This window comes from Paenibacillus sp. J45TS6, from assembly GCF_018403285.1.
In the GTDB taxonomy this organism is placed as follows: domain Bacteria; phylum Bacillota; class Bacilli; order Paenibacillales; family Paenibacillaceae; genus Paenibacillus.
Window position 1 is genome coordinate 1 of the sequence record NZ_BOSJ01000026.1, and the last position, 49,115, is coordinate 49,115.

The following is a 49,115-nucleotide window of genomic DNA, read 5'->3' on the forward strand; positions in this document are numbered from 1 at the left end:
ATTAAAAAAGCGCCGATTTCACGATAACATCGTGAGCCGGCGCTTTTTCTGTGGAGATTTTTCAAACAGAAGATGGACAGATTCAGAATCGAATTATTCAAGTGATTTTTGTTAAACTAACCTGCCCGTTAGCTTAATGAAAACGGAGCAGGTTCAAAACGGCAGTTGCCTTAGTGTAAATTTTTTTCTCTTAGTTATCATTTTTTTGAATATGTTTAGCAACGTACTTAGCATCGCGACCAACCCCGCGGAGTGTAGCTGAAGCAAAAGAACGCTGCCCAGATAATCCTAAAAAATATAGACCGGATACAACAGTACTTACTCCGCTGGCTTGTAGTGGATCTCCCTTAATATCAAGCCCTCCTAGATCCTTGATAAAAGGCAGATTAGAACGGAATCCCGTAGCAAAGATCACGCTATCCACCTTTTCTTTTGAACCATCCGGCCAAATTACCCCATCTTCATAAAATGATGTAAACATGTTCTTTTGTTTTGGATCACCTTCCTTCAACTTTTGTTTGTATCCATCCAAATCCATGACGGAAGAGGCAGTTGCTAGTGACTTCCCTATCCGCCACTTTGAATCGATACCGGTAATGATAAACCAGAAGTGAATATCTTTTCCTAGAAAACGCTGCGGTATAAGCGAGACTGGCTCACGTACAGCTAAAGTTGTATTAGCTGTTTCTGCTAATTCCATCGCGATTTGTACGGCTGAGTTTCCCCTGCCAACGACGATAACTGATTGATCTCTAAAAGTGTCCGGTGTCTTATAAAATGCTGAATGTAAGACATTACCGGTGAATTCGTCTCTAGCATTTATGGATGGTATATATGGGTTGTTAAAAGAACCTGTAGCGCAGATTACATTACGTGCATTGTATATTTCTCCAGTAGTTGTACGAACACAAAAGACATCTGATTCTTTAGAGACATGTTCAACCCGTTGATGAAAGACTATCGGTAATTGAAAATGTGATGCGTAGTTTTTTAAGTAATGAATGACTTCATCGCGATCAGGATATCGATAACCTGGAGACGATATAGATAATCCAGGTAAAGATGAATATTTAGCCGGCGAAAATAGCTTTAAACTATCATAGTAATTAGGCCACGATCCTGCGGCTTCTCCACTCGCCTCCAAAATTAAAAAAGATAAACCTCTTTTTTTTAGATGGTACCCTGATGCTAATCCCGATTGTCCACCACCAATAACTAGGACATCTAAAACACTAGTCATATACTTTTCCTCCTTTTCACTTCTATGTATAGTTAGCAATATCAAACTAGAAGTGTATCTTTCTGCTCCCTTTTCGCTTTTGGTAATAACCAACCTCTTATTTACTTGTAAATTGCAAGTAATTGATCGTAATAATTTTAAATCAATTCACATTCTATGCTGGGCAAGATATTAGATCAGTTATAACTCAGATATTTGTATTTTACAAGTTTTAATTTTGTGATTAATCTATATAAATAGGTAGCTGGTTACAGGTGGCTATCCCGGACTACCTTTGTCTCGCGGCTGTCGGTTCTTTGATAAGCCCCACCGGATCGCTATATTGAACAGTAAGAGCATCGCACCAGAATAACAACACATATCTAGTTTATAATTTCAATTCTCATGAGCAAAGATTACTCTTTTCTTCTTATAATATTAATGAAGCCGAGAACTTATTGTTCTCGGCTGGATTCCACAAATTACTCACCTGTTTTTGCGAAAGTTTCGATGCGCTGTCCAATTTCATCGCGTACACGCTGAAATACAGACCATTTTTCTTCGTCCGTTCCTTGAGCTTTTGCAGGATCATCAAATCCCCAGTGTTCACGGCGAACACTTGGAGGAGTAATTGGGCACTTATCCGCTGCATCACCGCAAAGAGTGACAACAAGATCAGCAGAGTTCAAAATGGTTGGGTCAATGATATCAGAAGTTTGATTGGAGATATCAATACCCACTTCATTCATCGCTTTCACCGCATTCGGATTTAAGCCGTGCGCTTCAATTCCTGCACTATATACATTCCATTCGTCACCAAGATGTTTTTTAGCCCAACCTTCAGCCATTTGACTGCGGCAAGAATTCCCTGTGCATAAGAAATAGATTGTTTTTTTACTCATGTATTTTTTCTCCTTTTAGTAAGACTAACTATTTTTTATAAAATGAGAAGCCATAGATACAACCCTAGAAGCGTAATAAACAAGGTAGGAATTGTAATTATAACCCCTGTCTTAAAGTAAGTTCCCCATGGTATTCTGATGCCTTTCGTTGAAAGTACATGTAGCCACAAAAGGGTGGCTAATGAACCGATTGGGGTAATTTTTGGCCCTAAGTCAGACCCAATCACATTTGCGTAAATTAAACCTTCTTGAATGACTCCTGTAGCGTGAGTCGCGTCAATGGCAAGCGCATTAATCATTACAGTTGGCATGTTATTCATTATGGATGAAAGAATAGCTGCAATAAATCCCATACCCATTGTTGCGATAAATAGTCCCTGCTCTGCCAAAGATCCTATCGCATCAGCTAAGAGATCTGTCATACCTGCATTTCGAAGTCCATACACAACAACGTACATTCCGATCGAAAAGAATACGATGTTCCAAGGTGCACCTTTCACCACTTCTTTGGTTTGTACGACTGAACTCTTTCTTGCCAGTAGCAAGAAGGTAAGTGCAATGATCCCTGCAACAATAGATACCGGAATACCTACAAACTCACTTACAAAGTAACCAATAACAAGGATGGCTAGGACGTACCATGACACTCTAAACATCGCAGGGTCTTTAATTGCTTCAGACGGAGTCTTAAGATCAGAATCATCAAACCTTTTAGGAATACTTTTTCTGAAAAATAAATACAGTACTAAAATACTTGCTACTAGAGAGAAAAGATTAGGAATGATCATTCGACTAGCATACTCGTTGAAGCTAATGCCAAAGAAATCAGCAGATACGATATTTACCAAGTTGCTTACAACGAGCGGAAGTGATGTTGTATCTGCTATAAAACCGCTGGCAATAATAAACGGAAATACTCTTTTTTCATCAAAATTTAGTGCACGTACCATGGCAAGCACGATGGGTGTCAAAATGAGTGCAGCACCGTCATTTGCAAAGAAGGCAGCAACTACAGCACCAAGTACACTAATGTACACAAACATTCGGATCCCATTTCCTTTTGCTGCTCGGGCCATATGTAGTGCAGCCCATTCAAAGAATCCGATACGATCTAAAATCAGTGAAATTAAGATAATGGCCACAAACGCTAATGTCGCATTCCATACGATTTGAGTAACGTCCCAAACATCTTGGAAACTTACAACTCCGACTAACAAAGCAAGAACGGCACCACCACAAGCAGACCAACCAATATTCAAGTTTTTCGGCTGCCAGATGACGAATACCAGTGTAACTAAAAAAATGATACAAGCTAAGATTGTCAAAACCACTATAAAACCTCCAAATTGACTATCTTTTAATAAACAAGTAGGATCTGTCCTTATCCATAGGCTTTATCATGAGTCATAAACCGCCTCCTTTATTCAAAAATTATTATATAAGCATATGCTTATATAAACAACCCACTTTTTTATTTTTCAATACAACAAGAAGATTTTGAATCCCGTTTATTAAGATTCTTTAGAATTTGATGAGCATCCGGTAAACTTTCCAGAACTGCCTGAATATACGGTTTGTCCTCCACATGAAGCGAATAGTAGATCCACTGACTTCGTCTCGATTCTTTCACAAGATCCAGGGACTTTAGTTTCCTAATATGCTGGCTTATCGCCGGCTGGGACATCTCAAAAATATCAACGAATTCACAAACACACCATTCCCGATCTTTTAATAGCAGCAACATCGTAAGCCTCGTTTTATCTCCTAAAAGTTTTAATCGATCTGCAACGAGAGATAAATCAGATGCAGCTAATACTTCACTCATAATCTTCACCCCTTTGTACTGACAATTATTATCTTTTGCCTCCATCATACATAACATCAATCCATTTATCAAATAATCTTGATGTATTGAAACCAAAACGACTCTGTGTTAGGATTTCATTAATCAAAATTATTTGATTTATAAAGGAGTTTATCCCTCATGACAACAGATGTCGCAATGTTGGCTGACTATGAGTCCAAATTTAAAGCTTTAGCTGATCAGAAGAGACTGCTCATTATGAGTGAGCTTTGCAAATATGAAGAGGTCTGTGTTTGCGATCTGGTAGAAAAAATGGATATACCTCAGTCCAAACTCTCCTATCACCTTAAGATCCTTCATGATGCCGGTTTTATACTGAAAGAAACAAGAGGTACATGGAGTTACTACCGGATAAATGAAAGTGAAGTCAATAAAATCTTATCTCCGGAATTGTGCTGTATCTTCACAAAACCTGATAGTACAACCAATCAAACTAAGTGTTAATCTAATTTGCCCTATAAGGAGGATTCTTATGTATAAATCAGTTATTATTGGGACAGGACCAGCAGGATACACAGCGGCCATTTATTTGGCTCGTGCGAATATGAATCCGCTTGTTATTGAAGGACTTCAGCCTGGCGGCCAGCTAACCACTACGACCGAAATTGAAAACTTCCCAGGTTTTCCTGATGGAATTATGGGACCGGAACTCATGGATAACATGCGAAAACAAGCAGAACGTTTTGGCGCTCAATTCAAATCCGGATTCGTTAGTGAAGTGGACTTTAGCAAACGACCATTCAAAATCAAAATTGACGGTCAAGGTGAGATTGAGGCAGAATCCGTTATTATCTCCACTGGAGCATCAGCTAGGTATCTTGATATTCCTAATGAACAAGAATACGTCGGTCGAGGTGTGAGTACCTGCGCTACTTGCGACGGATTCTTTTTCCGCAATAAGAAAATCATCGTAGTAGGCGGTGGAGACTCTGCTATGGAAGAAGCTAACTTCTTAACTCGTTTTGCTTCAGAAGTCGTGCTGGTTCATCGCCGGGATGAATTAAGAGCATCTAAAATTATGCAAGACCGTGCAAAATCAAATTCAAAAATTACGTTTGCTTTAAATCGAACACCGATTGAAGTACTTCCCAAAGACATGGGAATTCAAGGATTAAAGGTCCTTAATAATGAAACCGGACAAGAAGAAGTAATAGAAGCTGACGGTTTATTTGTAGCTATAGGTCATACTCCAAACACCTCATTTTTAGGTGAGCAAATCAATACCGACCCTCTTGGATACATTGTTGTTAATCCAGGAACGACGGAAACCAATATTCCCGGTGTGTTTGCTTGTGGTGACGTACAAGACTCCAAGTACCGGCAAGCTATTACGGCAGCAGGTTCCGGATGTATGGCTGCCATGGACTGTGAAAGGTTTTTAGAAGGTTCCTCAGTTCATGACTGGAGCGAAATACTGGATCAATAAAATATAGTAAGAACAAGCTCATCAAACTAACTTTGATGAGCTTTTGTTTTATATTTGTAGTATTAATCTAAGATGGAGGTTCAAAGAATGAAAATACAAGTCCGCCCAGCAAATGAAAAAGACGCACTAGAAATTATGGAGATCTATAATTACTCCATCATCGTAGAGCAAAATGCAACCTTTGAAACAATCCCTAAAACGTTAGAAGATCGAATTCAGTGGATTCAATCTCAAGGAGACAGATTTCCTATCCTCGTAGCAGAACTAAATCATCAGGTTATAGGCTGGGCATCCGTATCTAGTTATCGTTCAAGGGAATGTTATCAAGGTATTGGCGAGTTTTCAGTATATGTACATAAAGATTTTAGAAAACAAAATGTAGGTTACACCCTCCTGCTCGAGCTATTAAACGTCTCCAAGGATGCTGGTTACTGGAAACTACTTTCTCGTATTTTCACTTTTAATCAAGGAAGTCGAAAACTGTGCGAGCGCTGTGGATTCAGAGAAGTCGGTATTTATGAAAAACACGCTAAATTAGAGGACCAGTGGATTGACTGTGTTATTGTAGAGAAAATTATCCATGAAAATTTAAATTAAGAAAAAATACAAAAAACAAGGCTCAATATTAGCAGAGCCTTGTTTTTTGTATTAATTAGAGGACGAAGGTGTAGTCTTGCAGCAGCTATCCGAAGAACGATCTGTATCATTTTCATCTTTCACTTCTTCGATTTTTATATTACAACAAGATTGTTTTTCCTCTTTTACCTCTTCAATTTTCACACTGCAGCAATCGTCGTTTTTCTTTGATTTCTTAAACAAGTTAAACATGATTAGATTCACCTCCTTTAAATAATGTAGAATAAGAATCCTGATAATGTAGCCATCGTAATAACAGAAACCACAAAAGCAACGACCAATCGTTTATGGAAAATGGAATTCAATAATGCGACTTCTGGAATACTCGCTCCAACTGAACCTATCATCAAAGCCATCACAGGAGGAAAAGCCATTCCTTTTGCGATTAAGATTTTAGATAACGGGATCATCGTTTCAATACGAACATATAATGGAATTCCAATGACAGCTGCAATCGGAACAAGCCACCACTTATCTCCTCCTAAATATGTGCTAATAAATTCTGTCGGTACCGCTTCATGAATAAATGCTCCAATTGCAGCCCCAATAAGAAGGTACGGATAAACGGTCTTCATTAGATTTAGCGTTTCTATGGCAGCAGCCTTAAAGCTAAATTTCATCTCGCCTTCGTTATATCCAGTCATGTTCACTTTTTTTACCGCTGATTCAAAACCTAATTTTTCTAGCAACAGCCCAACAATTGCTGAGAAGATGGCCGTAATAATGGTGTATGTTATAGCGACTTTCATACCAAGCATCGCAGCCATCAGTGTAATAATAGTTGGATCTAATAAAGGAGATGAAAATAAGAACACCATGACAATCCCAAAACGCACCTTTTTATTTAATAGGTTCACGACTACCGGTATGGTAGAACAAGAACAAAATGGTGTAACAAAAGCAAAGACAAGGGCTGCCATTACACCTAAAAAGGTGTTTTTTCCTGAAAGATATTTGTTGATTTTGTCGTAAGGTATAATACCTTGAAGCAAGTTAACTACAAATGATATCCCTACGAAAAGAGCTAATAGTTCAAAGGCGATAATAAAAAATTCGCTAATTATTTCTTTAATCATGTCTACACTCCTATATAGTTGCAAATTGCAAGTATTTATTTGAATTGTATTACCCTAAAGGGGTAGTACAACACTTCGTGGTTTTCTCCATATTTTTGTTCAGTAATTGAATAGAATGTACAACCATCTCTTGTTCTTCTTGACTCATATTCGCGAAAACATCATCCAAATACTGATTCATTTGCCCATCTATGTTTTCAGCAACTTCTTTTCCTTCTTCTGTAAGTGATAAAATAAATATTCTTCGATCCTTTGGATCAGGTGTTTTAGAAACTAAATTTATTTTAATTAACGTTTGTACTTGTCTGCTAAAAGTTGTTATATCTGTTCCTAACGTTTCCGCCACTTGTTGCATGGAGGGCTCATGTTGACGTTCAATCTCATATAAAATATGACTTTGAACAAGAGAAATATCGTGGCCGCCAGCCTGACAACAGTTTTTATTTAAAAAGCCAAAACGCCGACTAAAGACTTGGAAAAGCTCTCTTAAATTTTGATCCATTATAAATCACCTCTTCTTATTAAGCTGTCTGTAATACTTGTAAGTTGCAAATGTTATTTATAATATAAATTAATTATTTGCAAATTGCAAGTAATTGTACGCAACCATTTTTTTAGAGGAGTAGTTCGCCGTCATAGCGTTTAAACCATATGTGTTCCTGGAGAACAAGGCAGCCCGTAAGGATGATTAAGATTTGAGGTGGCGTTCTCAAATCTTTTCCACCTAATCTTGTCGTTCGACATTTATTAAACTAACCTGCCCATTATATTAATGAAAAAAGCAGCCAATCGTTCGAGCGGCTGCTTCCTATTAGAGTCCCTTTTTCTGTTTTTATATTTTGAGGATTAATGATTTCCGATATCTCACAATCCTAACCTGAAAAGCCACATTTTTAACGTCAAAAATCACATAAACATAAAAATGTGGTCTTAAATTAAAATATCGTAAAACAAGTTGTAATATCCCTAACTACATGCAAGCGCCGATACAATCATGAGTATAGTTTTTCTACTCCATATTCCCGCTATAAAAAAACCTTGAAATGTTATCCAAGGTTCTCTGTTAAAAGTCCAACGGATTGAGATACCTTCTTAAATCGAGGCTTGGTTAAAACCAAGCCTCGGCTGCAACCAGAGGACCTAAAAAAGGCGCCTCCCAATAACCAGGAACACCCTTGATTTATTCATTTGTGTTATTCCTAAATTCATATACGGGCCGATACAATTCTATCGAACGAAATCCATTCCCAGTCATCGTCATAATGGAATTTTATTTCCTTTCGGTACGTGTTGATTACAGAAACGAGTCCTGTCAACTCTTTAAATTCGTGTGGATCATACAACGTCAGAGTTACTTTAACATGGCCACGTAATGACTCTGAAAGAGCAACCCCAATCATTTGCCATTCCTGCTCGTCGATGATCGGTTTTAATTTCAGATCAGTTTTGGACATATATTCATTGTACGCTTCTCGGTGCTCCGCAAGTATCATACGTGAAGACTCATACAAACCGTTATTGCTCAGTTTTTTTGACACACCTCTGCCCCCTAATACTTGGTCCAGTAATCTAGATTGTCTGAAGGTTTGAACGCTTCACTTCTAAGCTGTTGTTCCCAACCTTGAAGTAATTTAATCGATTCCACTTGCCGCTTATCGTCCCAAATAATAAAGAGCTTATCTTCTAGACTAATTAACGTGTCGGTAATGTCTTTTTCAGACTTTCCAGTCGTTTTAATCATCAATTCTTGCATAGACGGAAACCGCCCTCGTCCAACAGAATAGTTGTGTAATATCCGGTGTATCTTGCGTTCGGAATCATCCAGCATAGTATCCGTCCTTTCAGCATCTTCGTATATCTAATTATACGGGAACATAAGTTCTTATTTCAATACATAAAAAAAAGCCAGCTTCTTTTTGCTAGCTTTTTGAAAGACCCAAAATAACGATGATTTTTATGTAGCTCACTCAGACCGATTTAGAAGCATTTTTGTGGCCAGTTACCCATAAATGAAAATAAAAATCGTTTTAAACGGACGTGAGAGACCAGTTTTTGTTTGTACATTGATGAAAAACAACCTTATGTTGAAATACTTAGAACATACTTCCACTATTGTTGATCGGCTGAATATCTACAAAGTGGCTTCGTACTCCTTCACCTTTTTATAAAAGGTCGGCTTCTTCATATCGACCATATCCATAAATGCTACGGCTGTAATCTTTCCTGCCTTCCACTGCTTGTATAATTTGCCCCACTCTTCAGGTAATTCTAACTTAGGTCTTCCCAGATGTTTACCTTTAGCTTTAGCAACTGCAATACCTTCAGCCTGACGTTGTAGAAGAGTCTCACGTTCCTGCTGTGCAATGGATGTATAAACCTCGATGATAATATTGTTTATCATATCGATAACCCATTCTTGACCTTCAGGAACGTCCTGCATAGTCGTGGGTAAATCAATAATCTTTACACGAATACCTTCATCCTTAAAGTATTGTAGATATTGTTTGATCTGTTCCTTGTTTCTTCCTAAACGATCTACAGACTTGATATAGAGTGTATCGCCTTTACGCATAGCCTTCAGCATATTTTGAAAACCTTCTCGTTCCATATCCTTACCTGATGCCTTATCACTATAAATATATTTATCATTCGTTACATATGGCTTCAATGCTTCATACTGTCTGTCCAGGTGTTGTTCTTTAGTTGACACACGAGTGTACCCAAAATTAATTCCCATTGTATCCCGACCACCAATCTATATCTCTTGTTGCTTTCATTATAACCCTAAACGTCTATAAACAACAATTATTTTATAGACGTTTATAAAGGTTTATATGTCGTAATATATAGACCGAATAACACTACTTTGCTGACCGTCTATAATGGTGTACATTTATAGACGAAATTACTTTATTAAAAAGTTTAACGAAGATATTTAGATTCTTGTAACGATCATTTTTCATTACAAAATTCCATATAACAAAATAAAAAAAGACAGAATCCGCTCTTTTAGTTAAAATGAAAGTTCATCCCTATAAAAAGGAACGTCTCTGAGAAAAGGTATCTTGGGTGCTAAAGTCCGTATTTTACAATGCTTCTTACTAGTTTACTTTTTCCTGGCTCTTTTTATGAATTATGAATAGTACCTTAAGATCTATGGGATGTATACTAGATTTAAACATAAAATAAATAATATAAAGGAGTACCTGTACATTGAAAACAAAAGAAATTGATACAAATCATACAGATATATTAGTAGAGCAAAACACTCTAAATATTTATCACTATCGTTTAGATAAAAATTTAAATGAAGGTAAATCTCTTGCCAAACAGAAAAATGAAATTTCTACTTTTCTAAAGCAACATTGTAGTAAAGCAGAGAATTTAAATTTTTTAATTGGTTCAGGTTGTTCATTGCCGGCTATTCCATTAATGGGACAAACATTTATGAGGATAAAAGATGATTTTTCTAATGAATTAGCTAACTCTTTAGGTGGTCCCTACTCGGAAAATAAAGATATTGAAGGATTTTTAAATTTCCTTAAAAATAAGATAACCGTCTTAGAAACTGAAGATAGTGATAGTACAAGTACTCATAAAAAGGCTTTTGATTTGACAAAAAAAGAATTACTGCGATCAATTGATTTGACATATTCTAAAGATACAGAGGATTCGGACTTAAATACCACACTTGAAAATTATTTGAATTTTTATGACCGTTTATTTAAGTTAAGAGAATTTAACAAACAATCATCACCAATTAATATCTTTACTACAAATTATGATTTATTTAATGAAGTATCAATGGAAGAATCAGATGTTCATTATACTAATGGTTTTCAAGGTTCTGTTTTTCGAATTTTTAACCCTTCTGCCTTCAATTTAAGATTAGTTGATGCGGAGAATAGATATAAAGACAAGTGGAATGCTATTCGGCGTTATGTGAAATTATATAAAATTCACGGTTCGATTGATTGGAAATTTGATAAGTCTCTTAATGCAATAAGACAAACTGCATTTAATATGGATGATGATCCTTCAAATGTGTTGATTTACCCTACAGTACATAAACATTTCGAAACACAACAAAGTCCTTACTCCGAATTATTTAGGGAATTTTCATTAAACTTACAAAGAAAAAATTCAACAATGATTATTATAGGATATGGATTCCCAGATGCGCATATCAATCATCTTATTTCTCAATCATTAAATAATGAAGATTTTACTCTCATTATTTTTGGAGACAGAAATGAAATGAATGCTCGAGATTTTCTAGAGCAGCATAAGAGCAAGCACAACTTGCATTTTATTGGTGGTAGCTTGGAGAAAGAGAATGATGCTCATTTTTTCACAAATGTTATTGATTATTTAGGGGATGAAACAGAAAATGCAGATGCGGAATAGTATAGGTATTGTTAACAAAGTTTATCCTCAAAAAATATCTATTGAAATACATGATACAAACAGTCTAAATTACAATCATCTTGGTGACATTTACACTTGTGATGGAATTAACACTTTTGTCACTATACACAAGACATTTCAACATAAGTTTATATATCAGATCATCAGCTTAGCCGAAATGGAGAAACCTTATAATCAATTAGATGAAGACTCAAGATTTTTTAACAAAGCTATTTTTGAAGCTGTACCTTTAGGCGAAATAAAAAAGAACATTTTTACTTTTGGTTTAACAAGATTTCCAATGATAAATGATGATGTATACTTAACGTCTCATCAAGATATGCAAGAAATCTTTAATCCTTTGGCAAATGAAACAGTTCAAAATTTCTCTATTATGTTGGGTTCTCTAGCAGGTAACGAGGGCTTTATGCCAAGTATCTCAATTGATAAGTTGTTATCAAATCATATGAGTATTTTGGGGAATACTGGATCGGGCAAGTCTACGACCATTAGGAAATTGTTTAATGACATTATAGAATCAACAAATAAGGCTGCTATTGATATAAATTCGGCTAATTTCTTGTTTTTTGATATACATGATGAATACCATGGGTTCCCAGAAGATTATTCTACTACTTATGATGTAACAGACGAACTATGTATACCTCTGGAAACGTTAACATCTGATGACTGGATTAACCTTGTTCAGCCCTCTTCAGCCGTACAGTTGCCTGTTTTATTAAGCGGAATTAGATTAGCTAATTTATTAGAAACAAATGAATCCGGAATTTGCAATTGGATCAAAGTTTATTGTGCCTTAGAGTTATATAATAACGTTTCTACAGAAGTAGTAGGTAAAAGAACTAAAATTGTATCATTACTTAGTGGAGTTGTTGATGCTGATATAAAATCTTCATTAGCTCTATACAATTCACAATTTGGAAATTTGGCCCCTGCGGCTGAGACGAATTTTAAAGAATCTTTAAAATTCTATATTAAGAATCAATCCAGTTATGAATATGAACAGTGTAAAGAACATGTTCAATCTCTCATAGAACAGTCAAACATGAGCTTCAAAGATCTAGCAAATCTAGAGCTTGGTTTAGATTTAACTTTCTTATTTGAAGAAAGTAAAGGAAATAATCAAATAAGATCCTATTGTTCGACATTAATGACCCGGATAAATAATATTATCAGCACATATTCTAGAACTTTATTTGCTGCAGACGAAGCTAAACTCGATAGATTTAATTCACTGAAAAGTTTTAATAAAGGATTTACAATATTAAAAGTAGGGAATCTGGAAGATAACGACCTTCTCTTTTTTACAGGTTACTTTCTTAGAACTATTTATAACATACAAAAAGAGCAAAAATCTGATTTATCAGCTGAAAAGAAAATCTTTCATTTTATATTCGATGAAGCGCATAAGTACATTACAGAAAACAGCTTAGAAAATACGAAATCATTAAAAATCTTTGAACAAATTGCAAAAGAAGGTAGAAAATTCGGAGTATTCATGATCTTAGCTAGTCAAAGACCAGGTGAACTTTCGAAAACTGTATTATCTCAATGTAATAATTTTATATTGCATCGTATTCGTAATAACATAGATCTAGAGCAAATGAGAAAAAGCATTCCTTATATTAACGATTCACAATTGGTTCGTCTATCTTTTCTTACCACCGGATCTGCTTTATTGGTCGGTGATGCATTTTCTATCCCAATGGAAATAATCATTGACGGTAAAAAGTTTGGAGAACAGTCAAGAACAAATCTTCCTTCCTCAATATGGAGAGCAGTTTCCAACTAAATTTCTCTACAACACATGAAAATAAGAAGAATTAATTCCTTATTTTCATTTGTTTTCCTAGATCTCAAACCCTCCTAAGTACGATCTGTTAAGTTGTTAAATATTATACAATTTAAAACCACATGTAGTTCTATTTATATAAACCACTAGTGATTATACAAATAGAACTATAGAACTCCATTCAGAAACTGCTCGAAACAGGGGAATGATACCAAGTCTACCCTTAGTAAACAACCAATCCGTATAAAAGACAACGACAATGAACCGATATCCTATATACTTAATACTTAGTTGTCTGGAAATATTTTATAAAGTATTATTAAGATGAAATTTTTAAGAATGATGGGTTGGGTTTGTATATCTTTTATTATGGTGTTTATTTCTTGGAGGAAATTAGGCGAAGTATCAAAAGTGGTAGATATAGATGAGACTAAAGCAAAATATTATATGGCTGTGTTCTTGTTTATTTGTTTTTGCACTATATAAAAAAAGATGTAATGAAAATACCTAAAATCGCTAGAGATGCTACCAAATTCAGAATTATTTCCCACCTTGTCTCAACATTCCGATTCATATTAAATAATGTTGACGCTTGATAAATGGTCAAAACGATTGTAATTATAGCCAAGGTAAGACTATCATCCCATAATCTATATACTGTATAGCCTCCGAGAATAGTAAAAATAAACCCCAACATTTTTACCCCTACTTTCCTTATATAGTAATGATTGAGAACAGGATATAGTCTATCATATCCAAAAATTGGTGCATAGTGGTAAATTTTCTATTTGGGTTGCTTGGTTTAAACCAAGCCTCAGTGAAGAGTAGTTTCCCGGATCTTAAATGAGCTTTTAGCTTCGTTTCAGCTGAGGTGCTTATACGAAGTGGTGAAAAGAGTCAAATAGAAGAGATTTAGACATTAGGGCTGATGCTAGCAGCTCTAATGCGGCAAGATCGGCCACCTAAGAGTCGCTGTGCACCGCTGCGGGGTTAGAGCGCCTAACCGGTGTAAAGCATTCCGGATAAGGCGCTCTATGTTCCTGTCCCTCGCTTTACAACCCGCACGGAGCTAAGATTAAGGGCGCTTTGATGGGAAATCAGGGATGGCATGGCTGCATCATGTCCGCTCCGCGTTGCTTTGCTCCCATCAAGCAGCTCATGCATTTCGGATCCTTCAATAAGCTAGCAAAAGAAGCTGCTATTTTTTTGTGTGTTTAAATAAGAACCTATGTTCCTTTATGATTAGTTATACGAAAATGCGAAGAGAGCGGATCATATGTTGGATTATTCTAAATGTAAGAAGAGTTTAACGCTAAAAATGTGGCTTTTCAGGTTAGGATTTAGAGATATCTCAATCATGATGATTAATTCCAAATATAAAACAGAAAAAGGGACTCTAATAGAAGCAGCCGCTTACGATTTGCTGACGGGTAGGATAACTTCAACAAAAATCGAATCAGTAAAGAATAAAATGTAAATGTAATTTAAGGTAGGGGGAATGTGAACGTGAGCATGATTGGTTTTTTCTTAACAAAGAAACAAAAATGCATTAGCTGTGGTCAAGTATCAGGTAAGGGCGGGCAATGGGAACCTATTGGATTAATGAATGGACCGGTCTGGATGTGCACCATCTGTGGAGCCGGGGTAAGATTGGGTTATTTTTCTGACACAGTGTTATCTAAAGAAACAGTACAGAATATGTTGAAATACCGGGATTCAAAACTTGGATAAGTAATTTCTTGCTACTTACTTAGGGAGCTGGCAAAATTCTAACTAAAATCATAACACTGGGAGGCACTATCTTGGATCCGACAAATAGCGTTGAAAAGTCTGTGAAAAAATCCAACAAACTATCTGACTGGGCATTAGGGATAGGTGTTGTTTCTATATTCTTGTATTTTATTGGAATAATTCCGGTAATCGGAATTATAGTATCAATTATTGCCATAATGAAGCATAACAATAAGACCCACTCTGGATTGGTAAAAGGAATCATTGGGCTTATTTTGAACATCTTATACTTAATTGTTAACGCATACAATAACGGTCATATTGGGTGATGTTATATATGAAAGAATGGATTAAGATTGCATTGATCGTGGTCATTTTTTTGGGGATTCTCAAACAACCTTATGAATATTATGAGTTTCTTCGAGTCTTTGTTTTTGTTGCTTCTGTATATCTAACAATTGAGAAATTCAGAAAACAAATGAAAAATGGATATGGATATGGATATTTAAGTATTGCTGTATTATTTAATCCTATTACTCCAATCAATTTCACCAGAGATACTTGGATACTAATTGACATGTTAGTTTTAGTTTCGTTGGCGATTAGTTTAGGGGCTGATAAGGGAGATTCATCAAACCAATGATTAGTGTAAAAAAACATAATCATTTTCAAATTTGTGGAACTATTTCACATATGGTCTATGTTATTAATATTATTCTGCTGGGTAGCTCTACCATTAATTATAATTAAATATTACGCCATCTTGAGGTACGTCGATTATCGTGTTCTTTTTAAGTGTGATGGGTACAGAGAGGATAAAAAGTGGCAACCGCCAATGAACAATTGTAACTCTCGCGTTTTTTTTCCTACATGCATGTCTTTTTGAAGCACTAGAAAATTCTGCTGGAAGCTCATCTAGAAACGTTTTTTGTCCTGGTAAGAAAAGAGAACGATTATATGGTCCCTATATGAAATAGTAAGTGCTCTAGAGGGGAAGTCAAATGAAGAATGATAAATAATTTGATGTTTACAGAAAATGCCTACTTCTATAGAAAAACAAAAAAACTTACTAAAACTAAAATTGAGAGTGTTTTCTCAAAGATATCCAGGAACAAAGATGGTAATTATTTATTGAATTTTAGGTAAGTTATATACTTATAATTTTGTTGATCATCAACCAGCAGGACAGTTATTTAATATGTCACATTTAAATTCAATTTCCACAAAAGATACTCTTACCGGTAAAGAAGAAGCTGTGGCATTTGAAAATAAGGACTATTTAAAGCTACATATGTCAACTATGAGGAAAGTTGAAATGATTGATAGAATATTGAATTTACTAGAACAAGATAACACCAAGATAGAGTCAAAGAAAACAGAGATATATGGAATAAGTTTTTTAGGAGTAATTGAAATAGTAAGAAGCTTACCACTGTTGTTAATTATTTGGTCAATTATCATTTTCATCTTAGGTGCAGCGATGGAGCCTGTTATTCAGAGATTTTTTGGTACTTCATGAAGAGTTAGTATGTTAATCGAAGATGATGCAACTGCGTATAACAAAATATTCACGCTGCGGGGCTACCACTCCTAGGTTGTCAGATGTATAAGCATGGAAAGAACTTCGACAACAAATGATTCAGCCTAAGATAAGAGCTATCTAAGGCCGAATCATTTTGTGAATACACAAGAGTTATACGAAACCTCTTGGAAAACTTTAAACCATTTACACGAGGTGATTCTATGGTGATTGAATTGAAGGACTGGATTGCAATTTATGGAGCAATACTCTCAAGTGTTCTTGCATGTTGTGGAATATCTACTTACATTTTAATGACAGAGGAAAGTTAAAAGTTGTTTGTTCAATAGCAGATATTATTGGAGACGGACGAGTAATTAAATCAAATATTCTTAGCTACAACGTAACCAATATTGGCAGAAAACCAATATATGTGAGTAACATAGGTGGAAAATATAAGAATAAGGATGGTGGAAAGTATCTAACCTATATTTCTGAACTACGTATATCATTACATTCATCATGTATTCACGAACCTCAATATCTATTTAATCATAACTCATATTAAATATATTGTAATTGATTATTCACCGAAATCCTCCTTCATTCGATCCATACGTCGTATGTCTTCAGTTGTAGAGAAACTATTATGACCAAGCAATTCGTAAATGAACCAGCATTAAATCAAAATTAAAAGGCATGAGCTTGGTAATACCAAGTTCATACCCAACAAGTTGCATAGTAATATTGTCTATCATTTAGAGGTCACTTCATCAAACGACTAGTTGCTATTTCTTTAAGTTAAAAGTCAGGATACATACAATTCGAGGGAGCGTTTCTTACCCCACTACAAATAGCAAGGGATTCACCTTTACACCATTTATAATGATCTCAAAATGTAGATGGTTCCCTGTACTGCTGCCGGTTGACCCACATCCACCAAGCACAGTTCCTGCAGATACTTGATCACCAGCACGAGCTTTAATGGAAGACAGATGCGCATAGATAGTAACATAGCCGCCCCCATGATCGACACGTACATACTGACCGTAACCTTCACTTGGATTACTTGCATTTTGCCAGCCAGCCATAATCACTTTTCCGGCTTTAGATGCAGGTATCGGTTGTCCATAGGAACAAGCAAAATCTACACCCTCATGTGGTTTTCCTACTTCGCCAGTAACAGGATGAGTACGTGGGCCAAACCCGGAAGTAACTTCACCGTTGACTGGACGACTAAACCCAGCCTTACCAGGTTGCGGAATTATAATAGCATCGTATCCTTCTGTCACGTAAAGCGTAGCGTATTTCATTACTTCTGATACATATTCCTGGCTGTGATTGTATTGATATAGTGCTTTTTCAATGTTACCAGAAGCCGCTCCGCTCTTTCCCAAGTAATTTGCTGCGGAAAAGACCGCATCTTCTAAATCCCACATATCCGCTTTGCCATCACTGTTTGCATCTACGCCATATCCCCCGTACTTAGAGATTAAGTCCAAACTGGTTTTTTCTTCAGCACTGAAGTTCCCAGCCCCTGAACCACTACAAGAGCTATGCCCCCAACCGATAAAAGTACAAGGCATGAACTGCATCGGACCCTCTGCCCCAGCGAACGAAATCATAGGGTCTAACGTAGAGAACCTAGTTTCAATTCGGTGTACTGCCGCCAAGAGGTTCCAAGGAACTCCATATTTTTCTGCGGCCGCCTGATAGATTGGAATATACTCCGCTGGGATCTCAGATTCACCCAAAGAAGATATAATTCCGCTCCCCCATCCCCCGCCCCCATAATTACCTTCAGAATCGGAGCTGCTGAACATCATGACCATTAACATAATTGCAAATAAGGATCCAATAAGAAGTATCGGTATTACGGCCAAACCACCAAATATAGTGAATTTCTTCATGAATTCCACGCCCTTGAACGTACAGCTAAATCATCAATCTTCCATTTACCATCAATCATGTTGACCTTAATGATATAAGCTAACGTACTTGTACTCGTTTGGCCGTCCTGATCGGTATGCTCTACCTCAATATCTGCATTCCACCACTGTTCCTCCAGTCCCTCTTTCTGTGGTTCCAGCTCTACATTAAGTACCTTCGTTTTAACAATCGTTAGCGTTCCCCGGCGCTGCTCCTGCTCTAATACCTTATACAAGTTATCAGTTACATAAGGTAGAGACTTCTTCAAAAAGTCATTTGGGTTTTCAATGTCGAAAGGTACATACACCTTCAGAAACTCCGGAATAACCTTTTGGATCTCCATCTGCGTTTCTTCTGTTGGAGCAGTCACCTCTTCAGCATGCTTCTTTGCTTCCGCTTCCTCATTTGGGGAATACTTGCGAACAGTTTGCTTCTCCTCGGTGACAGGCTGCTGCTTCTCTTCAGTAGCCTTTTCTTGTTCAATCCGATTTCCTTCAATGATTGACCCAATAAGTAAGGCAATCATACCTAAAGCAATCATCGTCCCAAGCCATTTCATTACTCGTTCCTTCATGACTCATCGCTCCCTCTATTACGAGGATCTAGCGGTATACTCTGTACACGGTTCTCCTGTTTTCCAGAACGTATAGGTGTGGATTCCTCATGATTTTCAGCTTGACGATCTACACCCCTGCTTCCAAGTGATTCTCCCCTCTTAGATGTTCGGGTTCGGGATCTCTCCTGCTGAGTACCTGAAGAATGTAGCGGTATACTTTGTACACGGTTTTCCTGCTGCCCTGATCTTATAGGTATGGGATGCTCTAGGTGTCCTGTTTGGCGATTTTGAAATCCACTTCCAAGTGACTCTATCCCCCTGGATGTTCGGAAATTCTCCTGCTGCTGTCTTCTTTGATTACTCCCTTGGTTTTGTTCTGAATGTAGCTGTTCTTTGTTAGGAATGACACTCAGAGGTACGGTCTGTGGTGCTTGTCCGCTGTTAGCTGTGCTATGAGGTGGCCGCGAGTCTATAGCTTGATCCTCCATCGGCATAGATGAAAACAAGGAAGCATCATAACCTGAATAGTCTTGACGATCTGAAGATCCTTGTCCGCCGATTAAGGACTCCGATTGATTCCTCAAACTACCATCACCCGTGAAATAATGATTAGGTCTAGTAGTAGCGTCCTCATAACCTGTGTTCCCTGATACACCTAAATTTCCGTATAACGGTGTAACGTTCTCAGGAAATTGTCCGCTCGTTGTGCTACGCGAGCTCGCTAAGTCTCCCGTAGCGCTAGTTTTTCCTTTCGTATCGTTTAGAGATACTGTTTGCGGTGCAGTACCTGTATCCCTATCTCTCATGGAGCTTGTGGCAGCTACTTCTGCTCTCGAATCTCCAGTAGATCCAGCCATCACCCCTGCTATCATACTGGTGCTCATCCCGCTTCCACTAGCTCCTAGTGGTGGTGGATCTCCTAAACTTTCTGATTGTAGCGGAGGAATATCCTCAAAACTGTTATCTGTAAGCGTACTGGAAGCAGCATTATTATCTGTAGCATCCAGACGTTCATTTTCTAGTGCCGCCGCGGAGCTATGATCTCTACCATTTTCCATACTATCTACGGCCGCTACAGCCGCAGCTCCCCCCGCTGGGCCACCCGCCATCATTCCTGCTACTTGAGCAGCTCCGCGAGTCGCCTTATATCTAGCCCCATTCATCCGGCGATCGAGCTGTGATGCTTCTATCGCTAGCTGACGTGCAACCTGGTTGCCAGCAAATAATATTCTAATTAAGCGATTACGAATCAAAAAGATAAGCACCAGGATAACAAACTCGATGATGGCAACGGCAATGTATCCGATGCTATCAGTGTTCCCTTCCTGATATACGATCTCGGACATGGTGAACACGATCAGCGCTATAAACGATACACCCAGTTTAAGAATAAGCGGCAAGGCCAGTTCTTCCATATACCTACGAAATACACCGCCACCCGCCGGGAATGCTGCAATGAGTAAATAAAATGGTGCGAGTGCGGCCACGGCCAAGAACCAAAACTGCAGCACGATGATAAGTAGCGCTAGAGCGAATATCGGAAGGGAAGTAATTCCGTTAACTACGGTATACAGTCCAGTAAAAACTAAGCGCTCTGGTACTTGTACGTAAGTCATCATTCCATTGCCTAATTTACTCACTTCTTGCTGTTCAACATAGTACTGCCTATCCTGTCCGGGCGGCTTACTCAATAATTCATCAACCCGGCTTACTCCTACCTCACTTTCCTTATCTGTGCCATATTGCATATATAAATAGGGACGATGTACAAACAGATCCCACATATTGTTGCCCATGCTTTGCCTTCCACTTGTTGTACCGTCTTCACTAAGACCCGAACCAGCTCCCATGATAATGGCCGAAGCTTCGGTCGTAAGAGAATTAGCCCCCTTCAGCACCGTAGCATAGTTACTAAAGAACAACAGCGTAACCACCAAAATTAGAAATGTCTTCACCAAGTTTCCGACGGCTTCAATTTGTGCGTTCTTGAATAAATACTGATAAGCAAATAGTAAGCCAATAGAAATCCCGATGATTCCAATTAACTTTCCATACAGTCCCAAACTACTAAAACTCATCGAGGAGATGCCTGTTAAACTTTGCATAACTCCCTCAATACGCTCAATTAGCGTATTTACTACATCAAAATCAAATGCATAATCAAGAACAGTTAACATGGCATTGGTCATGTATAAGTTCATTTTAAATAAGATATTGACCATAAAGTTCATCGCTTCATAAAACTGTGCCATGATTGAATCCTTAACTGCATCCCCTGATATCCAGCTGCCAACCGTTGAAAAAGCTTGGGAAAAAACGTTACCGTCTTCTTCGGTTCCTGTTTTTGAAGTAACATCAATTTGGTAATAGGCTGGAGATCCATCGCTGGTTACTTCGTGGTCAGTATTAAATAGATTTGACGAAATATTGTTGCTAAAAATTTTATCCGGATCGGCTGCGTTTGCTATTGGCAGTGTACAGCTCACAAAAAAGATAAAAACAAGCATGCCATATCGAAGCCAGCGTTTCATTCCGATCACTCCCCGCTATCACTTTTGTGGACAATGATCGCTTCATCTGGATTTGCATTTCTTAGCATTTCCTCTTCATCGATTTCTCGGATCTTCCACTCACCATCCACTTTACTCATACTTAGGAGATCGAAAAAATACTTTTGATGATTGTCTAAAAAATAACTTACCCTATAAAAAATTTGTCCCTTTTCGTTCGGCTCCTCACTGTAACGAAAGATGGAATATTTCTCCCCAAGTTCTTCAAAAGCTCCAGGTTTTGTGTGCTCTCCTTCTTTTAAATTTCTGTATCTAGGCTGCTCCGGTAATAAAATGGTCTTAAATAAATCATCATCAAACTCAACACTAGCTTGAATATAGGTTAGAGCCAAAGCATCCGCTGATTTCACATCAGCAGATGCTTCCGTATTCCCTTGCTTAGAGCATCCGATTAGGAATAAAAACAACAATATTAGGCTTAAGAAGCTCGCATAAAAGGTAATCCGTTTTGTTTGCATGCTCATACCCCCATTCGTATTTTCTCTTGGCGTTCACGCTCATACTCCCGGTCTTCTTGGGTCGCGGTTGAGCTATCGAAAGCTTCCTCAATCTCTTTGTAAACGGGATGAATCCGGACTGCTGCTGTCCGGCCATAAATATCTTGGAACAGCGCCGTACCTCGGTCCAGACTATTAAGGTATTCTAGGTTGGATGGTGTAACGGGTAGCCCAAAATATCTCAGCATTTCTTCTGCTTCTTCAATTTTTTTCAGCGCAAAGCAAAACTTCATACCCATATTAGATACATCCTCGTCATAGTCCGTCGCATTTTGTGTCCCTTTAACCAAAGTCGTATTATAGTGACGGCCCATACGAACGATGAAATCCATCTGATTTTTCCCCTCCGATGAATTTTCAATCGTCTTGGATTCATCCTGCATAATGACTTTATGAATCGATCGATCTTGTTCCAGCATGTATTGCTTCGTAAAGGAAGTAATCGAAATCAATATGGCTTCGGAAATCTTCTCAATAGGTCGTGGCGCCTTGTTACCGCGCGGTAACTTCAAGTTCTGCACCATTAACACTTGCAGTGGTTTTGTGACCTCCAGGACCCGGTAATCTTGGCCCTTTTCACCAAAGAGTAACCCAGCAATCTGAGTGCGCTTCAATGTCTCGAGTGTTTCTACAATCCCCTGAACGGCTTCACGGTTGCGTTCACTCATATCTGCTATGTCAAGTTGTCCTTTGAAGTAATGTAGCACCCCTCCAAGACACGGATCATGCTGATCTCCCTCATGTTCTACGGCTTCACTTAGTCTCGTGAATCCCGGATCTCCCAAATTGAGATCACATAGGAATGAAAGAATGTCTAAAGAAATGTCCTTCGCTTCTTGAACAGATACGCTTGTACGAAACGGATCGAGACACCCTGCGTCCCGCTTATCTGCTCCGAGTGTCCAGACCGAAATAAAATCTGGCGGAATAAACGGTAAGCCCTCTGCCCACCCTTTCCGGTCCCCCTTTGGATCGATAATCAGTGCGCGCGAACCCGTAAGTACACATAGATAGGTGTAGAGATTTGCCCAAAATGATTTCCCTTTTCCGGTCATCCCTGCAATCATCATAGCTAAGGAATCGACCACGTTATTTACGCCTTCATATGCTTTTGCTGCTAGGTCCGGCTGAATGAATACGGGACGGTTAAGCTTGAGCGTCTGCCCGATATAAAAACCGCGATTGTCACCGATATTTGTTGTAGCACCAAACATCATCCCGGCCAGTTTCGTAGGTTCCACATACTGAATATAATCACTATTAATTCGCGGACTTGTCGGAATGAATTCCATAAAATATGCAATCATTTCCCCGTATGGACTAAGCAAGTGGATACCGAAAGCTTGCATTTCTCGCTTCAGTTCATCTACCCTCACACGCAGCTGATCTTTGTCTTTCGCAGATACACGGAAAACAAAACTACATCCATATGCCGGATAGCCAGTATCCGTAAACCTGCTTTCCATCTGGATAGCGCCGCTCTCCGCTTTCTCGGTGTTGAGATCTATGCTGCTGTCTCCCTTTTGAGCTTCCTGCCGCTGATCTTCATAGGAAAGCCTTACGTTACTAAGGTTTTTAATGATCTGATCGTTCCGAAGCAGGCCCGCTTTGACAGACACAGCAACCGGGAATCGAAGACGATTTTGGATATGGAACATCCATTCCGACCCTGGATGAAGACTATGTGGAGTCATTTTATCGGCAACCAGGTACTGGACATAACTTTCCTTAATTTCCTCGTCGACCATTTTATAAAGCTTGAGCGTCTTTTGATCGTATTCTTCAATTTCTGCATTCTGCAGCTCATAAAACGATTGCGCGCGCCCGCGGCGAGCTTCATGCTCCTTGCGCTCTCCATCGACACCAAAGACGTCTATACTGGTTTCGTATCCCTTCCGCAGCTTCGTATCGTTAGGCGTAACGCTAAAGTTCTGCTCAATCAGAAAAAGAGTTTCTTCCTTACTCAGCATCCGTACTAGTGAAGACATCGATTGACTAAGCGTTTCTCGCAGTCCTTCAGCCTGATGTTTGTACTGCTCAATATCTACTTTCAATATATCGTTAGGTTCGAGTCCCATTGCACGGTACACAGGTGATTTAAAACCATTGATGAAATCCGATAGTCCAGCAACGAGTGCTAATCCAGTGTTACCCACCTTCCTAAACTCATTTTTTTTGGGATCAAGTTGTACCCCAATATAGGTATGATATTCGTTGGTTTCCCGGGAAGCACGTTGATTACTGAGCGTCTGTTTTAGTCTCTCAAAATAATCAATTCCGTTCTCCTTCAGAGGATAATCCTTTCGTTTAATGTCCTCTATCGTTTCATCTAAAATCCCGTTTACATCCGTAAGGGACGGGATCATAAGAAAGTGGAGATCACTCATATTTTCAACATAATAAGATAGCTGATTATTGTAAGGGTGTATCTTCTGAACATAATCCCTGAAGTCATACCCATAACCTTCGACCTGATAATAAGCCCATACACTTCCATCCCGCCCAAAGGCTAGGTTTCCTTCAATATGTTTGGTTGGGAATTCGGTAAAAACCTTCATCTGCTCACCTTCCTTCCTCTAATCTCGCATGGTCATGTATCCTTTAAATTGATAATTGGTGCGTTTCTTCTTTTTTCTCAGCCGATATTCTCTTGTAGAAAGTTGACCGCCAAAACCGTATGATTTTGGCCGGTCAAGCTCCATCCCCTTAAAATACGTGACACGTTTTGATTTACGCATGTGATACAGAAACATACTTCTTGCAAACTTGATAGGTGATCGGTTCTCTGTTCCCACGTCGATAAGGAGATACGTAAGCATAAACGGTGCAGCAATTAAAAGAGAACTCGGAATTATTTTTAGAGGTATATTCAGTACAGGAATGTAATACCAAACAACCATAATGGCGGCGATACCGAAAAAGTAGCCGATAGACTTTAATTTGAGAGGACGCCCGACTTTAAAACCAGCAAACTGATACAGCTTGCGTTCAAACTTCAAAAACTCATTGAGAACAAACATATCTTTCCGCTGCTGCATAAAGAATGCCCCCTTAAGTTATGCCGACCATTTTTGTAGCCCACTCCGAAATTCTCCCTAAGACCTCTGGTTTTGCCACAATTGCGTATGCAACTAGCAGCACCATAAATGTACCAATAGCTCCGATAAACTGACGTTTAAAGGCAAGGACAATGGCGAAGAAAATAGCAGCAACCAAGATCAAATTTGCTCCTTGCTCTGATGCCCAGTCTAGCAACCCATCAAAACCAATATTCATATTGATTCCTCCTATTGTTGGTCTATTTTACTTACAACGTAGCGTCCATCTTTTTGTTTAATATCGAGTCTATAATTGGTTATAAAGCGGTCCTCAGAAACGGGATCTTCTAGCACTACAGTGGCAAAGACAATATAAGTTTCCATAGTTTCGCCCTGATAAACTTGCGAATTTTTAACGTTCACAAAATTCATGCGCTTATTTAAGCCGCTTGGATGATCTTCGTCTTCAAGCAGATACGCTAACTTGTCAGCAGGATCTGCAGCATAAGAACCAAAAAAGGTATCTAGAAAATTTCGGATATTTTGCTTCACTTCAGATTCTGCTACGTCCTGAAGGCCAGCCATCTGGTTTGTTGCAACAACGGTGGTCTGCGGATTGATGTAGGTATATTTTGGCAGATCATAGATTCCGTAATTCTGAGCATAAGCAACTGGTACAACAAAGAATTTACTGACTTCTTTAGATTCATATTTCGTGGTTGTCGTTTCCTTTTTCGTCTTTTCGTCTGTTGTCACAACTTCCTTTGGTATACCAATCTTCTGATACACCTTAAGGGTAACGTAAGCCTTGTTATCGCCCTTTTCCTCGATATTGGCGATTTCCGATGATAACAAAACCGATGTGGTTTTTAGTGAAGTGGGCTCTAAACCAGCGTGTGGATCAATACCTTCAGCTAGATATGGCGCGAGACGCTTTTGACGCTTGGCCAGTGCTTCGCTTCCTGGCTTCCAAGTAAAATACTCCTTGGCAAAGTTCTCGGCGTATTGAACAGCTGTAGTCGTTGTGGCCGGGTTTAGTGTTGGAGTTTGTTCCACAGCTCCTGCGCTCACTTCCTCTTGCTTTGACGGATTCAGCGTGGAGAAGAAAAATACCAGAAACACAAAGCTAAACATGATCCAAAAAACAATCGTTCCAAACTTCCTTGTACGATATCCACGTGGGCGATAGGCTTTGCGTTCTTCTACCTTCGGTTTCTGTAAGACCCGAAAAAACCGTTTACTCTGCTCCATAGCAGACACTTTTTCTTGCCGCGGCGCATCAGCCTCAGCTTTCCGCTTGGCTAAACTTTTCGCCATAGTTACACCTCCTGTATTTAAGCACCGATTCCGGTAAGATCTAGTGCATTACGAACATAGACACGGGCTACATAAGGTGCTCCTTCCTGATCGATGGTCTTCCGGCACAAGAAAACTTCTCCGGTTCCAAGTCCGCGAATATCATCCGGATGTGCCCGGTAGCGCTGTACCATTCGTACCGTTCCCATTTCAGATTCAAACCGCTTTTTCCAAACATTCTTTTCGACCTGACTGGTGATATCTGCATCTTCATAAGTACCGCATGCAGCTGCAAGTACTTCTGCATCTGCCGGATCGTTAACCCGGCCTATCATGTACGTATTACAGTTATTGATGATCTGCCTTGTAAGGACAGGATCAACGGCATCAATATCTGACAACCCTTGTACAGACAACAGGCACTCAAAACCAGCTGATCTACTCTTATTGATAACATCCACCACTTCGTGGCTGACATAAGCTGAAAATTCGTCGTAAACGGACATGATAGATTTCTTGCCTTCTTTTTGGCGGTAATCTACCAAGGTGTTCACTTCCATAATGACGACACGGCCAAGTGTCTTGATATAGTCCTTATACTTGTTACCTGAAATGGAGAATATCGCAACTTCGTTGTTATCTGTAATCGTTTTGAGATCTATGCCGTTCTCTCTTTCTACAAATAAGTGTCCTAGATCCGATTCAATGAGTTCGCCCAGCTGATTACGTAAACTCGTGAGTGTAGTAAAATTGATTCCGGAAGATTCATTATCGTCGTCCTCTTCTTCTAATCCAAAAAAGCGATCCCGATAATAATCGATTTTTCTTCTCAAATCCTCGTTCCACTCTATCTGATACTGAACCTCGGACTCACTTGAATCCTCGGCATCATCATCTTCAAGCCCTTCAAATAGCTCGCTTGCTCTCACTGAAGCTGTTTCTTCTTCTGGTTCTGCTGGAGTAGGTTCGTCTAGTAAATCAATGACTGGAGCATTCTCAGCGTCTTCCTTTGGAGGCTGCTCGGGTAATTCCTCAGGTTCAAGCATAGCTTTAGGCTCATTCGGTTCTAATGCATCTTGGATCCCAAAAAGGGAAGCAAGAGAATCAAAATCCGGATCTGCTGGTAATGTTTCATCATCCTGCAGTTTCGTAGTTTCTTCACTATTCATTTCAGTGGATGGTTGTGGTTTTACTTCCGGTTCCTCTATTTGTGCTGGTTCTAGGGGATTTTCTGGAGGAAGTTCTTGATCTATAACAAGCTTAGCTGGTTTTATTGGTTTGCTAACCTCAACCATCACTTTTGCTCGTTCTGTCTGTTCAGTGAGGAACCGTGCAACTGTAGATTTTGCTGTAAATTGGTATACCGTCTCAAGTTCTATAGGCTGGTTAAAATCTCGAAGCATCCGAAAAACCAGCTGCAGAAATCTGGAACAGTTTGTTTTATAGAAAGGTTCGGACCATTCAAATAAGTTCATGACCTTATCCCGCAGCTGCGTTGGAGATCCATGCCGCAGAAAGTTAAATGAAAGTTCGTCTATGTCTGTAAACATGTGGACTTTGCGCCCATGTTTCTCACACATTTCTTTAAATTCCAGCATGGATTTCAGTTCGCCCTTACCATCCATGAAGATAATAGGCTTGTTTTGGCGTAATGCATTTTCCACGTTCGTTCCGATCAGAACGGTTTTACCACCGCCAGTTGTGGCAACGGCCAATATATGCTGGTTTGGCTCATGCGCTTTCAATGCCACTCGCTCCTGAAACTCGTCGTATCCAATAAAATTTTCTGCTGAGTTGGATTTCCGAAATTGTAGCTGTTTTTTATTTAAGTATTTCTCTCTGTTTAGTCGGAATTTTTGGTATTCACGTTCTTTTTTTCGCTTCCTAAGTCCATCATGCTTCGACTTGATGATTTTACTTCGGTAGTATTCGATAAATGGATGCGCTGCATTGGCTATCAGGATCCCTAAGGACAACGTCCCTAAATAGCTGTAAGCATTAATGGGAAACGGTTTGTTCTGATTCAAGTATTCTTCTGCTAGTGGGGTAACGAACGGGATCTCAAGCCAGGACATAAATCCCAGTAAAGCCATCCATTCATTCGTACCATGGATGATAAGTAAACCAAGTACAGCCACTGGCAGGAGTGTGTACAAGATCCATTTCCTTTTGATCCCAAACACGACTCCCACATAAATTAGCGCCGCTGCTATAAGAGCAAATAAAGTAAAACACGCAGCCACTAGCCCGATCACAGCAATTGCTATCTGTCCTACCGTCCTGGCTTCCTCATCGTTTCCTCTGCCTTGTAGTAGTTGATCGTCGTCAGCACTTCGCTGCACATGTTCAGCCCCTTACCTCTTCCGGTAGGGATTTCACGCCGATTTGCTTAAATACATTCACGCCAGCTTCGGTTTCTGCAGAACGGGCTTTATTTGCCCACTCTTTTGCCACTAGAACCTTCGCACGTTCGATAGCGTTACCCACCGTACCGTTAGGAACAAAATACCAAACATCCGTATATTTCCCCTCACGGATCTCTCGTGCATACAAATCAATCTTTTTTTGCAGCCTGGATACCGTTTTTGTATTCAGTTCGGCTTCAACGGCTATCGTGTGATTCGCTAACAGAATGACAAAGTCGGGCAAAGTTTCGCGGATCTCATTCCACTTTTTAAGCATTTCCGCTTTACCTCGATCTTCTAGCAACTCAAAGCGATATTCCCGTTCGGTTTTATAGTCGAATTTTTGATTTTTCAGTTGCGCTTTCAAATGCAAAATTAAATCATTAATGATCAAATCATGCTGCGCTGTATACAACGTTGTATCATTTGCAACTGTAACAGGGTAGTCTAAGAAATCCCTAGCATCACGTTTGGGAAAATAAACGTTTAACGTAAGTGCAAGCTTTTTCTTCCACACCATTCCTGCTTTCTCCAGCTTCCTCAGTCTGCGGTACACATTATGGATACCATCCTCTTGAATGTGGGTTTGGATTTGCTTTGATGTGACAATTCCATGCTTCAAAATGAAGCGTAGAATCTCTAAATCCTTCTCCTTAAAGTCCGTATATTTACTTAACAAAAAAGCGCCCCCCGTTCGTTGTCTAAATCACTCTCCTTCTAACTATACCAAATTTTGCTTAGCAACCCTAAACGTTTCTAGGCAGTAACTAATAGCGTAACTAAAGTCATAAGTTAACCATCATTTTCCAGCCTTGTTAGTCGAAGTTTGTAAGTGAACATTATTAGGTATCTGTCTCCCAAATCAACAATACATGGCGACCTACTTTAATGGGAACACTCAGCAACTAGCTCTCACTTAAAACCATGACTCATACAGCCATTTCATCTACCTATGAGCTGTAGATCCAATAGTGTAACTAAAAACGTAACTAAGGCTATAACTAATCACCAATTATCGCTGTTCATCAAAGACCTAAAAAGTCACGTTTACGAACAGAAAATATATATCCAGGACCTGTGACGACCTGTCACAATCTGCAGTAAATTCGCTACTACCTCGCTGTTATTTCTATACGTAGCACTCACCACAAACAATATAGTACCCCGCAAAAATGTTCTCCACGATCCGCTCTAAAGTAACTCTAACCTCACATTCACATCAATACTCCGCACTAACTTAACTCCCACCTCCACACTAACTCACAACCTCACCTATAACTCCTTCTCTTTCATCTTTTCTCTTTTATCTCTTCATCTTCTATCTCTTCCTTATCACTCATCCCCCCCTCCCTTACTACCTCCTCTACCTCTTTAACTCTTAAATCTTTAAATTCTTAAATCACATTCACTCACCATACTAACTTAGAATCCATCCACCACCCGTGATTCCTGACCCCAACTACGGACGTTGTGTAGGTGGGGTCAGGAATTGCTTTCGGGTGGTGGATGGATTCCGCTCCCCAGTAGCAGTAAGGCATATCGTCAATTATCACTAGTAACTAAGATAGTATAGAGTCGACAGCTTAATTAATGCTATAGTTAATAGCTTTTGTATCGGCTTAGTTACACCTTTAGTATATCAAAGCAGGGCAATAAACTTCCAGTAAAATGTAAAAAATGACCATAAATTGGATACAAGCTCCCAGAAAAACAGACATAAAATAGCACCCGTATGCAACAGAAGAACTAGAGGGAACAAAAACTAGACCATAAGAGGCAGACAACAAGCACGGAAAAAACAAGGCACATCCGATCAAGGAGGATCAGACCCAGGCAGCCAAAAGTGCACATACATGAAACGGCAAACCAACAGGCCGGACCCACCCACCACCGTATCTAGAATAAGTGTATTGGAGTCTGGTACATTTAAACTTTCTGTTTTCAAACTGTTTGTTATAGTAGCAGGGGCTATGTTGTTTTTAGTACGTTCAGCAGCTTCCTCCAAGGCTCCCGAAACAAGACGAATGATCGTCTTCGCTGCCCGTCCTTTACCGGTAACTTCTACGGTGATACGTTCCGATTCCATTAAACTGCGAATTACATGCTGAAAAGACGACAAAGACATGCCCCAATAAGCGGCTAATTTTCGTTGTGAATCTATTATTTCATTTCCAGGCAACACCTTTAGAGATTGGATTATGTCATTTTCCCATTCGTCAAAATGGCTGTTTTTTCGTTCTTCTCTTGGTTTTGCTGGCTCCCAAATAGACCCATATTTAAATGGGATTCCAGATAGCTCGGTGACGAAGGATGCTTTCGGGCCTTTTTTCGCCCCTTCACGGTATGCACTTTTTATTTTTTTATCTATTTGCCAAGATGGCAAAGGACTATCCAAGAGTTCATTCCAAGCATGTAATTTTGAAGCAGCTTCTTCGTCTGAATACCCTTCCACCTTAAAAGCCAGTGCCAAAGTATAAGCTGCCCTATCTCTGGCACCTACCTGTACTCCTTGAAGCAATGCCTGGAAGGCTGGATGCTTTAGTATCCCTCTGCCACTTAAATCAGCGTGTCCAGAAGCCCTAGAATAGCTTGTACGGCTATCTACGTGGTTAATCCAGTACCAGTCATTTAAAGCGTCAAATGAAACAGTAGAATCCGTTTGAAAGATAATGTTATTGTCTGTGGGAATCCGGAAAAATCGTTCAGCACCGATTGCTTGAAGATCAGCACCAATTGCTTCGGCCATAGTACGCTGAAGCAACTGATAATGGCGTACAGCATTAGAGTAAGCCTTACGAGGTTGATCTAAAATAAAGTGCACATGAAATCCACCTGAAGGTGTCCGGACAATAAGGGAAGGTTGCGGCAAACCAGCTGCACCAATGCGATCTAAAAGATCAGGCAAGATTAGCCCTTCATTTTGGCCGTTTTTGGTATCAACGTCCAAAACAACAGCATTTAGCCAGCGAAGGGTTTCCTGAGCGCGCCGATCGTTGCGGTAAAATGTATTTGGGGTGTAGTACGTGTTACTCTCAGATTGCGATGCCAATGTATCATATGACCGGCATGCATTATATGTATGGCAATCTTGGCTGGTATAAATCCAACCAAAATCATATCCCCTGCCAGCACCTGCTTGTTTGTGCTTGCTGGGAACCTCTTGAATTTGCGATCTGAAAAAACGACGTAATATATGGCCTTGCGGCACCTTAGATTGCACTGTAGACATAAGAAAACTCCTATTTCCGCACCACCTGCCTATAAAAAAGGCAATAGGAAAATAAGAGTTTATACTTTACTTTTTTTTCGCAATTAGGGTATAATAGACCTAACAAAAAGGTTAAGTTATTATTGAACCTCAAATAGAGCTTTAAAAAAGTAAAGCACAATCTCCTGTGATTTTATAAAAGAAGTCGGTCGCCAAACGGAAATCTTTTATAAAAAAGTGGTGGTGCTTTATTTTTTTTTGTTTTATATGTAAAACCGATAGTTAATTTATAAGTTAGTAGATGTAGATACGTTCTGTTTCTATCATGATTTTGCCACTATTCTATCATTTTTGCAAGCATTTTTGATTCATATAAATGAGCAAAAGGCGCATTTTCAACGAAATGCGCCTTTTTTTTCATTTATAATATACCGGTATATTACCGGGTATAAACTATTTAAGATTTAAAAAGTGCCGGTATATTACCGGTACTTTTTTCGATGTGTTCTATTGACATACCGCTATATTACCGGTAACATAGCAGGTAGAGCGGTAACTGTACCGTAAAAATACCGGTAATAAAGAGAGGGAGAAAAAAATGACTATTTTCTCGTTAGATCTAGGAAATAAGCAAGTGAAACTAATCTCTGAAAAGACTTTAGAACAGCAACGTGTCGCATCTAGTAAAAAAAAGAAGGGTGAATCTAAAACTCTAGTAGAACGTTTGGGAGCTAAAATACTACCCTCTCACTATCTGGACTATGACGATCTAGGAGATCAGCGCACAGCGCTCCATACTAAAGACAAGCTACATATAAAAAAATACGTATCTAGCAAAGATGCTGAATTCGCCTATGCCTGGGGAACGGATCTGCATTTAGTTCATGCAGAAGAAAAGTTTATTAGTACGATTGGCTTTGAGGATCGCTATTCCCGCCGCGAATTTAAGGTGCTAGCGGACATGTCGATAGCTGAGCTAGCTATTGACTATGAAGAAGCAAGAACAGGCATACTAGAAGTGACCGTAACGACTGGAGTACCAACAGACGATTTTACCGAAGATGCAGTAAAGGCTCTTACGGAAACTTTGTTGGGTGATCATAATATCAAAGTTGACGACATCAGTTTAAATGTTCGTGTCAAAGAAGTTATTGTCAATCCACAGCCAGTCGGAACGGCTTATAATGAAGTGCTAGACATTGATGGGTTTATCGTTGAAGAAAAGGCGAGCCTTTTAGAAGAGCAAGTCGTCGTCGTAGATATCGGCGGTGGTACAATGCTGATTGATACATTAAAAAACATGAATCTAAGCAATCCACGGACTCAAAAACCAAGCGGAGCATACGAACTCTATGATCGAATTGTTAACCTGGTTACTGACTCAGGAATCAAGGGTCTGACCTCTTATGAAGTCGAGATGATCCTTCGCAATTCAGATCCATTAGAAGGATATTTCTTTAAACCAAATAAAAATGAATCCTTTAATATTACACCCTATGTTAATAAAGCCATTACCAAATACACGAGGGATGTACTTAATATAATTAGCACGACTCTAAAAGCTACACTACGGAACGATACAATGCTTTTAACTGGTGGAACGTCAAATCTAATTAACCAAGAGGAAGTTAAAAGCCAATACCCATACGCACAGTTTGTTAAAGATGCAGAAATTGCCAATGCCCTAGGATTTTACAAATACGCAAAATCGATGGTAACGGCTTAAGATCGGAGTGATAAACATTGAGTGATAGAGTACGGGTCGAAGTCACTTTTAATGAAAAAAAGCATGCAGATATCCTAGAAGCCATGAAGCAATATGGTAGCCAAGCTGGTTTCCTCAAATTTGCTGCTATTTACTTCTTAAATGCCACAAAAAATGAAGATGTTACTGCTGCTCCAGCCCCTAAACAAAGCACTCAGCAGCCTGCTATAGAAGCTACAACTGCCAAACCAGCAACAGAAAAACGCCGAAAACTCCCTCCAGGTATTGGAGGACAAGCGTTTACTTCTCGTATGAAAGATTAGCCGAAAAAGGGTGTTCTCCTTGAGAACACCCTTTTAAGTTACTTAAATTCAAATGATGAAATTATTTTAAGTTACTTAAATTAAAACACAATATTTTATTTTAAGTTACCTATTTTATTTCCAAGGAGAAACATTGTTAGAACGCAGGACAGATGCTAATATGATGTTGTTGAGACACCCTTAACTAAAACAAAATTATAAATTTAAAATTTACATACATAGGATTTTAGGATCAATTTTCAAATGATCATAATATTTAAAAGTCATAAAAAATTTAATGTTGGAAGGAGTCACTATAGTGGGGATTAATGAGGCGATAACCACAAGAGTCCGTCTTCTATGCAAAGAAAAAGGTTGGACAATAAACGAATTGATTAGACGATCCAATGTAAAACAATCGACAGTAGCAGAGATTATGTCTGGAAGATCTAAGTATCCAACGATTATTACACTTGTAAAATTAGCAAATGGATTTGGAATCACTCTTTCGGAATTTTTTGATGATGATCTCTTTCTAAATCTAAATGATTATAATTAAAAACAAAAAATCGCTAGGTGAAAAAGTACACCATAGCGATCATTATTAAAAATAAGTAGGTGTTTTCAATTAAATCGCATCAACTAATCAAGAAAGTATAATGTCTTCATATCATCTTATCTATTAAAATATCGTTCCCATATTATCCGATAAAGTAATAATGCTACAACTATTGTGATAACCCGATACAAGAATGTTCCTACAATAAGATTTAATGGCACCATTAAAAAACGCACTCCCTTTTTTTCTACTATTTCCCTGTAAAAAAATATATTAACATAAACCTTCATATATACGAAAGAATCAATTGAATAAAAATATTAAAGTAACTTAAATTCCTGATATTGAAATCTTTTAAGTTACTTAAATTCAAATGCTACAATCCCTTTTAGGTTACTTAAATTTAAATGTTGAAATTGTTCGTAATCTCGCTGCTTTGGAACAATTACTTTGGAGAAAATGTCATTGGTTTTTGATTACTTTCCTCCATTTGCTCAATGATGCTATTTAACATGTTATCCGTAATTTTTATCGGATAGTAACCCACTCTATCGCGTAAAATGTTTTCAATAATCCATGCTTTTCGTGTCCAATACTGGTAATTCTTCGCACCTTCATTTTGTCCGGACTTAAATTTTCCAGGCTGCAATTCGGCTCCTTTATTAACCACTCGGAGCAGATTGTATGTGCGCTTGCGTTCATTGCGAACCAGCTTTAGTAGTAAGGTCAAATAATAACTGTCCTTTTCCATAAGTTCCTGTGTCGGTCGCTCTGCAGCTGACAGAAACACTACTTTCTCAGCTCGTAGCGGCCTTCTCATCCCGTTTTCTTGCACCTCATCCCGGTAGACTTCCATATCACAAAATAAGCAATACAGCCCCTTACCGACGGGTTCAACAGCTGAACCACAATACCCACATGTTTGCATGATCTGGCTCCTTCCTGGCCATTTTTCTTCATCATTTATTTATAGAATCCGTTATTCTGTATGAAATGTTAAGCTCAAAAATCGAGGGATCCGGGAAAAAGTTCTTCACCCAGAGTCGATTAGTCAAACAATTGGCTTCTCTTTTTGTTTTCCACTTCTACTATACTGGTTAATGAGTTCATCTAAGGGGTCCCGAGCGCTTAGTGGGAATTTGTATCGATAAGGGGTACAAATTCCCACTAAACCAATGTTTCAAGGCCTATTTATTTTTTATATTCAATTCTCTTAAGTGTTTAGGAATAGATAACAAGTCAAATTTATACTCTCCAAGAAAAGTGATATGCTCCCAATTAATAGGAGATACATGCTTCATATACTTAGTTACTTCGGGATCTATTTTGACGAGATAATTATAAGCTGCTTGTAAGTAGACGGCGTTCCATATACTTATTGCATTTATTAACACATTAAGCGCACTAGCACTTTGAAGTTGTCGGCGAATATCGCGCTCCATAAATTTTCCGCGTCGCCCAAAAAATAGTTCTCTAGCTAAAGCATTAATCGCTTCTGTCTTATTTAGTCCATGAGTGATCCTTCGCCGTAGCTCACTATCTGTAATATAATCTATCATAAAAATGCTCTTTTCAATGCGACCTAGTTCTCTCAGTGCAAGAGCTACTCTATTCTTACGTGCGTATGAGCCTAGCTTTCCTAATAGTAAAGAACTAGATACTTTTCCTGTTTGAATCGAATAGGCGATTCGTTTAATTTCATCATAGTTTTCTTCAATAATTTTTACATTGATTTTTCCGCTTATATCTTCTGATAAGTTAGGGTAGTAGGAAGGTGATTTGATAGAAAATAATTGTGATTTTTTTATATTTCTGATGCGAGGTTCAAAATCAAAGCCTAGTAATGCGGTCATTCCAAACACCTGATCAGAATACCCATTTGTATCAGTAAAATGTTCCTCAATATCTAGATCTGTTTCATGATAAAGTAGGCCATCAAGGGTATGAGTAGCTTCCCTTGTATTAGTTGAAGCAACCTCGATATGATGAGTCGTATGCCTATCATTTATTGATCGAATCATTGTAGCTCCTTTTTCCATACTTTTGTAATGTGGATTAACATCGGATTTTAGAGCTGAGACGCCCACTGGGACGCGCATTCCGTCTGAAGCAGTGGTTTTTCCTTCACCCCAAAAGTCTGCAACAGGAAGCTTTAACTGATAATTAACCAAAACAGATTGAGCACGAGTCAGAGCTTCTTTATAAAAGCGCCATTGTTTGGCATTGGCTAACTGAGAATAAGAAATTCCAGGAGTTGATTGGGCCATTTTTTCAAGACCAATATTCATCCCTAAACCCAGCAAAGCAGCAAAAATAATTTTTCTTTCTTGTTCACTCGGCGGTTTCCCTGTAGAATCATGACTAAATTCTTGTGAAAAGTTGGTCCAACTGTCCACCTCAATTAAAAGATCACTAAGCCTTATCTTAGGAATTATTGAATAAAGTTTTTTTCTATATATTTCTGCTTCGCTAGGTGTAACTTTTTCCAACTTTTTAAGGTTTGCTCTTGAAATTCTCTTATCAACTGTCGAATAAAATTGAAGCTGTAAATCTAAAATTATTTCCCGATCCTTTAAATAGTCCTCAAACGTGTCTGGAATAGTTTCTGAATCAATACAAGCAGATAAATCAACTAAGTAATCATCAATATTTCGATGGATCATACTTCCTTCAACTGAAATATCTCCTGATCGAATATTGTTCTTTAGCTCGGTGAAAGCTACTAACTCATAGTAAGACCGATCTATTTTCCCCTCTTCTGGCCGAACAAGGCTTTTCCATTTTTTACTCACAAAATCAGTAGAAGTATCTGCCGGTATTTTTCTTTTACCACTATTGTGTAAATCAGTTAGTTGAGTTAGGGCCATGAGGACTGGATTTGCTGCCGGAGTTGCTTTGAACGAAAGGGTCCTCAATAACATTGGCGTGTATCTTCGGAGGTAATTAGCTTTATTTCGAACCATTTCTAAATAGCCATGATTTTTATTACCTGTAATTTTTTTAGCTTCTTCTCCATCTTGTACTAAATCTTCCCAAGGCATGATTCGTTCAATTTCGTCAAAAGGATTACTATCATTATCTTTTGCAAAGTGAAGAGCATCAATTAAAGAAGCATAATGTTCCAATTTTTTAGTAGCCAATTTTCCTTTTTCTTTTAACTGTTCTTGTGAATCACGTGTCCCTTTGCGTTTAATACTTGCTAAAATGCGGTCATTAATCTCAATCAGTTGATCGATCAGATATTGATGATGATTGACTAAAAAAGCAATAAGTAAAGAGTATCTTTTTTCAAGCTCAAAACGGGAGAAGTCATATGCATCATAATTTTCCCCTAGTCTAGCTAGCTGAAGAAACCTGTTCCGATTAATATGGGAGACATTAATTGTCCCGAGTCCCATGGAAGCAATCACTTCCACTTTTTTACAAATACTCATAAAGCTTTCTGGATTTGCCTTACCTGGAATGTCTTTTAGCCAAGCGAGTTTAGTTATTTTCGTCTCTTCATAAATTTGAAACAAACTCTCTAGTTTTTCAATTTGTATATCTGTTAATGAACAGAGCAATATTGAAAATAAGTTGTTTTCTGCTTTATCTCGACAGCGGCTTATAATGTCTTCAAGTGTAGCTATAGATGGAAAAATAATTCTTTTTCGAGTTAAGAAATCAATTGTTTTTTTCATTAGATAGATAGAGTCATCATTTTCTAAAGCTAGTTCAATTAAATATTCTATTAACTGTTTTTGTGTATTAGCACTACCGAATCGATGATAGTTGAATACTTCTAAGATCTCGTTGAAGTGATTTGCACGTGTATTTCTATGATCATATGAATTTAAATCAATTGCATCAAGATGGAGCTGTCGACTCACATAAGAAGTTAGTCTGGTTGATTTAATCGGCCAATTACTTAAAGAACACCCAGGATACCGGGCCAAACAAAGTTGTATCGCAAATCCTAGTTTATTGACCTTTCCACGGTGTTGATTAATAACCTCCAGATCATAATCAGAAAAACTAAAATACGCTTTAAAATCCTCTTCTGATAAGTGGTCTACAGAAAGAAGTTGTTCACGCTGTGAAGTAGTTAAAATTCTTTTCATAGCCATATCTTAAGCATTCCTTTTATTGAGGTAACGGTAAAAGGTTGTTTTGCTTAATTTAGAGGCATCAAGAATTTGACGAATAGAATACTCTTTGCTGTCATACATTTTTAAAGCTAAATCAATTGATAGCTTACCTTTACTTGGACGGCCCCCTTTTTTTCCTCGGACTCTGGCTGCCTTAAGACCAGAGTTAGTTCGTTCAATAATAATATCCCGTTCCAGTTCTGCTAAACTAGCCATAACTCGGAAAAAGAATCTTCCCATAGACGTTGAAGTATCTACGTTATCTTGAATAGATATAAAATTGACACTAAGTTCTTCAAATAATTCAGAAAGTTCAATCAAATGTTTAGTTGATCGTGAAATTCGATCTAACTTGTAAATGACAACAGAATCTCCTTCACGTAGTAGGTTGATCATTTCTTCTAATTGCGGTCGGTCTTTTTTCGCACCAGTTACTTTTTCTTGAAATAATTTATCAATTCCATAATGAGTAAGTGCATCAATTTGTAAACTAAGATTTTGATCATCCGTACTCACTCGAGCATAGCCAAAAATCATAAAAAAACCTCCTTAATTTTATAATTTAAATGTACCATAACTCATTAAGTATAACTATATAGGAACTATGAAAAAGGAACGGATTTTGGTACTTGATTTACTTAAAAAACATTTAGAAAAAGCAGGAAAATGAAAAGGTACCATAAACGGTCGTTTATGGTACCATTCAAATTTATCCTTATTGTACAAAATAACAGCGAAATTTTTAAATCTATTCCTTATCGATACAAATTCCCCGTAGGCGCTAGGGACCTCTTTAGCTCCTTGGAAGCTGTCAGTAGTATACCTAATAATTTATCTACATTCCCTTTAGTAACGTGTAACTTTTCAAATTTACAAAAGCGACTCATAGAATTATTTCCTCCCGTTAAATAATAGATAACTATTAAAAATAGACAATACTTGCTCATAAGTAACGGTACTTAAATTGTTTACTTTGGCGTGTTTCATTGCTTGATGAAACTGATTTTTAGTAAACAGTTGACGATATTCTCGATTGACCCATTTTGAAACAAAGTACGTATATAGCTTCCAATATTTATCTGGAACATCTGTGGTATGGCGGGTAAGTTTTATTAAGACACTGTTTACTTTTGGTTTAGGATGAAAGCATTCCGCTGGCAGCTTAAGCAATTGCTGAATCGAGACTTGAGTGTGCAAGAGCAACCCTAGTGTTCGGTGAATATCCAAGGTACGCTTGTAGAATCCTTCTTCAACAATCAGATAGATGTCAGACGCATGGCTTTCAAAAACCACTTTTTTAATAATTTGTGTGCTTAAATGGTAAGGAATATTCCCAACAATTTTATACCTCTGTTTGTTAGGGAATTGAAACTGTAGAATATCTTGGTGAATTAAAGTGACACGAATGTTCAGTTTTAATTTTTCTGACGATAAGTTGAATAGATGACTGTCTAATTCAATAGACGTTACCTGTTTACTTATTTTAGCCAGTTTCGTCGTTAAATGCCCTTTACCTGTTCCAATTTCGTAAACGGTATCGGTTTCTTTTAAATTCAATTGTTTTATTATTTGGTTGAGTACTTTTTCACTCGTTAAAAAGTTTTGAGAATATTTTATATTTTTGTTCATGTAATCACTCCTGAAGTGATTACATCTATAAATAAATACAGAAGTTAAACGATTTGTTTGTAATTTTAGTTATCTGTTTAAAAAGTCATAAGATTAGTTACTGGTAGGAATTAATCTAACGTATTTATTTATCTGCGTAATCACTGTTTTTAGTCTGTTTCAAAACAATAGATGTTTTATCTACATTACGCATTTGGAATACCAACATGACGAATCCCTCCTTCTTAATTACAAATTTTTAGCATCTAATTTAACTTCAATTCCTATTATACAAAATTTTAAGATAATGCACTATCAACACACTCTTAAGTTTGCTTCTAAGTCTTATTTCCATAACTTTAGGGTTAACCATACGCAAGACCAATCACTCTCGGACAATACTCATGATTTTAATGATAAAATCCATGTTAAACCCATAGATAAGAAATACACCTGCAATAACCGTTACCTGTTTGTGCCAATTTAAAAATGCACCACTTTTTTATAATTAAAACGGTTGAAAACTGTACCACTAATAACTCACAATAGAGAGATGTCACCGTCAAGTTAAATGTACAAAATAACAGCGAAATTTTTAAATCTATTTCTTATCGATACAAATTCCTCGTAGGCGCTCGGGACCCCTCTAATAGCATCGATTGCTTTATTACAACCGGATGTTGAAAATCGTTATTGTATTCCTTAGCCAAGGCATTAAGCTGCTTTCTAGCTTGTTCAATACAGTCCCTGTTTTTTTCGATCAAATCAAACCCCTCCTAAGCGCATCTTTCTTCATCCTTACTGTTTTAGAATTGGGTTAAGAAGTTTTCGACTATAAATTGCCTTGTAATGATACAGCGTAGCGTTATCATTATGCTGTCATATCTCCCCTGAGGCGCATCAAAGCGCCCTTGATCTTGGCTCCGTGCGGGGTGTAAAGCGAAGGACAGGAACATAGAGCGCCTTATCCGGGATGCTTTGTTTCCCGGGTTAGGCGCTCTTGTTATCGGCCTAAGTAACCCTGCAGCGGTGCGTAGCCGCTCTTAGACGGGTGGTCTTGCCGCCTTAGAGCGGGTAGCATCAGCCCTAACATCTTTCTGTTTCTGTGAAGTCTCTATCTTGCTTTAAAATAAGCACCTCCAGCTGAAACAAGATCGTTCCCCCTGGTAGAGCTAGATCCCTTAAAAGCTTCCTCAAACCTCCATTTATTTAAGGCTTGGTTAAAACCAAGCCCAGGTTGAAACCAGATCCGAAAAAAGGATATACCTAGTGCTATTGCTCTAAACTTTTTAAAGACGATCATTTAAGTAACCTATATTATAATAATTAAAGTTACTCAAAAGATAAGGAGTGAAACTTGTGAACGAGACTCATGATCCGCGCCCTGTTGGCCGTCCCTCTCAAGGAATTACCAAAAAAGTTTCCTTAACGCTAACCACAGAAGAATGGACAGAAATTGAAGATTCCGGTAAGACTGTAGCTGCCTTTTTAAAAGATAAAATGAAAAAACAGCCTGATGTTACCCTAAGACCTGAATGGGAAACGCAGCGTATTCCCATCTCCTATCCTCGCCCTCTAGCTGAAGAATGTTGGGACACTTATCTAGACCGCACGGATGAACAACTATCATCTGACATCATAGATGCCGCAAAAGAGTCAATGTTTCGAGTTCTCTATCCTAACCAAGCGGAAAATGTAATTGTAGAAGTAAAAGACCAGTACATATGCCCCTTTACAGGAAAACGGTTCGGATCTATGGATAAACTCGTTAGCACTGCCATCCCCACATTAATCCAGTGGGCTACTGCAAAAATAAATCTTGAACTAATAAAAGCTGCGAAGCGAGAAAAGGAAAAGAAGTAGTGCATTTTATTTAAATGAAGAGGGGGTCCAGGGGGAGGAATCCCCCTGGCGAAACTCAATTCGTAGGGGCAAAGCCCCTACCTCTCAGTCCCCATTTGCTTCGTCAAAAGTCGTACCTAATATATAATCTGTCGCCTTTTGGGCTTGTCCTGCGGCCTTTACAATTAACGTTGGATCATTTTTAAGTTTTCGGTGCCATGACTGAATATAAGCGGCGCTGTTCTCGATGGTGCTATTATCAATGCCGCATGTAGCGCAAAGCATAGCTGCTCCAATCTCGGCTATAAGTTCTTCCTTTGAATAGTTTTCATCGCCAAAGGCGGCGTATTCCTCAATGCCTGGCCGGTTTAAACGGCTCTGATGCCCGCTACTGTGTATGAGTTCATGAAATAAGGTCGAATAATACTCCTCTGCTTTTGGATAGTCTTGTAAAGGCGGAACACTGACCCTGTCTGGAGATGGCATATAATAAGCCCGTCCTGACGCGAAGCCGATAGGCGGAGCGTCTGCATATCCGTCTACAATAGCTTCCGCTTCAGCAATAGGATCATGGTCAAAACTGACCTCCTTCCGCTTGCTTTTTATGCCCTTGCAATCCTTTATATCAAACACCCGGTAATAGCGAAGCATCGGTATTTTTTCAGCTTCTCCGGTATCCGCATCTTCTTTTTCTAACCAGCGCCAGAAAACAACGATTTGAGACTTCGCGCCTTTGACACTGCCCCCAGCTTCCGTAATCTGCTTATAAGTGGCGTACTCTCCCGGCGGCAATAACAGTGTATTAATCCCCCGGTAGGGCCGCTGCGATATCCAGTTTACCGCGCCACTAACGACCCACGGTCTGCGCCACGGCACGACACCCGCCGCGAGCAGTTCTAAAATCCGTTCCGTCACAATTTCATATACCGATTTCTTCATTGCCATGGTCAAAGTCTCCTCTCTGTGCCGGGAGAAACCCGGCTTAGCGGATTAATTTGCTTCTCGCTCTTCGCGAACTTCAATCGAAGAAATATCCATTTCAAAAGTTGCCAAACTCTCGCTTATGACCGCATCGATTAGCTCTTGAATCTTGTTCGTTATCAGGTGATATTCATTCACTCTCACCGTCCAAATGCAGTAATAGATCGGCTTTCTTTCATCTACTTTTCTAAGCATCCCTGCCCACTCACGGACTCTAGCGGGCGAAAGAGTAGCTACCATTTCCCTGTACTCGTCCATCGTTAGAAAATGTATTTTCACAGGCTGTTCGTTAAATACAAACAACGCTTTTTTATAAATGCCATGACACACCGTAAGTGCCGCTACTATTTTGAGTTTATGAGTTTTCATTTCATTACCTCCTGCTCCTGAATCTAAAGTGTAGGTATGGCAGCAACCTTAGTGGTTGCTGCCACCTGGGTTTTACTTACGGTCATTGTATTTATTCGTAGACCACTGAAGCAGGAATGTAATGGACTGAAGGAAAATTGAAAACAAAATGAGAATCAAAAGTAACATTTCCATTAGACTTGTCCTCCCTTTAACAAACTGGAATTTTGTGTTAATATGGGAGAGTAAGGGTTGTCAAAACCCCTTACTCTTGTTTCTTTACGGCTAGTTATTTAGGTTTCTTGGGCTTCGACCGACGCGAACGGTCGGAGCCCTTCCCTTTATTTCTAGCCGTAAGCCATTCAATGAATGCCTTCACAACGCCGAGAAACTGTACAATTACTTGTAAAAATGCCGCGATCACGGCAAGCAGGACAATGGTTTCATTTTGCAATTCCTCACCTCCTTTCTGTTTAAGGTTTTAGGTGTCAAAAGAGATTTTTTAGAACGTTGCCTGCCGCATGGCTGGCTTCCCCAAAGGGGAATTTTTTTCCCTTTTGACGCATGCTTGGGAACCCGTGCAATGGCAGGCGGTCAAGGGATCAGCACACCAAAGTTTTTCTTCCGCTTCTTCTTTTCCAAATAGGAAGAAAAAGTTTTGTTGCCCCTTGACCGTATGCCCGCCTACTTGGTTTCCGGGAGGTTGAGGGGCGAAGCCGGAGGCTCGGCCTTCCGGAAACTTAGTAGGCTTTGCAGCGGGTTACCATGCGGAAGGCAAAAGGGAGAAAAATCTTTCCAATAAAAAAGAACCGGCGTATGCCGGTTCTCTCCTTTTCCTGCTCTCCTTCTCCGTTTATGCTAAGTAATCCCTTGCATGATGATGAAGCAACGCGGAATCATGATGCTTTTTTTTCTGCATGAGCTGCTTGATGGGAGCATGGAGAACCTGAACCAGAGTATGTATTGGATGAATACTATTTGTTTTCAAGTCCTGAAAGTCTAGTATCCCCTTTTGCTGTTCGTCCAGATAGTACTTGGAAAATGACCTATTTAACTACCTCTGCGGGATTTTTCGTTACCCTTTCAATTCTTCAAGGTAATGCAGTTGATTCAATAACCGGTGATGTAGAACGACAGACACTAAACGGAACTACTTGGCAAAAAGGAACGGTTTCAGGATTCAGCAAGACTAAGGCTAATACAGGAAAGGTCTTCACTTGGAATGCTGCCCCAGTAGCTGTTGCTGAAGCTTATATTTATGATATTACAGTTAAAGATAGTGGTAGTACTTATAACTATTCAAACAAAGGTAAATATAATCAAGTAAGATACCATTTTTCAGGTGGACACTATGGTAAAATGGCTGCAATGGGTGGTGAGAGACACCATATTGTTTCTTCTGCAGCATTAAAAAGTGTAGGTCTAAGTTCATATGCGGGTCCCGCAATGAGAATGTTAACAAAAGATCATAAATTGACGCCAAACCATGCGAATAGTACTGAAGCACAAAACTATCGTGCTAAAGAGCTTCAATATTTGAAGAACAAACAATATCAGGAGCTGTTAAATTTCACAGTTGATAATCTTAAAAAGATAGCTGATCCTGGTGGAGGTTACGGTACTCTGGCTAATAAATATAGATATGCGTTGTCTGATGCCCTCTTCTACGCACATCAATATTTTAATATTCCAATCAAATAATCAAAAATTAAAGAACCTCTCTTTATAATGAGAGGTTCTTTAATTTAATAGGTAATTCTTATATAATACTATTGATTACCTAAAAATAGATTTTTTTCTAAGCTTGTGGATTAAATTCCCCATACAAACCGATAAATTTATATAAGATAAATTAGTGAATTATAGTGGCTTATTTTTGGTTTGTATAAATTATCTAAGAATTTATTTTAATATTGATGGGAGAGGCAGTTTTAATGGAGAATATAATGATTATCTCACCCTTTATCGGGATTGGTACTGTAAAATTAGGAATGAGCCAATCAGAAGTTCATGAGATCTTAAAGGATGGTGGCTATCTTGAAAATCTGATTAGCAGATGCGAGTATGATGAAAATGATAAATTGAAATTTATAGAAATAAGTAATCCGTTTGATGAGTTTGATCTTCAATTACTCTACGATGGAATTGATGTATTTAAGACGAAAGCCAACAGCTTAGTAGAGAAGATCGACGAAAAAACACCTTATTTTAGAAATGAAGAGGCTGAAATGGGAGTGTGTTATACTTTTAAAGACCTTCAGCTGTCATTTTGGAGACCAAGTGCGCTCACTGAAGATGAGATGAATTCAGTAGAATTTTTAGAAGAATTAAGTCCGGAAAACCAAGAGTATGAAAAAAGAAATCTATATTTTAGTGCAGTTGCTATAGCTTCAAAAGGATATTATTAAGAGTGCTCTTCTTGTAAATGCTAGGTGCCGAACTTAGACCATGTGAGTCGTAAAGAACCACCGTTATTAAGCTAGTTGAAAGAACAGGGTGATTTTGTAACCTAAAAGTAATTACAGCTGCCACTACTTTATAAACAAAAGGGCTCTTCACATTGGGGATGTGGAGTCCTTTTTCTATTTAAAGGATATGAACTATTCTGCCCAATATTAAAGAAAAAGCAACCGCTCTGTAGATATGGGGGTTTCTTTTAATATTATGTGTCCTAATAGTAGCATTTATTCAGATGAAAAATCAAGGGTTTTAGTGGACAAGACAAAAAGTGGAAAAGTGAGACCATGGAGAGAAAAGAAAATCGCTAATGTTGATTACTTTGAACTTCTGCATATTCTTGAATTTAAAAAGGCTGAAAGAGTAAAAGATTGTGCTGAAATATTAGAGTATAAACAAAATCGTGAAACAGGCGAAAGAAAGTTGTATCGAGTGTGGTTTTGTAAATCCAGGCTTTGTCCAATGTGCAACTGGAGGAGAGCAATGAAACATGGCATTCAGTCACAAAAGGTTGTTGCTGAAGTTATTAAACAAAAGCCAACAGTTCGTTGGTTGTTTCTCACATTAACAGTTAAAAATGTTTATGATGGCGAAGAATTAAATAAGAGTTTGTCAGATATGGCTCAAGGATTTCGCCGAATGATGCAATATAAAAAAATTAATAAAAATCTTGTTGGTTTTATGCGTGCAACGGAAGTGACAATAAATAATAAAGATAATTCTTATAATCAGCACATGCATGTATTGGTATGTGTGGAACCAACTTATTTTAAGAATACAGAAAACTACGTGAATCAAAAACAATGGATTCAATTTTGGAAAAAGGCAATGAAATTAGACTATGATCCAAATGTAAAAGTTCAAATGATTCGACCGAAAAATAAATATAAATCGGATATACAATCGGCAATTGACGAAACTGCAAAATATCCTGTAAAGGATACGGATTTTATGACCGATGATGAAGAAAAGAATTTGAAACGTTTGTCTGATTTGGAGGAAGGTTTACACCGTAAAAGGTTAATCTCCTATGGTGGTTTGTTAAAAGAAATACATAAAAAATTAAACCTTGATGACACAGAAGAAGGCGATTTGATTCATACAGATGATGACGAAAAAGCCGATGAAGATGGATTTTCTATTATTGCAATGTGGAATTGGGAACGGAAAAATTATTTTATTAAAGAGTAGTTCAACAAACGGGCCATATTGTTGTATAAGTGATGAAATACTGAATTTAAAACTTAGTTTATATGTGGTAAAATGTTTTAATCAAGTTTAGGAGGAATTAATTATGAAGTGTAATGAATGTAACAGGGTTCAATTAAAAGAGGGAAGCGTATCATTAACCCTATAAACTACGTCTGCCCTCATTATTGGAGGGTGAAATGTGAATACATCCTATTCACAATCGAATTTACGACACAACCAAATTTTAATTTGGCTTTGCATTTTATCTTTTTTTAGCGTATTAAATGAAATGGTTTTGAACGTCTCATTACCTGATATTGCAAATGATTTTAATAAACCACCTGCGAGTACAAACTGGGTGAACACAGCCTTTATGTTAACCTTTTCCATTGGAACAGCTGTATATGGAAAGCTATCTGATCAATTAGGCATCAAAAGGTTACTCCTATTTGGAATTATAATAAATTGTTTCGGGTCGGTAATTGGGTTTGTTGGCCATTCTTTCTTTTCCTTACTTATTATGGCTCGTTTTATTCAAGGGGCTGGTGCAGCTGCATTTCCAGCACTCGTAATGGTTGTAGTTGCGCGCTATATTCCAAAGGAAAATAGGGGTAAAGCATTTGGTCTTATTGGATCGATAGTAGCCATGGGAGAAGGAGTCGGTCCAGCGATTGGTGGAATGATAGCCCATTATATTCATTGGTCCTATCTTCTACTCATTCCTATGATAACAATTATCACTGTTCCGTTTCTTATGAAATTATTAAAGAAAGAAGTAAGGATAAAAGGTCATTTTGATATCAAAGGAATTATACTAATGTCTGTAGGCATTGTATTTTTTATGTTGTTTACAACATCATATAGCATTTCTTTTCTTATCGTTAGCGTGCTGTCATTCCTGATATTTGTAAAACATATCAGGAAAGTAACAGATCCTTTTGTTGATCCCGGATTAGGGAAAAATATACCTTTTATGATTGGAGTTCTTTGTGGGGGAATTATATTTGGAACAGTAGCAGGGTTTGTCTCTATGGTTCCTTATATGATGAAAGATGTTCACCAGCTAAGTACTGCCGAAATCGGAAGTGTAATTATTTTCCCTGGAACAATGAGTGTCATTATTTTCGGCTACATTGGTGGGATACTTGTTGATAGAAGAGGTCCTTTATACGTGTTAAACATCGGAGTTACATTTCTTTCTGTTAGCTTTTTAACTGCTTCCTTTCTTTTAGAAACAACATCATGGTTCATGACAATTATAATCGTATTTGTTTTAGGTGGGCTTTCGTTCACCAAAACAGTTATATCAACAATTGTTTCAAGTAGCTTGAAACAGCAGGAAGCTGGTGCTGGAATGAGTTTGCTTAACTTTACCAGCTTTTTATCAGAGGGAACAGGTATTGCAATTGTAGGTGGTTTATTATCCATACCCTTACTTGATCAAAGGTTGTTACCTATGGAAGTTGATCAGTCAACTTATCTGTATAGTAATTTGTTATTACTTTTTTCAGGAATCATTGTCATTAGTTGGCTGGTTACCTTGAATGTATATAAACATTCTCAAAGGGATTTCTAAATCGTTAAGGGATCAACTTTGGGAGAGAGTTCAAAATTGATCCTTTTTTTATAACAGGAATTCAAATCTTTTTGTTCCATTAAAGGGCGCGATTGCTGAATAAAAGATACGAGAGACCTCTCTTGTATCTTTTTTATTTTGAGTGGTTTTGTCCGTTACACTAGAAAACCGAAAGACAATAAAAATTTTATTCTTGCTGAGGGGTGTCTCTTAGACCGTGTCTTTTGCACTTAACCCCTCCATAACAAATAATAAATCATATTTTACCCGGGTAATATTGACTTCTTATTTTATCCGGGTAAAATTATTAAGGTATTCAAAGGAGGA

The 49,115-nt window shown here is 38.3% G+C and carries 48 protein-coding genes and 1 pseudogene; 18 read left to right on the plus strand and 31 right to left on the minus strand.

All coding sequences use genetic code 11. The features are described from left to right. Positions 1 to 190: 190 nt before the first annotated feature. The 4 genes from KJS58_RS22905 to KJS58_RS22920 form a co-directional block, all read right to left on the minus strand. Positions 191 to 1,240, minus strand: a complete 1,050-nt coding sequence (locus tag KJS58_RS22905) for a flavin-containing monooxygenase (protein ID WP_202032981.1) — start codon at positions 1,238 to 1,240, stop codon at positions 191 to 193. 461 nt (positions 1,241 to 1,701) lie between these two features. Further along, entirely contained in the window at positions 1,702 to 2,121 is a 420-nt protein-coding gene (gene arsC / locus KJS58_RS22910) for an arsenate reductase (thioredoxin) (protein ID WP_202032982.1), read from the minus strand. A 35-nt stretch (positions 2,122 to 2,156) separates the two neighbouring features. Beyond that, positions 2,157 to 3,446, minus strand: a complete 1,290-nt coding sequence (locus tag KJS58_RS22915; protein WP_202033003.1) for an arsenic transporter — start codon at positions 3,444 to 3,446, stop codon at positions 2,157 to 2,159. A 146-nt stretch (positions 3,447 to 3,592) separates the two neighbouring features. Continuing rightward, complete coding sequence (locus tag KJS58_RS22920; protein WP_202033004.1) at positions 3,593 to 3,946, minus strand: ArsR/SmtB family transcription factor; 354 nt, start codon at positions 3,944 to 3,946, stop codon at positions 3,593 to 3,595. Between the two features lie 159 nt (positions 3,947 to 4,105). Here KJS58_RS22920 and KJS58_RS22925 point away from each other — a divergent pair, with 159 nt between their 5' ends. The 3 genes from KJS58_RS22925 to KJS58_RS22935 all read left to right on the plus strand — a co-directional run bounded on the left by KJS58_RS22925 (position 4,106) and on the right by KJS58_RS22935 (position 6,008). Then, positions 4,106 to 4,429 carry an ArsR/SmtB family transcription factor gene (locus KJS58_RS22925; RefSeq protein WP_374705849.1) on the plus strand — a complete coding sequence of 108 codons (324 nt, stop codon included), beginning with the start codon at positions 4,106 to 4,108 and terminating at the stop codon, positions 4,427 to 4,429. Positions 4,430 to 4,457: 28 nt separating this feature from the next. Then, positions 4,458 to 5,411, plus strand: coding sequence for a thioredoxin-disulfide reductase (gene trxB / locus KJS58_RS22930; RefSeq protein WP_202032983.1), 954 nt, complete (start codon positions 4,458 to 4,460; stop codon positions 5,409 to 5,411). Between the two features lie 87 nt (positions 5,412 to 5,498). Further along, complete coding sequence (locus KJS58_RS22935; RefSeq protein WP_202033006.1) at positions 5,499 to 6,008, plus strand: arsinothricin resistance N-acetyltransferase ArsN1 family A; 510 nt, start codon at positions 5,499 to 5,501, stop codon at positions 6,006 to 6,008. A 51-nt stretch (positions 6,009 to 6,059) separates the two neighbouring features. Here the strand turns inward: KJS58_RS22935 and KJS58_RS22940 are convergent, their stop codons facing one another. The 6 genes from KJS58_RS22940 to KJS58_RS22965 form a co-directional block, all read right to left on the minus strand. Then, on the minus strand, positions 6,060 to 6,239 hold the full coding sequence (locus KJS58_RS22940) for a hypothetical protein (RefSeq protein WP_213535833.1): 180 nt from the start codon (positions 6,237 to 6,239) through the stop codon (positions 6,060 to 6,062). A 17-nt stretch (positions 6,240 to 6,256) separates the two neighbouring features. Then, a complete protein-coding gene (locus KJS58_RS22945) occupies positions 6,257 to 7,123 on the minus strand; it encodes a permease (RefSeq protein WP_202032984.1) in 867 nt (288 codons plus the stop codon). A gap of 49 nt (positions 7,124 to 7,172) precedes the next feature. Next, on the minus strand, positions 7,173 to 7,625 hold the full coding sequence (locus KJS58_RS22950; RefSeq protein ID WP_202032985.1) for a MarR family winged helix-turn-helix transcriptional regulator: 453 nt from the start codon (positions 7,623 to 7,625) through the stop codon (positions 7,173 to 7,175). A gap of 703 nt (positions 7,626 to 8,328) precedes the next feature. Then, entirely contained in the window at positions 8,329 to 8,661 is a 333-nt protein-coding gene (locus KJS58_RS22955) for a YolD-like family protein (RefSeq protein ID WP_213535835.1), read from the minus strand. Between the two features lie 11 nt (positions 8,662 to 8,672). After that, positions 8,673 to 8,951 (minus strand): hypothetical protein, encoded by a 279-nt coding sequence (locus tag KJS58_RS22960; protein ID WP_213535837.1) that lies wholly within the window; start codon positions 8,949 to 8,951, stop codon positions 8,673 to 8,675. Positions 8,952 to 9,254: 303 nt separating this feature from the next. After that, entirely contained in the window at positions 9,255 to 9,860 is a 606-nt protein-coding gene (locus KJS58_RS22965) for a recombinase family protein (protein ID WP_202032988.1), read from the minus strand. 476 nt (positions 9,861 to 10,336) lie between these two features. Here KJS58_RS22965 and KJS58_RS22970 point away from each other — a divergent pair, with 476 nt between their 5' ends. The 6 genes from KJS58_RS22970 (at position 10,337) to KJS58_RS22995 (ending at position 16,593) form a co-directional block, all read left to right on the plus strand. After that, entirely contained in the window at positions 10,337 to 11,530 is a 1,194-nt protein-coding gene (locus KJS58_RS22970) for an SIR2 family protein (RefSeq protein WP_202032989.1), read from the plus strand. Next, positions 11,514 to 13,343 carry an ATP-binding protein gene (locus KJS58_RS22975; RefSeq protein ID WP_213535839.1) on the plus strand — a complete coding sequence of 610 codons (1,830 nt, stop codon included), beginning with the start codon at positions 11,514 to 11,516 and terminating at the stop codon, positions 13,341 to 13,343. Before KJS58_RS22970 ends, KJS58_RS22975 begins: the two co-directional genes overlap by 17 nt. Before the next feature lie 1,506 nt (positions 13,344 to 14,849). Then, positions 14,850 to 15,074 (plus strand): hypothetical protein, encoded by a 225-nt coding sequence (locus KJS58_RS22980; protein ID WP_213535841.1) that lies wholly within the window; start codon positions 14,850 to 14,852, stop codon positions 15,072 to 15,074. Between the two features lie 71 nt (positions 15,075 to 15,145). Further along, positions 15,146 to 15,403 carry a hypothetical protein gene (locus tag KJS58_RS22985; RefSeq protein WP_213535843.1) on the plus strand — a complete coding sequence of 86 codons (258 nt, stop codon included), beginning with the start codon at positions 15,146 to 15,148 and terminating at the stop codon, positions 15,401 to 15,403. An 8-nt stretch (positions 15,404 to 15,411) separates the two neighbouring features. After that, the gene (locus KJS58_RS22990; protein WP_202032994.1) at positions 15,412 to 15,717 is read left to right on the plus strand and encodes a DUF6804 family protein; all 306 of its coding nucleotides are present in this window, start codon (positions 15,412 to 15,414) and stop codon (positions 15,715 to 15,717) included. Positions 15,718 to 16,272: 555 nt separating this feature from the next. After that, a complete protein-coding gene (locus tag KJS58_RS22995; RefSeq protein WP_202032995.1) occupies positions 16,273 to 16,593 on the plus strand; it encodes a hypothetical protein in 321 nt (106 codons plus the stop codon). A gap of 839 nt (positions 16,594 to 17,432) precedes the next feature. Here KJS58_RS22995 and KJS58_RS25740 read toward each other — a convergent pair. The 11 genes from KJS58_RS25740 to KJS58_RS23050 form a co-directional block, all read right to left on the minus strand. Continuing rightward, positions 17,433 to 18,503, minus strand: coding sequence for a peptidoglycan DD-metalloendopeptidase family protein (locus tag KJS58_RS25740; protein WP_202032996.1), 1,071 nt, complete (start codon positions 18,501 to 18,503; stop codon positions 17,433 to 17,435). Next, complete coding sequence (locus KJS58_RS23005) at positions 18,500 to 19,096, minus strand: hypothetical protein (protein WP_202032997.1); 597 nt, start codon at positions 19,094 to 19,096, stop codon at positions 18,500 to 18,502. Before KJS58_RS23005 ends, KJS58_RS25740 begins: the two co-directional genes overlap by 4 nt. Continuing rightward, positions 19,093 to 21,609 (minus strand): CD3337/EF1877 family mobilome membrane protein, encoded by a 2,517-nt coding sequence (locus KJS58_RS23010; RefSeq protein ID WP_202032998.1) that lies wholly within the window; start codon positions 21,607 to 21,609, stop codon positions 19,093 to 19,095. Before KJS58_RS23010 ends, KJS58_RS23005 begins: the two co-directional genes overlap by 4 nt. 5 nt (positions 21,610 to 21,614) lie before the next feature. Continuing rightward, positions 21,615 to 22,106, minus strand: coding sequence for a hypothetical protein (locus tag KJS58_RS23015; RefSeq protein ID WP_202032999.1), 492 nt, complete (start codon positions 22,104 to 22,106; stop codon positions 21,615 to 21,617). Positions 22,107 to 22,108: 2 nt separating this feature from the next. After that, the gene (locus tag KJS58_RS23020; RefSeq protein ID WP_202033000.1) at positions 22,109 to 24,703 is read right to left on the minus strand and encodes an ATP-binding protein; all 2,595 of its coding nucleotides are present in this window, start codon (positions 24,701 to 24,703) and stop codon (positions 22,109 to 22,111) included. Positions 24,704 to 24,721: 18 nt separating this feature from the next. After that, positions 24,722 to 25,183, minus strand: a complete 462-nt coding sequence (locus tag KJS58_RS23025; protein ID WP_191804988.1) for a TcpE family conjugal transfer membrane protein — start codon at positions 25,181 to 25,183, stop codon at positions 24,722 to 24,724. A gap of 13 nt (positions 25,184 to 25,196) precedes the next feature. Next, positions 25,197 to 25,421: a hypothetical protein gene (locus tag KJS58_RS23030; protein ID WP_202033001.1), complete on the minus strand. Its 225-nt coding sequence runs from the start codon at positions 25,419 to 25,421 to the stop codon at positions 25,197 to 25,199. A gap of 11 nt (positions 25,422 to 25,432) precedes the next feature. Further along, positions 25,433 to 26,500: a conjugal transfer protein gene (locus KJS58_RS23035; RefSeq protein WP_202033002.1), complete on the minus strand. Its 1,068-nt coding sequence runs from the start codon at positions 26,498 to 26,500 to the stop codon at positions 25,433 to 25,435. 17 nt (positions 26,501 to 26,517) lie between these two features. After that, on the minus strand, positions 26,518 to 28,821 hold the full coding sequence (locus KJS58_RS23040; RefSeq protein ID WP_191804982.1) for a TraM recognition domain-containing protein: 2,304 nt from the start codon (positions 28,819 to 28,821) through the stop codon (positions 26,518 to 26,520). A 4-nt stretch (positions 28,822 to 28,825) separates the two neighbouring features. Continuing rightward, a complete protein-coding gene (locus tag KJS58_RS23045) occupies positions 28,826 to 29,563 on the minus strand; it encodes a replication-relaxation family protein (RefSeq protein WP_191804980.1) in 738 nt (245 codons plus the stop codon). 1,134 nt (positions 29,564 to 30,697) lie between these two features. Beyond that, positions 30,698 to 32,113, minus strand: a complete 1,416-nt coding sequence (locus KJS58_RS23050) for a primase C-terminal domain-containing protein (RefSeq protein ID WP_191804978.1) — start codon at positions 32,111 to 32,113, stop codon at positions 30,698 to 30,700. A gap of 577 nt (positions 32,114 to 32,690) precedes the next feature. Between KJS58_RS23050 and KJS58_RS23055 the strand changes: the two genes are divergently transcribed. The 3 genes from KJS58_RS23055 (at position 32,691) to KJS58_RS23065 (ending at position 34,658) form a co-directional block, all read left to right on the plus strand. Then, complete coding sequence (locus tag KJS58_RS23055) at positions 32,691 to 33,818, plus strand: ParM/StbA family protein (RefSeq protein ID WP_191804976.1); 1,128 nt, start codon at positions 32,691 to 32,693, stop codon at positions 33,816 to 33,818. A gap of 17 nt (positions 33,819 to 33,835) precedes the next feature. After that, a complete protein-coding gene (locus KJS58_RS23060; RefSeq protein WP_191804974.1) occupies positions 33,836 to 34,120 on the plus strand; it encodes a hypothetical protein in 285 nt (94 codons plus the stop codon). Positions 34,121 to 34,418: 298 nt separating this feature from the next. Continuing rightward, positions 34,419 to 34,658: a helix-turn-helix domain-containing protein gene (locus KJS58_RS23065; protein ID WP_191804971.1), complete on the plus strand. Its 240-nt coding sequence runs from the start codon at positions 34,419 to 34,421 to the stop codon at positions 34,656 to 34,658. Positions 34,659 to 35,103: 445 nt separating this feature from the next. On the opposite strand, the gene KJS58_RS23070 is transcribed toward KJS58_RS23065, so the two are convergent. The 7 genes and pseudogenes from KJS58_RS23070 to KJS58_RS23095 form a co-directional block, all read right to left on the minus strand. Next, a complete protein-coding gene (locus KJS58_RS23070; RefSeq protein ID WP_191805318.1) occupies positions 35,104 to 35,586 on the minus strand; it encodes a hypothetical protein in 483 nt (160 codons plus the stop codon). Positions 35,587 to 35,845: 259 nt separating this feature from the next. Further along, a complete protein-coding gene (locus tag KJS58_RS23075) occupies positions 35,846 to 38,764 on the minus strand; it encodes a Tn3 family transposase (RefSeq protein WP_001240982.1) in 2,919 nt (972 codons plus the stop codon). A gap of 3 nt (positions 38,765 to 38,767) precedes the next feature. Then, positions 38,768 to 39,322: a recombinase family protein gene (locus KJS58_RS23080; protein ID WP_000576156.1), complete on the minus strand. Its 555-nt coding sequence runs from the start codon at positions 39,320 to 39,322 to the stop codon at positions 38,768 to 38,770. A 354-nt stretch (positions 39,323 to 39,676) separates the two neighbouring features. After that, a complete protein-coding gene (gene erm(B) / locus KJS58_RS23085; RefSeq protein WP_001038790.1) occupies positions 39,677 to 40,414 on the minus strand; it encodes a 23S rRNA (adenine(2058)-N(6))-methyltransferase Erm(B) in 738 nt (245 codons plus the stop codon). A 124-nt stretch (positions 40,415 to 40,538) separates the two neighbouring features. Then, positions 40,539 to 40,622: a 23S rRNA methyltransferase attenuator leader peptide ErmL gene (locus KJS58_RS23090; RefSeq protein ID WP_033602770.1), complete on the minus strand. Its 84-nt coding sequence runs from the start codon at positions 40,620 to 40,622 to the stop codon at positions 40,539 to 40,541. A gap of 48 nt (positions 40,623 to 40,670) precedes the next feature. Then, positions 40,671 to 40,754, minus strand: a pseudogene (locus tag KJS58_RS25695) (MLS leader peptide); the annotation flags it as partial. A gap of 247 nt (positions 40,755 to 41,001) precedes the next feature. Continuing rightward, positions 41,002 to 41,157 (minus strand): Spo0E family sporulation regulatory protein-aspartic acid phosphatase, encoded by a 156-nt coding sequence (locus KJS58_RS23095; protein ID WP_202032974.1) that lies wholly within the window; start codon positions 41,155 to 41,157, stop codon positions 41,002 to 41,004. A 595-nt stretch (positions 41,158 to 41,752) separates the two neighbouring features. On the opposite strand from KJS58_RS23095, the gene KJS58_RS23100 reads away from it, so the two are divergent. Beyond that, positions 41,753 to 42,256, plus strand: coding sequence for a hypothetical protein (locus tag KJS58_RS23100; protein WP_191805298.1), 504 nt, complete (start codon positions 41,753 to 41,755; stop codon positions 42,254 to 42,256). An 84-nt stretch (positions 42,257 to 42,340) separates the two neighbouring features. Here the strand turns inward: KJS58_RS23100 and KJS58_RS23105 are convergent, their stop codons facing one another. From KJS58_RS23105 to KJS58_RS23115, 3 genes are all read right to left on the minus strand, one after another. Then, positions 42,341 to 43,180 carry an ArdC family protein gene (locus tag KJS58_RS23105; RefSeq protein WP_306433114.1) on the minus strand — a complete coding sequence of 280 codons (840 nt, stop codon included), beginning with the start codon at positions 43,178 to 43,180 and terminating at the stop codon, positions 42,341 to 42,343. 45 nt (positions 43,181 to 43,225) lie between these two features. After that, the gene (locus KJS58_RS23110; protein ID WP_202032976.1) at positions 43,226 to 43,585 is read right to left on the minus strand and encodes a hypothetical protein; all 360 of its coding nucleotides are present in this window, start codon (positions 43,583 to 43,585) and stop codon (positions 43,226 to 43,228) included. Positions 43,586 to 43,853: 268 nt separating this feature from the next. Continuing rightward, complete coding sequence (locus tag KJS58_RS23115) at positions 43,854 to 44,018, minus strand: hypothetical protein (RefSeq protein WP_213535845.1); 165 nt, start codon at positions 44,016 to 44,018, stop codon at positions 43,854 to 43,856. 509 nt (positions 44,019 to 44,527) lie between these two features. On the opposite strand from KJS58_RS23115, the gene KJS58_RS23120 reads away from it, so the two are divergent. The 5 genes from KJS58_RS23120 to tet(L) all read left to right on the plus strand — a co-directional run bounded on the left by KJS58_RS23120 (position 44,528) and on the right by tet(L) (position 48,788). Further along, entirely contained in the window at positions 44,528 to 45,265 is a 738-nt protein-coding gene (locus KJS58_RS23120; protein ID WP_202032978.1) for a hypothetical protein, read from the plus strand. Between the two features lie 233 nt (positions 45,266 to 45,498). Continuing rightward, positions 45,499 to 45,972 (plus strand): hypothetical protein, encoded by a 474-nt coding sequence (locus KJS58_RS23125; protein ID WP_213535853.1) that lies wholly within the window; start codon positions 45,499 to 45,501, stop codon positions 45,970 to 45,972. A 256-nt stretch (positions 45,973 to 46,228) separates the two neighbouring features. Beyond that, the gene (locus tag KJS58_RS23130; protein ID WP_000336291.1) at positions 46,229 to 47,212 is read left to right on the plus strand and encodes a protein rep; all 984 of its coding nucleotides are present in this window, start codon (positions 46,229 to 46,231) and stop codon (positions 47,210 to 47,212) included. 103 nt (positions 47,213 to 47,315) lie between these two features. Beyond that, entirely contained in the window at positions 47,316 to 47,378 is a 63-nt protein-coding gene (locus KJS58_RS25835; RefSeq protein ID WP_012779615.1) for a tetracycline resistance efflux system leader peptide, read from the plus strand. Positions 47,379 to 47,411: 33 nt separating this feature from the next. Next, a complete protein-coding gene (gene tet(L) / locus KJS58_RS23140; protein ID WP_001574277.1) occupies positions 47,412 to 48,788 on the plus strand; it encodes a tetracycline efflux MFS transporter Tet(L) in 1,377 nt (458 codons plus the stop codon). The last annotated feature ends 327 nt before the right edge of the window (positions 48,789 to 49,115 follow it).

What these genes read in the sequence shown, in the direction of transcription:
- KJS58_RS22905 (WP_202032981.1), bottom strand. Translation starts at nt 1,240, where the DNA reads ATGACTAGTGTTTTAGATGTCCTAGTTATTGGTGGTGGACAATCGGGA.
- arsC (WP_202032982.1), bottom strand. Translation starts at nt 2,121, where the DNA reads ATGAGTAAAAAAACAATCTATTTCTTATGCACAGGGAATTCTTGCCGC.
- KJS58_RS22920 (WP_202033004.1), bottom strand. Translation starts at nt 3,946, where the DNA reads ATGAGTGAAGTATTAGCTGCATCTGATTTATCTCTCGTTGCAGATCGA.
- KJS58_RS22925 (WP_374705849.1), top strand. Translation starts at nt 4,106, where the DNA reads ATGACAACAGATGTCGCAATGTTGGCTGACTATGAGTCCAAATTTAAA.
- trxB (WP_202032983.1), top strand. Translation starts at nt 4,458, where the DNA reads ATGTATAAATCAGTTATTATTGGGACAGGACCAGCAGGATACACAGCG.
- KJS58_RS22935 (WP_202033006.1), top strand. Translation starts at nt 5,499, where the DNA reads ATGAAAATACAAGTCCGCCCAGCAAATGAAAAAGACGCACTAGAAATT.
- KJS58_RS22940 (WP_213535833.1), bottom strand. Translation starts at nt 6,239, where the DNA reads ATGTTTAACTTGTTTAAGAAATCAAAGAAAAACGACGATTGCTGCAGT.
- KJS58_RS22945 (WP_202032984.1), bottom strand. Translation starts at nt 7,123, where the DNA reads ATGATTAAAGAAATAATTAGCGAATTTTTTATTATCGCCTTTGAACTA.
- KJS58_RS22950 (WP_202032985.1), bottom strand. Translation starts at nt 7,625, where the DNA reads ATGGATCAAAATTTAAGAGAGCTTTTCCAAGTCTTTAGTCGGCGTTTT.
- KJS58_RS22960 (WP_213535837.1), bottom strand. Translation starts at nt 8,951, where the DNA reads ATGCTGGATGATTCCGAACGCAAGATACACCGGATATTACACAACTAT.
- KJS58_RS22965 (WP_202032988.1), bottom strand. Translation starts at nt 9,860, where the DNA reads ATGGGAATTAATTTTGGGTACACTCGTGTGTCAACTAAAGAACAACAC.
- KJS58_RS22975 (WP_213535839.1), top strand. Translation starts at nt 11,514, where the DNA reads ATGCAGATGCGGAATAGTATAGGTATTGTTAACAAAGTTTATCCTCAA.
- KJS58_RS22990 (WP_202032994.1), top strand. Translation starts at nt 15,412, where the DNA reads ATGAAAGAATGGATTAAGATTGCATTGATCGTGGTCATTTTTTTGGGG.
- KJS58_RS22995 (WP_202032995.1), top strand. Translation starts at nt 16,273, where the DNA reads ATGTCACATTTAAATTCAATTTCCACAAAAGATACTCTTACCGGTAAA.
- KJS58_RS25740 (WP_202032996.1), bottom strand. Translation starts at nt 18,503, where the DNA reads ATGAAGAAATTCACTATATTTGGTGGTTTGGCCGTAATACCGATACTT.
- KJS58_RS23005 (WP_202032997.1), bottom strand. Translation starts at nt 19,096, where the DNA reads ATGAAGGAACGAGTAATGAAATGGCTTGGGACGATGATTGCTTTAGGT.
- KJS58_RS23010 (WP_202032998.1), bottom strand. Translation starts at nt 21,609, where the DNA reads ATGAAACGCTGGCTTCGATATGGCATGCTTGTTTTTATCTTTTTTGTG.
- KJS58_RS23015 (WP_202032999.1), bottom strand. Translation starts at nt 22,106, where the DNA reads ATGCAAACAAAACGGATTACCTTTTATGCGAGCTTCTTAAGCCTAATA.
- KJS58_RS23020 (WP_202033000.1), bottom strand. Translation starts at nt 24,703, where the DNA reads ATGAAGGTTTTTACCGAATTCCCAACCAAACATATTGAAGGAAACCTA.
- KJS58_RS23025 (WP_191804988.1), bottom strand. Translation starts at nt 25,183, where the DNA reads ATGCAGCAGCGGAAAGATATGTTTGTTCTCAATGAGTTTTTGAAGTTT.
- KJS58_RS23030 (WP_202033001.1), bottom strand. Translation starts at nt 25,421, where the DNA reads ATGAATATTGGTTTTGATGGGTTGCTAGACTGGGCATCAGAGCAAGGA.
- KJS58_RS23035 (WP_202033002.1), bottom strand. Translation starts at nt 26,500, where the DNA reads ATGGCGAAAAGTTTAGCCAAGCGGAAAGCTGAGGCTGATGCGCCGCGG.
- KJS58_RS23050 (WP_191804978.1), bottom strand. Translation starts at nt 32,113, where the DNA reads ATGTCTACAGTGCAATCTAAGGTGCCGCAAGGCCATATATTACGTCGT.
- KJS58_RS23055 (WP_191804976.1), top strand. Translation starts at nt 32,691, where the DNA reads ATGACTATTTTCTCGTTAGATCTAGGAAATAAGCAAGTGAAACTAATC.
- KJS58_RS23070 (WP_191805318.1), bottom strand. Translation starts at nt 35,586, where the DNA reads ATGCAAACATGTGGGTATTGTGGTTCAGCTGTTGAACCCGTCGGTAAG.
- KJS58_RS23075 (WP_001240982.1), bottom strand. Translation starts at nt 38,764, where the DNA reads ATGGCTATGAAAAGAATTTTAACTACTTCACAGCGTGAACAACTTCTT.
- KJS58_RS23080 (WP_000576156.1), bottom strand. Translation starts at nt 39,322, where the DNA reads ATGATTTTTGGCTATGCTCGAGTGAGTACGGATGATCAAAATCTTAGT.
- KJS58_RS23090 (WP_033602770.1), bottom strand. Translation starts at nt 40,622, where the DNA reads ATGTTGGTATTCCAAATGCGTAATGTAGATAAAACATCTATTGTTTTG.
- KJS58_RS23105 (WP_306433114.1), bottom strand. Translation starts at nt 43,180, where the DNA reads ATGGCAATGAAGAAATCGGTATATGAAATTGTGACGGAACGGATTTTA.
- KJS58_RS23110 (WP_202032976.1), bottom strand. Translation starts at nt 43,585, where the DNA reads ATGAAAACTCATAAACTCAAAATAGTAGCGGCACTTACGGTGTGTCAT.
- KJS58_RS23125 (WP_213535853.1), top strand. Translation starts at nt 45,499, where the DNA reads ATGGAGAATATAATGATTATCTCACCCTTTATCGGGATTGGTACTGTA.
- KJS58_RS23130 (WP_000336291.1), top strand. Translation starts at nt 46,229, where the DNA reads ATGTGTCCTAATAGTAGCATTTATTCAGATGAAAAATCAAGGGTTTTA.